Origin of the sequence: Streptomyces sp. NPDC102402 (genome assembly GCF_044765765.1) — a bacterium.
Taxonomy (GTDB): domain Bacteria; phylum Actinomycetota; class Actinomycetes; order Streptomycetales; family Streptomycetaceae; genus Streptomyces.
In genome coordinates this window covers 39509-96628 of record NZ_JBIWKR010000007.1, presented here as the reverse complement: position 1 = coordinate 96628, position 57120 = coordinate 39509, and the positions used below count along the sequence as shown (strand labels likewise).

Here is a 57120-nt window from a genome sequence, read left to right as displayed (position 1 = left end):
CGCCCCGTGCACGGCGAAGACCACCGCGACGGCGTATCTGGCCCGTCTGATCTGCTCCGTGCCGAAGACCGGGACCGCTGGATCCTGTGTCATACGCCGTGCCCTCCCCTGGGAATTCTCGTTCGCCGGTGCGTCCGACGCTCTTCGCGCGGTGCGGGCCGTAAACTATCAGGAAGCCTGCCTGATAAATAACCCCATGGTGGCGGTCCGCAAGCGATCTGGAAGGATCCCGGCATGCCCGCATCCCCGAGCACGGCCCGGGCCATCAACGACCGGCTCGCCCTGCGACTGTTCCAGCAGGAGGGCCCGCTGACGGCCACTCAGCTGAAGACCCTGACCGGTCTCTCCCGCCCCACGGTCGCCGATCTGGTGGACCGCCTGCAGGACGCCGGCCTGGTCCGCGTCGTCGGCGAGAGCGGCGCCGAGCGCCGCGGACCCAACGCGAGGCTGTACGGGATCGTCGCCGACCGGGCGCACCTGGCCGCCCTGGACGTCCGCACGGACAGCGTCGCCGTGGCCGTCGCCGACCTGCTGGGCGTCACGCTCGCCGAGGCCACCCTGCCGATCGGCAGCGACACCGGGACACGGCCCGCCGTCGAACGGGCCGTGGCGATGCTGGAGCGCACCGCCCGCACCGCGGGGACGGCCCCCCTCCACAGCGTCGGCATCGGCGCCCCCGGCCTGATCGACCCGGTCACCGGCGAGCTCAGGAACACCGCCGGACTCCCCGCCTGGCACAGAGGGCTGGTCACGGAGCTCCAGCAGCGGCTGTCCGCCACCGTCCTCGTGGAGAACGAGACCAACCTCGCCGCCGTCGCCGAACACCGCATCGGGGCCGCCCAGGACCGTGACACGTTCGTCCTGCTCTGGCTCGGCCACGGGATCGGCGCCGCCGTCATGCTCGACGGAAAGCTGCGTCGCGGAGCCTCGGGCGGGGCGGGGGAGATCGGTTTCCTGCCCGTGCCCGGCACCTCGGGGGTCCCCTCGGCGGTCAACTGCGACGGAGGATTCCACTCCCTGGTGGGTTCGGCCGCCGTATGCGGGCTGGCCGCGGACCACGGCATCCGGGCGTGGGGCCCCGCGGCCGACGCGGCGCAGGAACAGGACCCGGCCGCGGCGTTCGCCGTCCGGGCGGCGCTGCGCGCCGGCGACGGGAACGGCGAGGCCTTCCTGGCGGCGCTCGCCGACCGTCTCGCGATGGGAGCGGCCGCCGTCGTCTCCGTCCTCGACCCCGGCTGCCTCGTCCTGGCCGGCGAGGTCGGCCGCGCCGGCGGCGACGCGCTGGCCTCGCTGGTGGAGGAGCGGCTGGCCCGGATGTCACCGCTGCGCACGGAGGTCAGGGCGGGGACGCTGGGCGGCGGCGCGGTCCTGCGCGGCGCCCTGTTCGCCGCCCGCGAGGCGGCCCAGGAGGCGCTGTTCGGCGCGGGAGCATGACGCGCCCCGGAGGTGCGGGGACGGCAGCGGCCTATCCGGCCAGGGGGCCTGCCGTACGTGGCTGAGCACGGCTCCTCGGACGAGGCCGGAGCAAGGTGTCGGGGCCGCCGCATCCGATTCGGGCCTGGGACGGCTCCCTCACTCACCCCGATGACCGCGACGCACCGGAACTCCAATCCCTTGAAAGCGTGCATCGTGCCGATCTGCACGGTGTCCGGGTCGGCCGGCGCGTTGCCCCGGAGTCGCACGGCAGGGACGCCCGCCGCCCTGACGCGGTCCACCGCCCTGTCGCAGGTCTTGTTGAACCGGGCGCTGACACCGATCTCACCCGGCGCGATGCCGCTTCCGATCCATCCGCACACCCTCGTGACCAGGGCGTCCAGCTCGGCGTCCTCCGAGTCCCCGCCGAACGTCTCGGGCCCACTGCCGTGCAGGGTTGAACGGTAGCCGAGCAGGGTTTCGTTGCGGGCGTCGTCCGCCAGTTGTTCGAAGGGGCGGCCGACAAGAAGCGCGGTGGACCAGCTCAGGATCTCGTGGGTAGACCGGTAGTTCTTGCGCATCTTCGTGGACCGGCCGGTCACCTTCACGCCGACCGCCTTCAGGGAGACCTTCGTGTCGTAGATGCGCTGGTGAGGGTGGCCCGCGATGAACAGATCGTCCGGGCGGGCCGGAGTCGCGGCCCGCAGCAGCCGCCACTGGGCCGGGTGCAGGTCCTGGGCCTCGTCGATGACCACGTGCCTGTAGGGCGGACCGGAGGTCTCCACCAAGTCGGCGGCCTCCGCGCACCTGCCGAGGTAGGTGCGCAGCCCGTCGACGCCGAGGCGGTCGGTGAACTCCTCGACCGTGCGCCACACCGGAGCGCGGGCGGACGTGGGCAGAGCGCTCCTGCGTCCTCGTCGCTCACAGGCCTCGTACTCTTCCAGCGTCCGCAGGCTCTGGGCGAGGACCACGTGCTTGTACTCCTGCGCGAGAAACTGTGGCGTGCCGGTGAAACCGGTGGCGCGAGCCGCCCGTTCCCATCGGCTCTCCTCCTCACCGCCTCGCAGCGGCCGTCGTGACGTCGACACGGCACGTCCCGCGAACGCGTCGACGGTCATGACGTCGACACGGTCGCGCAGCACCTCGTCATCGACCAGGGCGGCGAGACCGGTGCGCAGTGCCGCGACCAGCGCGTTGGTGTACGTCGTCAGCAACACGCGCTCGCCGTCGCGCAGATGCCCCAGAAGGTGACGCACGCGGTGCAGCGCGACGACCGTCTTTCCGGTCCCGGGGCCGCCGGTCACCTGCGCGGGACCGGAGTACGAGGGGCGGTAGGCGACCTTGTGCTGCGACGGGTGGAGGAAGACCCGCCAAGCGGCGAACGGTTTGTCCAGCACGTGGCGCGTACGGCTGACGGAAGAGCTCGGTCGGATCCGGCGCTCCCTGCGGCCCCGCCTCACCCTGCGCGGGGGGCGTGCCGGGCGATGGCAGGAAGTGCCGAAGCCGCTCGTACACCTCCTGGACATCGGCGGGGCGCGCCTCCGGAGCCTTGAGCAGCAGGTGCAGGACCAGCTCCTCCAGGGATTCCGGCACATCCGGTCGCAGCAGGCGCACCGGGGTCGGAGGGGCGTTCACGTGCTGGTACATCACCATGTACTCACTGTCGGCGCTGAACAGGGCCCGGCCACAGAGTAGTTCGTGCAACACGCAGCCCAGCGCGTACAGATCGGTCTGAGGGCTGGTGCGCGCGCCGCGGACCTGCTCCGGTGTCATGTACCGGCACGTGCCGATGGGGCTGCCGGTCGCGGTCAGCTTGGTGACGTCGGTGCGCAGGATCGCCGCGATCCCGAAGTTGAGCACCTTCACCGTCCCGTCCCGGGAGACCAGGATGTTGGACGGCTTGAGATCGCGGTGGATGACGGGCACGTCGTGGGCGTACGACAGTACGGTGGCGACCTGCGCGGCGACGGCCACGGCCCAGCTGACGGGCAGCGGGCGGTCGGGATGGATGTACGCGGACAGGGGGAGGCCGTCGACCAGCTCCATGACCAGGTAGAGCCGCTCGAAGGAGTCGTCGAGCACCGCGTCGAACACCTGCGGCACGCCGGGATGCTGGATGCGCGCGGTGATGCGGGCCTCGCGCTTGAACCGCTTGGCGAATTCCTCGGCCAGCTGCGGTGAGCCGGCAACGGCCTGCCGCCGGACCACCTTCACGGCCACGGGTCGGTCCAGCACGGCGTCGTAGCCGCGCCATACGTCTCCCATACCGCCGCTGTTGAGCTCCTCCAGGAGCTCGTACCGCCCGGCGATCGGCTGCTCCGGCACCTTGCCCCCGTGTGTGCGTGTGCTGAGAGGGCCGACGCGTGCTGGCGCGCGGACCCGACGTGGTGGGGCCAAGTCTCTCCGTGCGGCGATCTCCAGTCCAGCGAAGCTGCGGGAGGGAGTGAGGGGGCGTCACTTTCCGGTCACCGAGGCGGTTTGCCGGGCGCGCATGGCTTGGCCCAAGTGCCCAGCAGTGGAGCGGTGGCTGTGCTCGGTCCCAGCGCGGGAGACCGCCGACGGGGTGGAGCATCAGCCGACGCTGATGCTCCACACGTCGCCATGCCCCAGCCATTCATCGCGTTCCTCGTGATCATTGCTGACCAGGACGGACACCCTTGTTTCTGATGCGCGATACTCCTGAAAATCACCTTGATCGATATTCTGCAGGGAAGGGGCGTCCGGCAGATTGGAAAACTCGTTGTACAACTCATCCCATGTCAGGTATTGGGGGAAGCGATCCCGCATGGCTACGCACCATCGATCGGCTATATCGCTACGGACGGCCAGCCTGTGCAGCTCGATAGAGCCCCCGGATACCCTCCAGTCCTGGTCGAGATTCAGATAGAACTCGATGAAGCCATAGTCGCGGCGCATCGAATCTCCGTCTTCGTCCACAACATCCACGAAATCAAAATCAATGGCCTGCTGAAGCGCGGTGAGAGTAGATCCAATTCCGATCCCGTACAGGCGTCCCGTTGCGATGAATGAGGCGATTAGTCCAGTGGCGCTCACGGCCACCCCTCCAGCTTATCGATGAGTGCTGTCATTTCGTCCGACCGGTTCTTCTTATTCCCCCAGTTGTGATCGAGCATATGCTCCCGGGCGGATGTGGCCTTGGTGAGCAGGTCGGCGCGGAGCTTGGGATCGGTGTTCACTGCGTCGACGGCTTCCCGGACACTTTTTTCCGAGGCCCATCCATGTTCAAGCCTGATCGGTGCGCCTGCAATGTTGCCGTTGTCGTCGACGAACACGTGAACTTCGTCCTCGAGGCCAGGTTTTTTCTTCAAGGGAATGTGAATGTGGGCGCCTTTGGTGGCCCAATCAGCTGCCACGGGAGATACGCGAATCTTGCAGGGCTTCAGGCCTAGCGGATCTGCCCATATGTGTGGATTGGTCACATATGTCAGAGCGTTGGGGGCTGGATCGAGACCCAAGGGATCAACTGTTATGTAACGGGCGGTTTCGGGGTCGTAGTACCTATGGACGTTGTAGTGCAGGCCGGTCTCGGGGTCGAAATATTGGCCGGGAAACCGAAGCGGCGTGTAGGTCCTGCTCGAAATTGTCCAAGTGGTCGTGCCCCACAGTGTTGTGCGTGCCCGCCAAGCTAGTTCGCCCGACTCGTCAATAAGTTCGCTTGGACTGCCAACCAGGTCCGTTATGATAGAGAAGAATCGTTCGTCGATGGTCTCTTGTGGTGACCCTTCCGAAAGTACACGTTCCGATTGGGTCAGTGGACGTGTGCCGTCGTGGTCCCATGTGAGCATTACGGGATTCGGGAGTCCCTGCCCGCTGGACAGTTGCTCGCAGAGGTTTCCGTCATCCCAAACGAAGGAAGTCTGTTCAAGAACCGTACTTCCGTCCTCCGTGAGGCGCTGCTTGGCTGTACGACGCCCAAGAGGATCATACAAATAGCGCCATTTCGTGCCGTCCGGCGTGCGTACAGAGGTGAGGCGGTCCTCGGCACTCCACTCGTAGCGCCACGTTTCCGGCTTCCGCGAAAGCCGCCGCTTCTGGCGGAGAACGGTCCGGCCCTGTTCGTCGTACTCGTAACGGACATCCCCCGCCGTGTTGATGCGTGTGCCTCTGTACGTGCGCGCACCCGTTGCTTCCTGCCCGGGGTGCGCTGCAGGCCAGGCCGCCTTGGTCTGATTACCTGTGCAGTCGTAAGCGTATTGCTCGGTCCAGCCCGAGGCATGCACGGCAGTGACTCGGCCGAGCATGTCCAGATCGAAGGTCCGGGGGCCGCGGACCTGATCGTCCACGCCAAGGAGGTTGCCGTCGGCGCGATACGAGTAGGCGCGGCGCTGAACGGTACGATTGGCATCTGTCACTTGCTGGTCGGTAAGCCGACCCATGATGTCAAATTTGTGTCGGAGGGTGACTGTGGCGCCGATGCGCCTCGTTACCTCCTGCCCTTCGGTGTCCCGCTCGAAGGTGAGTATGCGACCAGATGTCGTGAGCTCCCTGCGGCGGCCCGCTGCATCGTAGGACCAAGTACTGACGGCTCCGCCGGGCGTGGTTCTACCGCTCCGGCGTCCGAGGGCGTCGTGCTCGAAGGTGAGACGTCGCCCATTGACGACTTCGTATTTCAAGCGCCCGTGCCGATCTCGCACCCGGGTCAGAGCGGCGTCCGGACCTGACGCGACGGCGAGCTGGTCGAAGGAGTCGTACTCGTAGCGGGTGAGTGCTCCGTCTGCGTCCTTGCGAAGCAGTTGGCCGAGTTCATTGCGTTCGAACCGAATGGTCTGGCCGACGCCATTGGTACGGGAGGCCAGGCGGCTCGCGGCATCGTAGGTGTATGTGAGCACCCTGCCGTCGAAGTCGCACTCCCCGGTGAGGCGACCGGCCGAATCGTATTTGTAGCTCCAGCGCAGCCCTTGAGGGCTCGTCACTTCAGTCAGTTGAAGCAGCGGGTCGTGGCTGAACTCGTACCGCGCTCGATCCGGTCCGGTACGTGCCACGAGTAGGTCAAAGTCTGAGTACTCGAAGGTGGTGACGCGTCCCAGAGGGTCGGTGTGCGAGAGGCAGTTTCCTTCACCGTCGTAGGTCCAGGTCTGTTCGCTGCCATCGGCGTCTATACGATGGGTGAGTTGCCCCTCCGTGGCCCAGGTGAACCGAGTGACTGCCGACAGGGCATCGGTTATCGAGGACGGGCGGCCGTAAGCGTCGCGCTCGTAGCGCGTCGTTGCGCCCAGAGGGTCCACGATTTCGGCAGGCAGGCCAGCTTCGTCGCATCGCACCACTGTGCGGTGCCCGAGTGTATCGGTCATTGAGTTGAGGTGCCCAGCCTCATTGAATGTGTAGAAGGTCGTCACGCCTGACGGAAGGGTGACTGACGTACGGTTACCGCAGTCGTCGTAGGTCTGGCGAGTGACCGTGCCGTCCGCGCTTTTGATGCGTACAGGCAGCCCGAGGGCATTGTAATCGGCGGTCACTTCCCGCCCGTCCGGTCGGACCACCGATATGAGACGGCCATGCTCGTCGTATGTGGATCGGGTGGTGTGTCCCAGTGGATCAGTGACGGACAGCAGCCGGTGGTAGCGGTCGTGTTCGTAGCGTGTGGCCGCGCCCAAGGGGTCGATCTCGGCAACGACCTGGGCGCGGTCGTTGATCACGTATCGCGTGATGTGGCCGAGGCTGTCCGTCATGGACGTCATGCGTAGGCCCGTCTCCGGGTCGGTGTCGTCCCAGGTGAAGTGGGCTTCGAGATGGCCGTTGGTGCCGCTCTGGTACACGCAGCGGTCGTGTTCGTCGTAGACGTACTCGTACCGGCTGCCATTGGTGTCCGTCCACGCGGTGATGCGTCCCAGTTCGTCGCAGTCGAAACGCAGGGGCTTACCCGAGGAGTTGGTGACTGTGGTGAGGTGGCCGTCGGTGTAGCCGTAGCGGAGGATCTCCTGGTCGGTGCCGTCGGGGGCGGCGCCTGCCAGGTGCAGGGCGGTGACCCTGCCTTCGTGCGTGGTGAGTTTCAGGTGGTAGCCGCCGTGGTGCACGATCGAGGTCGGAGCGCCCGCCTCGTCGTGCTCGAAGGCGATCCATCGGCCGTTGCGGTCGTCGATCTGGGCCAGGAGCGCCAGGTCTCCGGTGGGCTGGTCGACGAAGTGCCGGACCTGGCCGGTTTCCGGGTCGGTGATGGTGTAGCCGTCGGCCACCCGGTCCAGGGGCCAGCGTCGGCCGTGCGTGGGCATGACGGGGGCGCCGGGTGCCGGGTGTGGGTATGCGAGCAGGCTGCCCTCGTTGCAGCTGAACACCACGCCTTCCGCGTCGATCTCCAGGCGTTGGTCGACCGTGCTCGACCAGCCGGAGCCGAACCAGCGGCCGGCGCGGTGCGAGGAGTCGAAGACGCGCTCGAAGACGAGGGGCAGTGATCCCGGCAGCACGATGTCGGTCTGCGGGAGCAGCATGCGCCCGGTCGCGACGTCGACGGGGTCTCCGGCGCATTTGACCTTGCTGCACTGGTTGGCGTTGGAGTCGGGGGCGTTTTCGTGTCCATGCCGGTTCTTGCCGCCGGGGTTCTTGACCAGGTCCTTCATACCGGCCCGCAGGCCGCCCTTGATGAAGCCCCCGCCCTTGGTACCGAACAGCTCGGGAATGAGTCGGCCTGCGAATTCCGAGGGGTCGCCCTTGGCCGCGTCCCAGGCGTTCTTCAGCGCGCGGTCGGGGTTGGTGACGGTGGTGACGAGGCCGGCGAGCGTCATGTTGACGCCCTTGTAGTACTCGGCCGGGTGCGTCAGGTTGTACGGGTCGGTCGGGTTGACCGAGCGGACGAAGTTCAGCAGCCCAGCGGTGCCCTTGACGGCACCGCCGACGACGTGGGTCAGCTCCATGGACTGGCCGACGCCCAGGTCGATGAGATCCTGCTTCGCCCGGTCCAAACCGGTCGGTTCCTTCGGAGCGTGCGCCATCGCGGCGGTGATCGCACCCTTGGCCGCCTCGGCAGCCTCGTTACGCGCCCGTCGGGCACGCTGAAGAATCTCCTGGGCGTGCCGACGCTTGGCCGCGCCCGGATCGGAGAACTTTCCCGGATGCGGGAGCGGATGGTCGGTGTTGCGGACCGCGTTGTACGCCTCCGCCTTCGCCTTGAAAGCGGCCGCCGCAGTCTCGTAGTCCTGCTTGCCCTCCTTGAAGAGAGCGATCGCCTCACCGGCCTTGGCCTGCGCGCTGGTGACCGTACCCGCGTACGTCTCCAGAGCCTTGGCCGCGTCCTCGAACGCACCCGCCGCGCGCAGCCAGTCGGTGGGCAGCGTCTGGAACTTGGCGCGGAAGGCGTCGGCGGCCTCTCCCTTCCAATGGCCGGAGTCCAGCTTCTTCATCCCGCCGCCGACCAGATCGAACGCCTTCTGGAAGTCCCGGAGGTTCTTCACCGCCGCGCTGATCTTCTCCGGCCTGCCATGGATCAGCTCATCCGCTTCCTCGGTGTGACCGAGCTGCTGCTCCCCGACCTCCGCACCCAGCGAGGAGGCGGTCTCATCGCCCCAGTCCTCGACCGCATCCGCCCACTGATCCGCACCGACCTTCTCCAGGCCCGCGCCGAGCGCATCGGTGCCCTTGTCGATCCCAGTGCCGACGATCTCCTTGCCCTTGTCGACCAGATCGCCCGCACCGTCGTACAGGTCCCCGGCGAACTTTCCCCAGTCCGTCATCAGTTGCCCTGCCCCCACCGCGGCTGCTCAGCCTGATCGAGAATCTCCTGGGACGGATCGAGCTTCTCCTTGAGCGTCTCGTCCATCTCTGCGCGCCGCTCCGGGGAGATGAGCCCGGAGTTCTCCCAGGAGTCGAGCAGCGCGTCCTCGCCGTCGTACATCGTGTCCCGCCAGGTCTGGCCCACCTCGTCGTTGGCCTCGGTCATCGAGTCCCAGCTCCAGTCCGCACCGTCGTAGGCAGACTGCCGGCTGACCGAGTCCCAGCTCATCGCCTTGACCTCGTCCTCGGACGCATGAGGATTCCCGTTCAGGGAGTTCACACCGATCTTGATCGAGTCCTTGACGTACTGCTCCTGCTCCGCATACGAACCCGCCGACAGGCCGACGCCGAGGGCGAAGCCATTGCCCTTCTGCGTCAGGGCACGGACACCCCACTCCCACCGGTTGCAGAACGTCTCGAACTCCGACGTCAGCCCGCCGTGCCCCAGCTCCAGCCCCGACAACGCGAGATCCGAGAACCCCCGGCCCACCGACGCCTCACCGATGAAGCCGAGTTCCTTCAACTCCGCATGCGCCAGGTCGATCCCCTTGGCGATCTCCGCCAGCGCCTCCGGCGGCACCTGAAGATCCGCGTTCTCCCCGCTCACTGCATCCCCCCGAGATCAACCGCAACCGCATCCGGCACAATGCCCGCCACCGGCGGGAACAACATCCCGTCCGTACTGCCCGCATCCAGCGCCACCCCCGCAGGACCCGGCAGCGAAGGCACCATTACATCCAGCAACCTGGCGCCCAGAACGGTCTGGTACGCCCACTCCCGCCCGGACTCACCACGAGCCAACGCAAACCGGGCCAACGCCTCCTCGTCCGAGAAGGCACAGATCCACCGCACACCGTTCTGTTCCGCAGACCACAGGTCACCGACCTCGTCCAGAGGCACCAGCACCGCCGTACGCCGGAACTCACCCAGCAACACAGCAAACTCCCGCCGAGCCGCACGCAACTGTTCCTGTTCGGCCCCCACCGACGTCACAAGAGGCGCTCGCTCGGCGGGCGGCCCTGAAAGATCATCCAGGTCCGCCAGCCGTGACCGCCTGCGCTGCTGCTCCGGTATCCCGTCCCCACCCGTGGTCATGCGCAGGATCATCACACGCACGGATTTTCGAGTGCAACGTGACATCGCCTACTGGCTGGATCCTGCCGCTACGAGCGCGGGGAGACTTCCAGAACCGCCCACACCGTCTTTCCCGGCCCATCCGCGCAGGGGTACCAGCCCCAGCGGTCGGCGAGGGCTGCGACCAACAGGAGGCCGCGGCCGCCCTCCTGATCGGGCGAGTCCGGGTCGGCGGGGGCGGGGAGGCGTTCGCCCCGGGTGTCGGTGACCTCGATGCGGACAGCCGTGCCTTCGGCGGAGAGGCGGAGGCGGAAGTCGCGGCCGGACACGTGACCGTGGCGCACCGCGTTGCTGCTGAGCTCGGCAACGGTCAGCAGCAACGCATCGTGCGCATCACTCCCGTACGGAATGCCCCAGGTGTCGAGGCGTTCACCGGCCAGGCGCCGTGCAAGTCGGGCGCCGCGCGGGGTGCAACTGAAACGCATCGTGAAGTGGTGCCAGGGGAAACGGGTGCGAGGGGTACGGGCCGGGCGGACGGGAAGGGGCGGTTGCGTGCTGGTCATTCCTCAACGTTGCTCCGCCATGCCTGAAGGTGGCCAGTGGTGACGTGCTGTCATGGAGCGCCTGTACGCGGTGTGTGTGAAGCCTGTACGCACGAGGGGCAGGCGGGAATGCGCGAGGTCAGTTGACTTGGAGCCTGCCCTGCGCCGTCGGTCGCCTCGGTCCAGTCGATTTCGCGGAGCTTGGGTCGGTGCACCCGTTCTCCCCCTCATGGCCTGCCCCGGCCGGGTCAGGGCAGGCGGGTCAGGTCGCGGAGGTGTCCGACCAGCGTGTGTACGTCGCGTTCGGCAGGTGGAGTGGCGAGCGCCTCGGGCGGGGTGGTCCGGCAGGGGCGGCACAGGCCGTCGGGGAGGGCTTCGGGTGCGCCGGGGCGGCCGCATTCGGTGCATTCCGCCAGCAGGCGGCTTCCCGGGGCGGCGGCCGAGGCAGGAACCGGGCTGCTGGTCACCTGGGGCGGGAGCTTGTCGGTGAGGCGGCGGCGTAGGAGGCCGATGGGGGAGTCCACCTGCGCGGGGAGGCCTTGGAGGGGCTAGGCGATTCCACGGGTGGAGGGGATGGACGAGCGTCGGCCCGCTTGTACCCACTCTTTGGAGGGACCTGCCTGCGGAACGCTGTGCAGGCGTGCGAGCAGGTGATTACGGTGCCCGAGCGGGACGAGACAAGGCGGGCGCGGTGGTTTCGGGGCCGCAGACGTGGGTGGGTGACGTCGTCCTGCCGGTTGCGCTGTGAAGTGCCGGCTGTTGTGTGACGGTTGAGCGCGACGGACGTGGTGCGTGTGCGTACGGGGACAGGCGGTGGCGGATGACGCAGGACGAGATGGATGCGGGCGTGGGTACGGAGGAGGGCGCGGAGCGCTCGTCGGGCGCCACCGCCCGGCCGGAGGGCAAGGCGGAGAACGGTGTAGCGGTCGCGTTCGGGCGGCAGTTGAAGCTGCTGCGGATGAGGGCGGGGCTGGACCGGGTGGAGTTCGGCAAGCGAGTGGGATACGCGGCGCAGTCGGTGGCCTCGTTCGAGCAGGGGCGGCGGATTCCGCAACCGGAGTTCATCGACAAGGCGGACCTGGTGCTGGACGCCGGGGGACTGCTGGTGGCGTTGAAGGAGGAGCTGGCGCGGTCGCAGTATCCGGCGTTCTTCCGGGACATGGCGCGGCTGGAGGCTGAGGCGGTCGAGCTGTGCGCGTACGACACGCACATGGTCAAGGGCCTGTTGCAGACCGAGGAGTACACGCGCGCTGTTCTCGCCATGCGACGACCGTTGCTCGACGAGGACACCATCGAGCAACGGGTATCTGCGCGCTTGGCACGGCAGGAGATTTTCAGCCGCTGGCCCGCACCCCTGATGAGCTTTGTTGTGGAGGAGCCCGTTCTGCGACGCCCGTTGGGCGGTCCAGCCGTTCTGCGTGGCCAGTTGGCACAGCTGCTGAAGTTCGGCCGGTTCCGAAATGTTGAGATCCAAGTGATGCCGCTCGATCGCGACGACAACGCCGGGGTGGACGGTGCCTTCACAGTGGTTACGCGCAAGGGCGGGGAACAGCTTGTGTATACCGAGGCGCAAGGGCGCAGTAATTGGCTAAGCGATCGGGACGAGACGCGGCTCGCCGCAGCCCGCTATGGGATCATCCGGAGCCAGGCTCTCACTCCGCGAGAGTCCTTGGGGTTCATCGAGAAGTTGCTGGGAGAGCTATGAACACCGCCGAAGTCTCTGCCTCGCAGGAGCTTGCTTGGCACAAGAGCAGCTACAGCGGGGCTGAAGGTGGCGACTGCGTTGAGGTCGCCTGGCGTAAGAGCAGTTACAGCACCGGCAACGGTGGCGAGTGCGTGGAGTTTGCCGCCGCCGCCAACCACGTGCACATCCGCGACTCCAAGCAGGCCGGCGGCCCCGTGCTGACGGTCGGCCCCGGAGCGTGGGCCGGGTTCGTCGGGCTCGTCGTCGGCTGAGGAGCGTCCGCGGGAGGGCCCCATCGCACGCCGAACCGGCGTCGCGTCGGGTCCCTCCCGTACGTACTGGGACCTACTCGTCCACGTTCTCCTCGCGGCGGATCATTCGCCACGCGGCCCGTCGAGCGCTGCGGTCCAGGCTGGACCGGAAACTCTTGTCGGGGCCGAAGTGCTGACGCCCTGTGCCGGCGGTCGTCTCGATGTGGTCGGCCTTGTCGGCGAAGGTCCGGTCGAAGACCTTGCCGAAGTTGCGGCGCCGGTGCTGCGCCGGCGTCCGGGTGGTGGCGTGCCGGCCGGACAGGGGTGCGCCCGCGGCACGCGCGTGCCCCGCGGCGACCGGCGTCCTGCCGGTCACCGCGGGGCGGTGTGGTGCGGGAGCGGTGGTGTCAGCAGGCGCCGAGGTCCTGCCAGACCCCCCACTCACCGGTGGTGCCGGGGGTCTCGCCCTTGGTCCACCACCGGGCCTTCCAGGTGTGCGAGCCGTGGCTCACCGTCGTACCGCCTCCGTACTCGGCCGTTGCGCTCCACGCCGCCGCGGAGCAGCTGCCGCCGCCCGGGGTCGGGGTCGGGCTCGGCGTCGGGGTGGCCGTCGAGGACGGGGTGGGAGTCGGGGTCGGGGTCGGCGTGCTCCCCGTCCCCGGCTGGACCACGGTGGTGCCGCGGGCCAGGTCACCGGCGAGGGCGTACGTGGACCCGCCGAAGGTCACCGTCCAGTTGGACGGGGTGGACGTCGGGAGGTAGTAGACGAAGTCCAGCTGTACGGAGGCTCCCGGAGCCAGCGTCTGCCAGGACGGCAGCTTCAGGGAGACGCGGTTGTAGTCGCCCTTCAGCCCGCCGACGTTGCCGGCCGCGGTGTGGTCGCTGCGCACGATCTTCGTGCCGAAGCCGGACTGGTCCTTGGCGTTGGCCGGCGCGGAGGTCGCGTAGTCGAACTGGAACTCCGTGCCGCCGGGCAGCGTCGCGGTGGTGTTGTTGGTGATCTTCAGCTTCGGGCTGATCGGGTAGTTCGAGTCGCCCAGCGGGAACTGGTCGAAGGACACGTCGATGTCGAGCGCTTCGGACGGCAGGTCGATCGTGGACCGCTTCGCGCCGTACGGGGAGGCCGACTTGAAGGCGTCGTACAGCGACGAGGTCAGGGTGGACCCCGGTCCGTACTGGCCCTTGGCCGCGTCGTAGGCGTAGTCGCCCGCGAGCTCCCAGATCATCGTGCCGCCCATGCCCTGGTCGACGACGTAGTCGGCCTTGGCGGCCACCGACTGCTCGTCCTCGGTGGACAGGAACACCTTCTTCTGGGCGTTCCACAGCCAGGGCGCGACGAGCGTCGAGTCGTAGTTGCGGGCGTAGGTGCCGGTCAGCTTCGTGGACGCGGGGAGGCCGTACTGCGTGACGTAGTCGCCGACGACGCCCTTCTCCAGGTTCTTCGCGTGCCACATCGGGTTGGATCCGGCCGGGGACTCCTTGCCGTTCGTGTCCAGGTCGTGCCAGAGGTTGTCGATGCCGACCGCTCCGTCACCGCACTTGGTCAGGCCCGCGCCCGCCGGGCAGTCCGTGGTGGCGGCCTTGCCCCAGAGTCCGTTCGTGCCGCCCTGCACGTTCTTGAAGCCGCGGGTGTAGTAGGGCAACCCGATGTTGATGCGGCCGGCCGGCATGGAGCCGCGGAAGTAGTGGTAGGCCCAGTCCGTGTTGAGGTATCCGACGCCTCCGTACTGGGAGGTCGAGTAGACACCGGCCTGTGCCAGTTCGGCGTCCTTGCCGTCGTCGAAGAGTGAGGCGTTGGGGCCGACGTACTCGTTCCAGGCGCCGTGCAGGTCGTAGGACATGATGTTCACGTAGTCCAGGTACTTCTGGACCTGGAAGGTCTCCATCCCGCGCAGCAGATAGCCGGAGGAGGGGGCCGCGACCGTCAGCAGGTAGTGCTTGCCGTCGGCGGCGGAGGCGCGGTCGAGCTTCTCGCGCAGCGTCTTCATCAGGGCGCCGTAGCTCTTGACGAGACCGGCGCGACGGGCGTTGGCCAGGGTGTGGTCCAGCGGGTTGCCCGCGTCCTTCATCGTCGTCGGGTACTCGTAGTCGATGTCGACCCCGTTGAACCCGTACTTCTTGATGAAGGCGACGGTGGAGTCGGCGAAGGTGTTGATGCCGCTCTGGTTCACCGAGCCGTCGGCGTTCGTGGTCATCGAGTAGAAGCCGCCCGAGTCCACCCGGTCGCCCTTGTCGTCGAAGTAGCCGCCGGTCTCGGCCCAGCCGCCCACCGAGACCAGGGTCTTCACGTCCGGGTGCTGCTTCTTGAACTTGTTGAGCAGGTTGAAGTGGCCCTTGTAGGGGAGGGCGGGGTCCATCTCGGCTCCCGCCACGCCCGGCCAGGTCATTCCGGTGGAGGCGTTGCCGGGGCCGTCCGCGCCCACGGAGATCTTGTTCCCGCCGTCGACGTGCGCGAACGCGTAGTTCAGGTGGGTGACCTTGTCCCACGGGATGTCCGAGGCGAGGTAGGCGGGCTTGCCGTCCTTGCCGGTACGCCAGTTCGTGAAGTACCCGATGACGCGCCGCTGGTGGTCGGCGCCCATCTTCTCGCGGCCTTCGGTGTCGTAGACGGAGCAGTAGGGCACGTCGACGCCGGGGGTCTCGTAGAGCCCGTCGGGGCGGCAGGACTCCTGGTCGGCGGCGGCGGCCGACGGTGACGCGGTGAGAGAGCCCAGCAGCAGGCCGGCGGCGGCGCCGGCAGCCAGCAGGGTGGTTCTCACGCGGGTGGGGGACAGCATGTGTTGTTCCTCCTGGGGAGGTCGGCAGAACACAACTGGCTAAGGGGATGGGTTGTGCGGTGTACCGGGTGTGCGCACACCCGGAAGCGTTCCTCGGAGGTGACGCAGAGATTAAGAGGACTAGACCAATGAGTCAATAGGTCTGGACCATCTCGTGAGTGCTGTCCCTGCCCGGCGCCGCTCCGGAGGGCTGTGAGCCGTCCCACAGAAGTCACCCGCATGTGGGGTTGTGTGACGTGGCACAATGGCCCTGTACCAGCAGCAGCGCACTCCGGGGTCGGTGTAATTCCGAACCGGCGGTTATAGTCCGCGACCCGTCCGCATCCAGCGGCCGGTTGACCAGGTGAGATTCCTGGACCGACGGTGAAAGTCCGGATGGGAGGCAGTGCGCGGCGGGTTGTCACAGGTACGCCGCCGTCGGCGGACGTGGGTCTCCGGGATGCTCCGGATCGCCTCGTCCGTTCAGCCGGTTTTCGGCGTTCCCCTGTTGCGGTCCGCTTCATCTGTCGTCATCGACAGGCCCCGGAGTCCGTGCCCGAAGAGGCAGGAGGACCCGGTGGCCACCGCAGCCGAAAACAACGCCATGCGGCGGGCGATCACGCTCGCAGCCCGCGGACTCGGCGCCACCAGCCCGAATCCGGTCGTCGGATGCGTGATCCTCGACGCCGACGGTGACCGGGCCGGTGAAGGGTTCCACCAGCGCGCCGGAGGGCCGCACGCCGAGGTCCACGCCCTGCGCGAGGCCGGCGGGCGCGCCCGCGGCGGCACCGCCTTCGTCACCCTCGAACCCTGTAACCACACCGGACGCACCGGCCCCTGCGCCCAGGCGCTGACCGAGGCCGGCGTCCGCCGCGTCGTGTACGCGGTGAGCGACCCGAACCCGCAGGCCACAGGTGGTGCCGACACCCTGCGCGCCGCAGGCGTCCAGGTGGAACAGGGCCTCCTCGCCGACGAGGCGGAGGCCGGCAACATCGCCTGGCTCACCTCGGTGCGCCTCGGCCGCCCGTACGTCCTGTGGAAGTACGCCGCCACCCTCGACGGCCGCATCGCCGCCGCCGACGCCACCAGCCGCTGGATCACCTCTCCCGAGGCCCGCGCCGACGTCCACCGGCTGCGCGCCGAGGCAGACGCCGTCGTGGTCGGCTCCGGCACCGCCCGCGCCGACGACCCCCAACTGGGCGCGCGCGGCATCGAGGACGCCGTACAGCCCCTGCGGGTGGTCGTCGACACGGGCGCCACCGCCGTCAGGCCCGGAGCCCGGGTCCTCGACGGGACCTCGCCCGCGCTGATCGCGGTCGCCGAGGACGCCGAGGCCGGCCACCTCCCGGAGGACTCCGTGCTGCGCCTGCCCCGCGCCGCCGCGGGGCCCGGTCTGGACATCGACGCCCTGCTCGCGGCCCTCCACGGCCGGGGCATCCGTTCCGTACTCCTCGAAGGAGGGCCGGTCCTGGCCGGTTCCTTCGTCGCCGCGGGAGCGGTCGACACCGTCGTCGGCTATCTCGCTCCGGTTCTCCTCGGCGCGGGCCCGGCGGCCCTCGCCGACGCCGGAATCTCCACCATCTCCCAGGCGTTGCGCCTCGATGTGACCGAGACCGTCCGGATCGGCCCCGATCTGCGCATCACCGCCGTCCCTGTTCCTGCTCGGAAGGGAAACTGAGTGTTCACCGGAATCGTCGAAGAACTGGGTGAGGTCACGGCCGTCGAGAAGCTCGACGACGCCTCCCGCTTCCGACTGCGCGGCCCCGTGGTGACCGAGGGCGCCAAACACGGCGACTCCATCGCCGTCAACGGTGTATGCCTCACCGTCGTGGACCTCGGGGAGGACGAGTTCACCGCCGACGTCATGGCCGAGACGCTCGACCGCTCCAGCCTCGGCGCGCTCGCGGCCGGCTCCCGGGTCAACCTCGAACGCCCCATGGCGCTCGGCGGCCGCCTCGGCGGGCACATCGTCCAGGGACACGTGGACGGCACCGGCCGGATCATCGGGCGCGAGGTCTCCGAGAACTGGGAGATCGTCAAGATCTCCCTGCCCGCCGGCCTGACCCGCTACGTCGTGGAGAAGGGCTCGATCACCGTCGACGGAGTGAGCCTGACCGTCGTCGAGGCGGGCCCCGACCACTTCACCATCAGCCTCATCCCCACCACCCTCGCGCTGACCACCCTCGGCATCAAGGGGACCGGCGACCCGGTCAACCTCGAGGTGGACGTCCTCGCCAAGTACGTCGAGCGACTGCTCGGCCACGGCGTCGTGCCCGCATCCGGAGGGCCGGTCGCATGAGCGCCCTGGACTGGCTGAACTCGGAGGCGTTCACCGCTTTCGGGCAGCACATCATCTGGTCGGACATGATCGGCAACACGATCGGCCTGATCGCCCTGGCCCTCGGCTGGCTCCGCTCGGTGTGGACCTGGCCCGCCCAGCTCCTGTCCGGCGTCGTCCTGGTCGCCGCCAACGTCTCCGTGCAGCAGGCGGGCAGCGTCGGCAAGCAGCTGATCGTCGTCGCCGTCGCCGTCTGGGGCTGGCAGCAGTGGACCCGCGGCAGGCAGCAGGCGCAGGACGGTTCACTCGCCGTACGCTTCGCCACCTGGCGCGAGCGCGGTTACCTGGTGGGCGGCGCCGCCCTCGGCACGCTCGCCGTCGGCGGGCTGTTCACGGCCTTCCCGTCCCTCTCCTGGAGCCCCTGGGCCGACGCCTACATCTTCGCCGGCACCCTCGTGGCGATGATCGCCCAGGCGCGCGGCATGGTCGAGTTCTGGTTCGCCTGGCTCCTCGTCGACCTCGTCGGCGTACCGCTCAACTTCCACAGCGGTCTCGCCTTCTCCGGTCTCATCTACGTCGTCTACGGCGCCCTCGTCCTGTGGGGCATGCGCGACTGGTGGCTGCGTACGCGGACACCCGCTCTGGAAGGAGCCACGGCATGACTGCCCAGCCCGCCTGGATGCACGACCGCGGCCACGAGGACCTCTCGCTCGACCCCGTCGAACAGGCGATCCGCGACATCGCCGCCGGACGGCCCGTCGTCGTCGTCGACGACGAGGACCGGGAGAACGAGGGCGACCTCGTCATCGCCGCCGAGAAGGCCACCCCCGAGATCATCGCCTTCATGATGAGCGAGTGCCGCGGCCTGATCTGCGCGCCCATGGAGAACGACGAGCTGGAACGCCTCGAACTCCCGCAGATGGTCACGCACAACACCGAGTCGATGAAGACCGCCTTCACCGTCTCCGTGGACGCCTCCGCGGCACACGGAGTCACCACCGGGATCTCCGCTGCCGACCGCGCCACCACCCTCCGGATGCTGGCGGGCGGCAGGGCCGGCCCTGCCGACTTCGTACGTCCCGGCCACATCTTCCCGCTCCGTGCCCGCACCGGCGGTGTCCTCGTCCGCAACGGCCACACCGAGGCCGCCGTCGACCTGGCCAGGCTCGCCGGGCTGCGCCCCGCGGGCGCCATCGTCGAGATCGCCGGCGAGGACGGAGTGATGCTCCGGCTGCCCGAGCTCGTCCCGTTCGCCCGCAAGCACGGCCTCACGATCATCTCCATCGAGGACCTGATCTCCTACCGCCGCAGCGCCGAGCCCACGGTGCGCCGTGAGGCCGAGGTCCGGCTGCCCACCACCTTCGGTCCGTTCACCGCGTACGGCTACCGCTCCACCGTCGACGGCGTCGAGCACGTGGCCCTCGTCCACGGCGACATCGGTGACGGCCGGGACGTCCTCGTCCGGGTCCACTCCGAATGCCTGACCGGCGACATCTTCCAGTCGCAGCGCTGCGACTGCGGCCCCCAGCTGCACACCTCCATGGAGCGCGTCACGGCCGAGGGCCGTGGGATCGTCGTCTACCTGCGCGGCCACGAGGGCCGCGGCATCGGACTGCTCTCCAAACTGCGCGCCTACGAACTCCAGGAGCGCGGCTCCGACACCCTCGACGCCAATCTCGAACTCGGCCTCCCCGCCGACGCCAGGGACTACGCGGCGGGCGCCCAGATCCTGCGGGACCTCGGCGTACGCAGCCTGCGGCTGATGACCAACAACCCGGACAAGACGGCCGCGCTCGTCCGCCACGGGCTCGAGGTCAACGGGCGTGAGCCCATGCCCGTCCAGGCCGGCGAGCACAACCTGCGGTACCTGCGCACCAAGCGCGACCGGATGGGGCACGACCTGCCCTGGCTCGACGCCCCCGCGTCCGCCTGCGGCAACCAGTAACCGACGACGAACACAGGAGAGACATGAGCGGCAAGGGCGCACCCGAACTGTCCGTACGCAACTGCGGGGACCTGCGGGTGGCGGTGATCGCGGCCCAGTGGCACGAGCAGGTCATGGACGGACTCGTCGACGGGGCCCTGCGCGCGCTGCGCGATCTGGGCATCGACGAGCCGACGCTGCTGCGCGTCCCCGGCAGCTTCGAGCTCCCGGTGGTGGCCAAGGTGCTCGCCGGCCGCGGCTACGACGCGATCGTCGCCCTCGGCGTGATCATCCGCGGCGGCACCCCGCACTTCGAATACGTGTCCCAGGGCGTGACCAACGGCCTGACCCAGGTCACGGTCGACACCGGGGTCCCCGTCGGCTTCGGCGTACTCACCTGTGACAACGAGGAACAGGCCCTGGACCGGGCCGGGCTCGAGGGATCCAACGAGGACAAGGGCCACGAAGCGGTCACCGCGGCGGTGGCCACCGCGGCCACACTGCGCACCGTCAGCGAACCCTGGCGCTGAGCAGCGGTCCGGGACCCCGTATTCTAAGGACCATCATGGCGAACAAAACCTTCGAAGAGCTCTTCGCCGAGCTCCAGCTCAAGGCCGCCGACGGCGACCCCTCCACCTCCCGCACCGCCGAGCTGGTGGGCAAGGGCGTGCATGCCATCGGCAAGAAGGTCGTCGAGGAGGCCGCCGAGGTCTGGATGGCCGCCGAATACGAGGGCAAGGAAGCCGCCGCCGAGGAGATCTCGCAGCTGCTCTACCACGTCCAGGTGATGATGGTCGCCCGCGGGATCTCCCTCGACGACGTCTACGCCCACCTCTGAGCACGCCCCGCCCGCACGTTCCCGGAACCCCTTCGCACAAAGGAAACCTGACCTCATGCTGCGCATCGCCGTCCCCAACAAGGGTGCAATCTCCGGGCCTGCGATGGCGATGCTCCATGAGGCCGGCTACCGGCAGCGCAAGGAGTCGAAGGAGCTCGTCCTCGTCGACCCCACGAACGAGGTGGAGTTCTTCTACCTGAGGCCGCGCGACATCGCGATCTACGTCAGCTCCGGCCGCCTGGACATCGGGATCACCGGCCGTGACCTGCTGCTGGACTCCGGTGCCGACGCCGAGGAGATCCTCCAGCTCGGCTTCGCCCGGTCGACGTTCCGCTACGCCACCAAGCCCGGCACGGCCGCCGGCCCGCAGGACTTCGACGGCATGACGATCGCCACCTCGTACGAGGGCATCGTCGCCGCGCACCTCGCCGACGCCGGCGTGAAGGCATCCGTCGTCCACCTCGACGGCGCCGTCGAGACCGCGATCGAGCTCGGTGTCGCCCAGGTCATCGCGGACGTCGTCGAGACCGGCACCAGCATGCGCAACGCCGGCCTCGAGATCATCGGCGAGCCGATCATGACGTCCGAGGCCGTCGTGATCCGCCGCAGGGGTGCCGTCGCCGACGACCCCAAGGTGCAGCAGTTCCTGCGACGGCTGCAGGGCGTCCTCGTGGCCCGCAGCTACGTGATGATGGACTACGACTGCCGCGTCGAGCACCTGGAGCGCGCGGTCGCCCTCACCCCCGGGCTCGAGTCGCCGACGATCTCCCCGCTGCACCACGAGGGCTGGGTCGCCGTCCGCTCCATGGTCGCCTCCAAGGAGGCCCAGCGGATCATGGACGACCTGTACGAGCTGGGCGCGCGCGCCATCCTCACCACGGCCATCCACGCCTGCCGCCTCTGACGGCCGGCCCCCGCACACCTAAGGACCACAGCGCCGCCATGTCCGCCCCCTCGCCCAGGCCGACCGAACTCCCCGCACTCCCGGCCACCTTCAGGCCGACCCTCACCCGGGTGGTCCTGCTGGCCGTGGGGGCGGCCACGTTCGTCGTCATCACGGCGGTCGCGATGACCCTGGAGAACCTCGGCACGGGGGAGCGGACCAGCTTCGTCCTCGTCGCCCTGCTCTTCTTCGGCGTCCTCGCCCTGCTCAGCAGGCCCCACGTCATCGCCGACGAGACCGGGGTCACGGTCGTCAACATCACCCGTACGCGCCGACTGGCCTGGGCGGAGATCCTCCGCGTCAATCTGCGCGCCGGCGACCCGTGGGTCTTCCTCGACCTCAGCGACGGCACCAGCATGCCCGCACTCGGGATCCAGCCCGGAATGGCCAAGAAGCAGGCCATCCGTGACGCCCGCGCGCTGCGTGGCCTCACGGAACTCCACGGCGGCACCGCGGCAGCGGAGTGAAGGACGCCACGGAGAACGGCTGAGCCCCCTGCCCCGTTCGGCCGGATCCCGATTATTCTGGATCCGGCGGCGCACCGGGTGCGCCCCGCCCCGCACCAGAAGGCCCTCGATGCCCGCGGGGCACATTCCTGCGACCCAAGGAGTGACTCCCTCCAGCAATGGACGGATCGTCCGGTAGTACCTGCGCCGCCCTCTCTCCGGAGGCGGCGGCATGACCACCCCCCTGTTGCTGCTCCTCGCGGCATTCCTTCTCATCCTCGCCAACGGGTTCTTCGTGGCAGCCGAATTCGGGCTCGTCACGGTGGAACGGCCGGACGCCGAACGCGCCGCCGCCGAAGGCGACCGCCGGGCCCGTACCGTCGTCGCCGCCCTGCGCGAACTCTCCTTCCAGCTCTCCGGCACCCAGCTCGGCATCACCATCACCTCGCTGGTCGTGGGCATGCTCGCCGAACCGGCGCTCGCCCAGCTCCTGGCCGGACCGCTCACCGCGACCGGACTGCCCACGGGGGTCGTCCCCGGGGTGAGCGTCGTGGCCGGCATGCTGCTGGCCGCCGCCGTGCAGATGGTGATCGGTGAACTCGTACCGAAGAACTGGGCGGTCTCCCGGCCGCTCCAGGTCGCGCGGTTCGTCGCCGGGCCCCAGCACCGGTTCTCGGCCCTCCTGCGGCCGGTGATCACCGCCCTGAACACCGTCGCCAACCGCCTGGTCCGGCTGCTGGGTGTCGAACCGGCCGACGAACTCGCCTCCGCCAGGACCCCGGGCGAGCTGGTCTCCCTGGCCCGTCACTCCGCCGAGGCGGGCACCCTGGAGCAGGACACCGCCGATCTCTTCGTGCGGACCCTGTCCCTCGCCGGTCTCACCGCGCAGCACGTCATGACCCCACGGGTGAGGGTCAGCGCGCTCCAGGCGTCGGCGACGGCGGCCGACGTCCTCAACCTCACCCGGGCCACCGGCCTGTCCCGCTTTCCCGTCTACCGGGACCGCATCGACGAGGTCGTGGGCATGGTCCACCTCAAGAACGCCCTGGCCGTCCCCTCCCAGGACCGCCTGCGCACCCCCGTGAGCCGTATCGCCGTGCCGCCGCTCCTCGTACCGGAGACCCTCCCCGTCGAACAGCTGCTCCAGCGGCTGCGCAGCGAGCAGCCGATCGCCGTGGTGGTCGACGAGTACGGCGGCACCGCGGGTGTCGTGACCCTCGAGGACATCATCGAGGAACTCGTCGGAGAGGTCAGGGACGAGCACGACGCGGAGGGCGCCGACCGCCCCGAGCTGACTCCGGTCGTCACCGACGACGGACGCGCGGGCTGGGACGTGGAAGGCAGCACCCGGGTGCTCACCCTGCACGGGATAGGCCTCGACGTGCCCGAGGGCCCCTACGAGACCGTGGCGGGGCTGGTCGCCGACCTGCTCGGGCGCATCCCCGCTCCCGGCGACCGGGCCGAACTGCCCGGCTGGCGGATCCTGGTCCGCCAGGTCGGCCACTACCGCGCCGAACAGGTCCGCTTCGTCCGTCTGGCGGCCGTACAGCACCCCCACCCCCCTGCGGAGCACCTCACCCAGGATCTGCTGGAGGCCGTGCGATGAGCCTCGTACAGCTGGTGTTCGCCGGTCTCCTGGTACTGGCGAACGGATTCTTCGTCGGCGCCGAGTTCGCGCTCGTCTCCGTACGGCGCAGTCAGGTCGAACCCCTCGCGGCAAGCGGGTCGAGCCGGGCCGGACAGGTCCTGTACGGCCTGGAGAACCTGCCGCAGATGATGGCCGCCGCGCAGTTCGGCATCACCATCTGCTCCCTCACCCTCGGCGCCGTCGCCGAGCCGACCGTCGCCCATCTCCTGGAGCCGGTCTTCCACGCGGCGCACCTGCCCGAAGGACTCGTCCACCCGCTCGGCTTCGCCGTGGCCCTCGTCTCCGTGGTCTTCCTCCACCTCGTCATCGGCGAGATGGTGCCGAAGAACCTGGCGATGGCCGCCCCGGAGAGGACCGCGATGTGGCTCAGCCCCGGCCTGGTCGGCTTCGCCCGGCTCTGCCGGCCGGTCACCTCGGGGCTGGGGGCCTGCGCCAGGCTCGTGCTGCGGCTCTTCAAGGTCGAGCCGAAGGACGAGGTCGAGGCCGTCTTCACGAGTGAGCAGCTCAACCGCCTGGTGGAGGACGCGGGCCTGGCCGGCCTGCTGGAACCGGAGGCGCGGGAACGCCTCGGGGACGCCCTCGAACTGGGCAGCAGGCCCGTCACCGACGTGCTCCTGGACCGGGCGTCCCTGGTGACCGTGGATCCCTCGGTCACCCCGCGCAGCGTCGAGGAGCTGACCGTACGGACCGGCTTCTCGCGCTTTCCCGTACGCGCGGAGGGCGGCGGCCCGTTCATGGGCTATCTGCACGTCAAGGACGTCCTGGAGCTGGAGGACGGCGACCGGGCCGTTCCGCAGCAGATCTGGCGGCCGATGGCGACCGTACGGGCGGAGCTCCCGCTGGACGACGCCCTGACGGTCATGCGCCGTGCGGCCACGCACCTCGCCCAGGTCGCCGACGCGTCCGGCAGGGTACTCGGCCTGGTCACCATGGAGGACGTCCTGGAGATGCTGGTGGGTGAGGTCCGCGACCCGGCCCACCGGGTGTCGGTGCCCCGCCGCACGGTGGAGGTGCCGAGAGCCATGGCCCCGCTGGGGTGATCCCTCCGCCGGGCGGCCCCACGCGGGCCGCCCGGCGGCCGGATTCCGCAGATCTCCGGCTCCCCGGGCCGCCCGGCGGCCGGATCCCACGGATCTCCGGCTCCCGGGAGACCGCCTACGCGGCTCCCGGCTCCTGCTTCCCACGGTTCACGGGCCCCCGCCCGGACAGCACCTCGCCGTACGCCTGCATCAGGTCCGGCAGCCGCAGCGTGGCCAGATCCTCCCGGGTCGGCACGGCGGCGTAACCCGACAGCCGCAGATCACGGTAGGCGCAGCTCTTCTCGTACAGGGTGCGCAGGAAGCGGCCGTTGCCCAGCTCGTCGATCCAGCCCTGGTCGACCACGTGCCCGCTGATGCTGCGCAACTCGTCGAGGGACTCCTCGTCCCAGACGTCGCCGTTCTCGGCGGCCAGCACCCCGCCGATCGCGGTGAGTTCGAGCGGGCGGTAGCTCGGGAAGTCGACCCGTGTGGTGAAGCGCGAGGACAGCCCCGGGTTGGCGGAGAGCAGCCGGTCCATGCCCTCCGGATAGCCTGCGAGGATGACGACCAGATGGTGCCTGTTGTCCTCGGCCCGCTTGAGGAGCACCTGAAGGGCCTCGTCGCCGTACGCGTCGCCCTTGCTGTAACCGGAGTTGGAGAGGCTGTAGGCCTCGTCGACGAACAGCACACCGCCCAGTGCCGAATCGATCAGCTCGTTGGCCTTCACCGCCGTCTGCCCGAGGAACTCACCGACGAGGTCGGACCGTTGGGCTTCCACCAGATGATCGCCGCCCAGGAGCCCGAGCGCGTAGAAGACCCTGCCGAGGATGCGGGCGACCGTGGTCTTGCCCGTCCCGGACGGACCGGAGAAGACGAAGTGGCGCTTCGGCGGCTGCACCGGCAGCCCCTGCTCCGCCCGCAGACGCGCCATGTTGAGCTGGGCGGACAGGGCCTTGACCTGGCGCTTCACGGGTTCCAGCCCGACCATGCGCTCCAGCTCCGCCAAGGCCTCCGCGAGCATCGCCGGGTCGCTCGGCCCTGCCGGGAAGGCTGCCGCCCTCGGCGCCCCCGGCTTCACCCGCGCCCCGTCGGCTCCGGGCCCGGACGACGGCAGCACGGAGCCGGGCAGGACCTGCGGGGTGCCGCCGAGCCAGGGCTCACGGCCGTCCGCCAGATCGGTGCCGAGCGCCATGTCCCCGTCCGCCTGGGCCTCCGTGCCCGCGCCGTCCGAACCGACGCCGGCCAGGGACACCGCGGCGAGGTCGGAGGCCTCGTCGTAACCGTCCCCCTCGGAGATGGCGGCGAGCCGGGCCGAGGTGTCCATGAAGGCCGGGTCGACCCGGTGCACCGCCCGGTACAGAGGCAGGGCCGCCGCACTGCGCCCGGTGCCCTCGTGCGCCCGCGCCAGCCAGTAGCGCAGCTCCTTACGCTGAGGCTGCTCGCTGCGACATCGCATCAGGGCTGCGGACAGGAGGGGCTCCGCCTGCCCGTACATCTCCAGGCGGACCCGCGCCATGCCGCCGAAGAGCCCCGCCTCGATGCCGAGCAGCGGATCGTCGACGAGCTGCTCGGTGGTCCGCACGAGCTGTTCCCAGTCCTTGACCAGGTAGGAGCGGCAGGCGTGCAGGAAGCGCACCTGGTGATCGGTGTCGACCGGCGGCAGGCCCGCCAACGCCCGGTCCAGCTCGGGCACATGGCGGCCGTCGAGCCAGTGCGAGGCGTGCGCGAGAAGCAGGTCGCGGGGGCTCTCCAGCACCGGCTGCACCCACCAGCCCAGCCAGTACCACGAGTTGAGCGTGCGTCGATGACGAGCGCGCTGCTCGCCGAAGCGGTCGCGATGGCGGTACATGTGCAACAGGGCCGTGGCGGTGTCGATCCGCAGCGCGTGCAGGCCCAGCCAGCCGTCGGCCATGCCGGGATCGAAGCGCACCGCGGTTCTGAACTCCTCCTCGGCCTGCGGGTAGGCGCCCATGGTGTAGGCGTCCACCCCGCGCAGCCAGGCAAGGTCGGCCGGGGCCTGTGTGCCCGGCGTGCCGATGTCCATCAGGTCCCCCACAAACCGAGCCCCCAGAATGTCCCGCCCGCACAGCATGCCCAGCTCGGCACGGCTAATCACCGTGCCGCGGACGGGAATTGACCGCACCCGAGACGCATCGTACCTGCACAGGGAGTGAGCGGTTAAGTACGTAACCGGCGCTTCGGTGGCGGTCACCGAGGGTGAGGGGGCGCTCGGGCCGGGGCGCGGGAGGACAGGACGAAGCCCCCGATCACGGGGGAACAACCGGGGGCTTCGCGTCTGCGGGGGCTCCGAAAAGCCGCACATTGAGAACGTAAGACCTGTACGGCTCCCCGGTCAAGCGGAGTTGAGGTGCCGTCAGGGCATTCTCCGACCGGTCGGTATGGTGACCCTCACCCTTCACTGTCCGTGATGATCCGACTCGCCACCGCTGTCGGGTGTGGCCCTTCCAGCCACGCGTACCCCAGGGGCAACTGCCGTACCACCACGTCCGCGTACGGGGCGGAGGGGTCGTCGGCGAAATGCCGCCGCTCCGCGACGGTCCAGCCGTCCCAGAACTCCGAGAGCCCAGGGCCGTCACGGTGTCTGCCGCGATCCCAGGACGCCTCGCTGTCACCCTCCATCCACAGCAGTCCCGCGAGGAACGGACGCACCGCGGCCCGGCCCGCCCCCACTCCCTCGATCAGCATCACGGGTGCGGGGTCCAGCGTCCTCGGCGGACCGAAGTGCCGGGCCGTCCAGTCGTAGGCGGCGTACCGGGCGGGCTCTCCCCGGGACAGCGGGTCCAGGACCTGCGCCCGGAGCCGGTCCGTCCAGCCGAAGAGCTCCTCGTGGGTGGCCAGGTCGTCGAGGTGAAGTACCGGGGCGCCACCGAACGCCGCCGCCAGACGGCCGGTGAACGTGCTCTTGCCGGACCCGGCGTGGCCGTCGACCGCGATCAGCCGCACGGAGCCACAGGACGGGGGCAGGGCGCGTAGCCGGCGTGCGTGGTCCGCCAGGTCGTTCATATCTCCACCCTACGAGAGCGCCGGGGGGCCGTTTTCGGCCCCGATCCGGTGCCCGTCCTTCCCCTCTTCCTCGGTCCCGCGCAGGTCACGCCAGTGGATCAGACCAATATTGCTGTCGCGGCACGGGCCGAATCACTGGCCGGATGACACCTCGACCCGCAATAGTTGGCCCACCGATCGGCACCCGCAGCCCCATTCCGCTCAACGACCGGGGGTCTCGCCCATGACAAGTCCGACTTCCCGCAGGACCGTGCTCACCGCCGCGCTCGCGGCAGCGGCCGGGGCAGGAACCATTGCCTCCGCCGGCCCGGCGAGCGCGGCTTCCCTCCGTACCCCCTCAGCCCCGGCGGCAGCCTCACTCGTGGACAACCGCTTCTGGACCACCTACACCGACTGGCGCTTCGGCTCGTCCGTCGGCACCCGCGCGGTCGCCGGGCGCCGGCCCGGCCTGGTGATCTCCGCAGCGGCAGGAACCACCGACTACACCGACCCGCATACCGGCACCACCAGCACCTGGGAGTACGCGACCTGGACGTCACCCGTCCACCGCTCGGCCGTTCCCGCCACCGAGGTGATCGCCTCCTGGAACGCCCACACCCCGCAGGGCACCTGGATCCAGATCGAGCTGCGCGGCGGCTACTCGGACGGGACAGAGACGCCCTGGTACGTGATGGGCCGCTGGGCCGCCGGTGACACGGACATCCGCCGGACCTCGGTGGACGACCAGACCGACGGCAGGAGCACGGTCTGGACCGACACCTTCTCCCTCGACGACGCGGCGAGCGGGCTGCGTCTGGTGTCGTACCGCCTGAGGCTGACCCTGTACCGCACCCCGGGCACCCGCCTCACGCCGACGGTCCACCGGATCGGCGCCATGGCCTCGGACATCCCCGACCGCTTCACGGTGCCCGCCACCACGCCGGGCACCGCCCGGGAACTCGCCGTGCCCCGCTACTCGCAGAACGTCCATGTGGGGGAGTACCCGGAGTACGACAACGGCGGCGAGGCCTGGTGCAGCCCCACCTCCTCCCAGATGATCATCGAGTACTGGGGCCGCGAGCCGAGCGCCGAGGACCTCGCCTGGGTCAAGCCGGGGCTCAAGGACCCGCAGGTCTGCCATGCGGCCCGCTACACGTTCGACTACCAGTACGACGGCTGCGGGAACTGGCCGTTCAACGCCGCCTACGCCGCGACCTACGAGGACATGAGCAGCGCGGTCACCCGGCTCGGCTCGCTCGCCGACCTGGAGAAGCTGGTCGACGCGGGTATCCCGGTCATAACGTCACAGTCGTTCCTCAAGGGCGAGCTGACGGGGGCGGGTTACGGCACCTCCGGCCACCTGATGACGGTCATCGGCTTCACGGCCGACGGCGACGTGATCGCCAACGACCCCGCGTCGCCGTCCAACGACGCGGTGCGCCGTGTCTACGCGCGGCGCGAGTGGGAGAACATCTGGCTGAGGACGAAGCGGTACGACGCGAACGGCGCGGTCCGGAGCGGGACGGGCGGGGTCTGTTACGTCTACTGGCCGGCCGCTCCGAGTGCGCGTCAGCGACGCGTCCTGAGGTCACTCGGGCTGGCCTGAGAAGCTGAGGACCCGCGGCCGCCTCGACGATCCGAGATCAGCGGTCGCGGTCTTCCCGCGGCAGGTGGCCGCTCCGGTCCACAGCGGCCCTGACCAGGGAGATCGGGGAGCTGTCGTCACATGAGGTGCTCAGGGCGAGCGCAATGCCGTCGGAGTGCGCGATGACGACAACGGCCTATCGTGGTCAAAGCGTGTTCCGGGGCCGCCCTGGTCGTTGATCAGGCATGACGATCAAGTGGATGGCCCGGCGGCAAGGTCCGACGGAACGCAAGGACAGCCGGCCCCTCCCGGCCCACCGCGGCGACGGCGTCCCGTCGCTCGTGAACCACGGCCGCCCGTCCGTGAGCGCTGTCCGGAGGGCCGGCCGGTGACTTCGGGCGTGATGGACGTTCAGGAGATCGATCTGGGTGCCGTGCGCGAGCAGGTCGACGCGGTACTGAAGGACTTCCTGGAGGGGAAGGCGCGTTCGGCTGCCGTCAGGAGTCATCCGCCGGAGGCCGCGGACATTCTGCGGAATTTTCTCGGTGCGGGTGGCAAGCGCATCCGGGCCCTGCTGTGCGTGGTCGGCTGGCATGCCGCGGGCGGGGGCGAGGACAGGGCGGCAATCCTGAGAGTGGCGGCGTCGCTCGAGTTGTTCGTGGCGTTCGCGCTCATCCACGACGACATCATGGACGACTCGGCCACTCGTCGCGGTCGTCCTGCCGTGCACCGGGAACTGCGTACGCGCCTTGGTCCGTCCTCGCGGGCGGAGCGGCTCGGGGCGGGCGGTGCCCTCCTGGTCGGCAATCTCGCCCTGATCTGGGCACAGGAGCTGCTGCACACCGCCGATCTGCCCCTCCATCGGCGCCGCGCGGTGCACGCCCTGTACGACGCGATGCTGGAGGAGGTGATGTACGGCCAGTACCTGGACGTGATGGGCACCGGCTCCGACGACGACCTTGACGCGGCACTGCGGATCGTCCGCTACAAGACCGCCACCGCAACGGTCGAGCGCCCCCTGCAGCTGGGAGCCGCCGTCGCCGGCGCCGATGACACCACCCTGGAACTGTGCACCGCGCTGGGGCTGCCCCTGGGGGAGGCGTTCCAGATCAGGGACGACCTCCTGGACGTCTTCGGCAGCACGGACGGTGCGTGCGAGCCAGGATCGGGGGACCTGCGGGAGGGCAAGCACACCGTTCTCCTCGCCCTGGGCCTGCGCGCGGCCACCCCGGCACAACAGCGTCGCCTGCGCGACCTGGTCGGCTGGGCCGATCTCGACGAGCGGGGGGCGGCCGAGGTACGGGCCATCCTGGAGGAAGCCGGCGCCCGGCGGAGCACCGAGCACATGATCACCACCCGGTTCGAGCAGGTCCTGCGGGTGCTGGACACGGCGGCGCTGCCGCCGGCCGCGTCCCGGGCGCTGCGCGGACTGGCCGTCACCGCCACCCAGTACACCTCCTGAATCCACGTACGGCTTCCGGCGCACCCGGCCGGACGCCGCACTTTCGGACTTCTCGCGCCGCGGTCTTGCGCGCGCCCGGCATCACGGACGGGATCCTCCTCATGACCGACGCCGCCCTTCCCACCGAACAGGTCCAGGCGCGCTTCGCCGACCGCGCACGACGTTTCAACGCCCGGTTCGAGCAGTACTTCAGCGAGCTGGCGGAGTCATTCGACGCACCGTCGTCCAGCCGCTTCACTCCCGAGTGCCTCGGCCTCCTGCGGGACCTCTCGGTGCGGGGCGGCAAGCGGTTGCGGGTGGCAGTGCTCTACGAGGCGGCCCGCCTGGTGACGCCCGACCCGGTGCCCGGCCTGGAGGAGGCCGCACTGAGCGTCGAACTGCTGCAGACGCACGCGCTGATCCACGACGACATCATCGACGACGACCCCGTCCGCCGGGGCGGGCCCTCCACCTACTACGCCTACCGCCACACGCTTCCGCGGCACCCCCAGGAGGCCCTCGGACTCACCGTCCTCGCCGGCGATCTCGCGCTGGTCCTGTCCCTGCAGGTCCTCCTCGATTCCCCCGCCACCCTCGCGGTACGTCACGCCATGGTCGGTGTGCTGAGCGCAGCGGCCTCTTCCATGATGGTCGGTCAGATCGCGGACATCGAGCGGGACTTCACCGACCTGCCGACCGTGGAACTGCTGCACGCCGTCTCCGAGTACAAGTCCGCCCACTACTCGATTCTCGCCCCCCTGCAGCTGGGCCTGCTGGCCGCGGGCGAGGACCCGGTCCGCTTCGATGCGGAACTGCGCCGCTACGCCCGGCTCGTCGGGATCTACGAGCAGATGCGGGACGACTACCTCGACCTGTTCGGCGACGCGCGGACGATGGGTAAGCCCACCGGCAGCGACCTGCGCAGCGGCAAGCGCAGCTACACCGTCGTCGCCCTGCTGGCGGCCGTGAGCGGGACCGAGCGGGCGGTGGTGGAAGCCGCGCTCGGCGACTCCTCCTGCACGCCGGAGACCGTGGCCGCTGTCCGGGAGATCGCCACCGGCCGCGGGGTCGAGCGGAGGCTGCGGGCGGACATGCGCCGCTATGCGGAGCTGGCTTCGGCCGAGGCGGCCGGCTGGCGCACGCGCTGGCGTGAGGAGGCCGTCACCCTCTTCGAGCACCTGCCGCTCTGGAGCGTCGAGCGGGCCCTGTGATCACCTGACGGGCCGCCCCGGGACTGCTTTCCTCCCACTGCTGCCGCAAAGGCTCCGGGGCGGCGTCGACAGCTCTTCCAGGGCCTGCCGCCACAGTCCGGGCACGGTATCGGCGCCGGGGAGGGCTTCGTCGACACGGAAGCACAGACTCGCCTCACCCGCGTAGACGAGCATGACGACCGACAGGGGCACCCCGTGCGGGCAGCACATGACGGGATCGATCCGTTCCACCACCGCATCGCCGAAGCTGAGGGGCTTGCGCATCACCAGGCAGGAAGCGACGAGGGTGAGCCGGCCCGGGGCGGTACTCACGGCTACGAGGCGCCTGAGAAGCCGGGCAGGCAGGCGAGTGAGGGCCGCACGGAGCACGGCCCGGTGCCCGGACAGTCTGAGGGCAGCGGTGACCGCGCTGGTGCCGGCGAGTCGCTGGGCGAGAGGAGGAAGGCCGCCCGGAAGATCGACCCGCGTCAGGTAGAGCCGGTTGCCAGGGGCTGCCCACTCGTCGGCCGTGCGCAGGTTGACGGGAACCATGACGGGAATGCGGGACCGTGCGGCACGCGGCCAGGCGGTGCTCGCCCACCCGGCGATCGCGTGGCCCAGGGCGGTGAGGTAGACGTCGTTGATGCCCACACCGACGCCGGCACGGGCCGCGGCCCTGAGCGACGGCACGGGCACCCGGACCCACGAGGTGCGGCGTCGGCTGGAAAGCGGCTGCGCGGGTGAGCTCCACACACGGTGCTTCCTGGCGTGCCGCAGGAGAATCACGACGCTGCGCCCTACCTGCCGCAGTCCGGGCCGGGGCTCGACTGACCCTGTCCACGGCACCGGCGCAGGTCCCCCGGCCGTCGCGTCCGGGCCGAAGAGGGCTTCCAGCACCGCCACGATGGCGCCGCCGTCCTGCACGGCGTGATGGGTCAGGTACAGCAGCGCGAACCCGTCGGGGACGTGGCCGTGCAGCAGGACCAGACGCCAGGCCGGGACACCCTCGGGCCATGGGACGCACATCAGTTCCCGCACCGCGGCTTCCAGAGCTTCTGCACCCCCGGCCAGGCGACGTACGGCGACGTGACGCACCGGGTCGGGATCGGCGTGTACCCACCGGGCCTGCCGACCGTCACCGTCCAGGACATGCGTCATGCACGGAAGGCGGGGCAGCCGTGCGGCCACGCACTCCTGAAGGGCAGGCAACCCGGGAACGGCGCCGGACAGATGGAGTACCGCACCGATGGTCGAGGCGGCGTCCGGGTGCGCGGCGCGCCGTTCCACGTCGCGCAGGAAGAGATCGGCGGCGCCGGGAGGGAGGAACGTGGGCATCTGTCTCATCTCCGTCATCGCAGGAATGCGAAGGCCACGCCGCTGACGGCCGCGCCCAGGCACGCTCCGACAGTCACCTGGGCGACGGTGTGGCACCGCAACCGCACCCGTGACCAGCCGATCACCGCCACCAGCGGTGCCGACAGTGCCCACCACGGCCCGTGGAGCGAGGCGAGAACCGCCAGGGCACCGGCCGCGACCGAGGAATGCACCGACACCTTCCAGAAGAAGGTGATCACCATCAGCACCAGCAACACGGCCAGCATCGCGGCCACCAGTGCACGGACGGCAGACGTGGCGCCCAGCCCGTACAGCAGGCCCGTACCGGTGATGACCGAGAACAGAACGACGGGGCCGGCCACCAGCCGTTCCCGGCGCTGCCGTACGCGGCGGTCGCTCCAGTAGCCGCCGCGTTCGCCCAGACGCAGGACCACCGAAGGCAGTACGCCGGTGAACAGGGCCGCGAACAGGCCCCACCCGAATCCGGTGGCGCCGTCGGCGCGCCATCCGAGCAGCGGCGCCAGGGCCAGCATCCAGTTCCTCGGCTCGAACCCGTCGCTGACGAGCCACGCACAGCGCGCGTCAGCGCGGGCCGGCGCACCGGACGCTTGCCGGGAGCAGGCAGGAAGAGCGGAGCCCGCTTCCCGCTCGGCCACCACCGTGGTCTCCTGCTCGGACACCCACGCCCCCTGCCTCGCGACACCCGTCGAGCGAATACGCCCACCCGCACAACGACAGCGAACGGCCCTGGTCACGCCGGCGAAACGGTCTCCCCGACAGTCGGCGCCGATGCCCGGACCCGGCTGCTCGCGGAACGGCAGGCTGCCGGGCTATCCGGGAGGTCAGTAGCCGGTCCCGCGCTTGACCTGGGCCCGCTCCACGCCGTGGGTCGAACCCTTGTCGTCCAAGGTGCGGCAGGCGTCGGTGATGTCCTGGCTCAGGCGATGGATCTGCTCGCGGCTCAGGGTCTCCTTGACCAGGGCCCGCATGATCTTCACGCCCTCCGCCTCGGGCGGGAGGGTGTACGCCGGGACCATCCAGCCGCGCTCGGCCGAAAGCTGCCAGGCGACGTCGGACTCGTCGTAGGAGTGCTCGCCGGCGAGCCGGAACGCGACGAGGGGCAGCTGCTCGGCCTCGCTTCCGATCACTTCGAAGCGGCCGCTGTTGCGGAGGTTGTCCGCCAGCGCGCGGGCGTTCTCCTGCATGATCTTCATGACGTAGGTGTAGCCCTGGCGGCCGAGACGCACGAAGTTGTAGTACTGCGCGAGCACCATGGCCGAACCGGTCGAGAAGTTCAGGGTGAACGTCGCGTCCGTCTTGCCCAAGTAGTTCTCGTAGAACACGAGGTCCTTGGCGAGGTCCGACTCCTCACGGAAGACCAGCCAGCCGACGCCGGGGTAGACCAATCCGTACTTGTGCCCCGAGACGTTGATGGAGCGGACCTGCTCGAGCCGGAAGTCCCACTTCGAGTCCGGGAAGAGGAACGGCCACACGAAGCCGCCGCTTGCGGCGTCCACGTGGATCGGGATGTCGAGGTCCCGCTCCTTGCGGACCTCCCGCAGGAGTTCGTCGATCCCGACGACATCGTCCTTGTGCCCGGTGAAGGTGGTGCCGAGCACGGCGACGACGCCGATCGTGTTCTCGTCGAGGTGGGGCTCCACATCCTCCGGGCCGATCGTGTACTTGCCCTCCGAAAGGGGCACGATCCGCGGCTCGACGTCGAAATAGCGGCAGAACTTCTCCCACACGACGTGGACGTCCCCGCCGAAGATCAAATTCGGCCTGTCCATCGACTGGCCGGCCGCTCCGCGGCGTTCGCGCCATTTCCACTTCAGCGACAGCGCACCGAGCATGATCGCCTCGGAAGAGCCCTGGGTCCGGCATCCGGCCGTCTTTCCCGGCGCGTGGAAGAGATCGGCGAGCATGCGTACGCAACGCTGCTCGATCTCGGCGGAAATGGGGTACTCCGCGTGGTCGATAAAATTGCGGTGGAGATTCTCGGCGATGAGTCGCTGCGCCTCGGGCTCCATCCACGTCGTCACGAACGTCGCGAGGTTGCGCTGAGGGTCACCCTCCATGGCCAGATCGACATCCACGAGCCTCATGGCGTCCGTCGCGGCCATGCCCTTTTCGGGGAAAGTCTCCGAGGGGGCGGGCGCGGTCAGAAATCGGTTACCGAAGAGGGCCGCGTCGTCGCGCATAGTCATGCGACGGATTCAAACAGTTTCCCCGCTGGCCCCCGTGAGGGACACGCCGGGGCACAATGCGCCCGGTCCCGGTCCCGGTGTCGGGTGAGTCCCCGAATCGCGGCTTCTCGCCCGGCCCGGCCGGGCCGGACGGAGCACCGTCGCGCCGGCGGCGGAACTCGACGCCGGGTGCGAACGGCTCGTGACGAACAGCCTCCCTCCACGGACCGTCCCCAGCCGGTCCACGAGGCCTTCCGCCCCGGGGACCGTCCCCAGCCGGTCCAGGAGGCCTTCCGCCCCGGATGTCCGGTCACCGGTTCTCCGGAGCCCCGGCCTCCTCCGGTGCGGAGCCGGTGGTGAGGGGGCGGGCCACGGCCGGTTCCGCCCCGGTGGCCGGGGCGCGGCCGGCGGGGCCGAGTGCGTCCGCGCCGTACAGGTCCTCGACCCAGTTGTCCTGGTACACGGTGTCGAGGTAGCGCTCGCCCAGGTCGGGGGCGATCGCCACCGCGGTGAGTTCCGGCCTCCCGTGCCGGGACAGCCAGTCCACCGCTCCGCTCACCACCGTGCCGGTGGAACCGCCGAAGAGGAAGCCTCGGCGGGCCAGCCGGCGACAGGCGCGGATCGTGTCGGTCTCCTCGACCCGCACCACCTCGTCCACGTACGACTCGTCCAGCAGGGGCGGACGCATGCTCATGCCGAGCCCGGGGATCATCCGGCGGCCGGGTGCTCCGCCGAACGCCACCGAGCCGGCGATGTCCACGGCGACGATCCGGACGGGGCGGTGCCAGTCCCGGAACCACCTCGCGCAGCCCATCAGGGTTCCTGTGGTCCCCGCGCCCATGAACAGCACGTCCAGCTGCGGGAAGGAGTGGGCGATCCCCGGAGCCGTAGTGAGGTAGTGCGCCCTCCAGTTCGCCGGGTTCGAGTACTGGCTCAGCCACACGCACCGGTCGTCGGAGGCGCACAGCTGCCGGACATGGGCCAGCCGCGCGGCGAGGAAGCCGCCGTTGGACTCCTCGGCGGCCACCAGGTGCACTTCGCTGCCCAGTGCCTCCATCATCAGCCGTGTGGCCAGGTTGCAGCGTGAGTCCGTCACACAGATGAAGCGGTATCCCTTGCTGGCCGCGATCATGCTCAGGGCGACGCCCAGGTTCCCGGACGAGGACTCGACGAGGACGGAGTCGGCCCGGAGCGTGCCGTCGCGTTCGGCCGAAGCCACCATCTCGGCGGCGGCCTTCAGCTTGATGGAGCCGGCGAAGTTGAAGCCCTCGCACTTGAGGAGCAGTGACTGGCCGAAGACGGCCTCGACGTCCACATAGAGATCCTCCTCGTTGAAGGCATGGGGGACGGTTATGACCGACACGGTGAACTCCTCCTCGGGATCATGCTGGGTCGTGCGGGCAGGGCAGTGGTGCGCGCCGGACGCGTCATCCGTAGCGGCTCAGTTCGTGGAAGAAGTCGTCGACGAGACGCAGTTCGCCGGCGCGGGCGATCCGGTCGTAGACGTAGCTCCCGACCGCCAGGTCGAGCACCCCGAGGCCGAAGGGCGAGAAGACCGCGGGCCGGTCGCCCGGCACGGTCACGGTGCCCGCCATCACGTCGTCCAGCGTGCCGTGCACGAACTCCCGGTTCCCCGTGAGCTGTTCGGTCAGGTGGGGCGAGGTGCCCGCCCTGAGGCAGTGGTCGATGTCGTCCACGATGTTGGTCGAGGCCAGAAGGACCTCCGGCGCGAGATCGCGCAGCGACACGTGCAGGACCACGGGGTCGTGGTCGAACCATGCCGGATCGGTGACGTGCGGCTCTCCGGCCACCGTCGCGAAGACCACGAGGTCGCTCGTGCGGATCAGCTCCTCGGGGTCCGGGTGCACGGTGACGGCGGCGGCGCTGCCGGACTGTTCCACGTACACGCGGAATCCGGCCGCGCTGTCGGCCGAGAGGTCGTACACCCCGACGTCGTCGAACGACCAGCCGGACCCCTCGAGGAAGGTGTGGATGTACCGGGAGATCAGGCCCGTTCCGAAGAACCCCACGCGGGTGGGGCGAGGCCGGTCGCGGCTGAGGCGGTCCGCGGCCGCCGCCGCGGAGGCGGCAGTCCTCGTCGCGCTGATGATCGAGCTCTCCATGCAGGCGAACGGATAGCCGGTGGCGGGGTCGTTGAGGATCAGCACGGCCGACGCACGCGGCACACCCGATGCCACGTTCCCGGGGAAGCTGGAGATCCACTTCATTCCGTCCACCGGTGACTCGCCGCCCAGGGAGGCCGGCAGGGCGATCATCCGGGAGGCGGGGCGGTCGGGGAAGCGGAGGAACGAGGAGGGCGGGTTCACCGTGCGGCCTGCCCCGTGCAGCCGGTAGGCGGCCTCGACCACCTCCACGATCTCCTTCTCCCGGCCTTGGAGGGCTTGCTGGACCTGGCCTCCGGGGACCACCGCGAACGGGGGTACGACGGTCTCTCCGGCTACGGCACGTCCTGGACGGGTGGCCTGGGTGGTGTTCATCGCAGCTCCGCCTCCTCCGCCACCGAGCCGGTCTCCAGCCGGGTGGGCGAGGCCATCGCGACCACGACCTCGCGCGGTCCCTCGTAGGCCTCCCTGCTGTGCGCGGTGCGGATGTTGTCGACGAGGAGAAGGTCGCCCGCCTGCCACGGCATGCGTACGGTGTGCTCCTCGTAGACCGAGTTGAGGATACGGACGACCTCCTCCTCGATGGGCTCGCCGTCGCCGTACCACGTGTTGAACGGCAGGCCGTCGGCGCCGTATTCGTCGATCAGGTACTCGGCCACCTCGGGGGCGAGCGTCCACCGGTTGAGGAAGGCGATCTGGTTGAACCAGCAGCGGCGCCCGTCGACCGGGTGACGTACCACGGCGCTGCGGCGCTGCCAGGTGCGCAGCGTCCCGTCGGGCTGCCAGGCCCAGTCGACGGCGTGGTCCCGGCAGTAGCGTTCCACCGCGCCGGGGTCGTCGCTGCCGAAGGCGTCGGTCAGCGTGGCGCCGATCTCACCGTTGTAGCTGCGGGTGAGGAGCCATCCCTCCCGCTCGAACCTCTCGGCCAGTTCCCGGGGCAGTGCGTCCAGGACGGCTGCCGCGTCGGCGAGGCCGGTGGCCCCGCCCGCGGTGGGCTCGGAGAGGCAGGCGAAGAGCAGGAGGCCGGGGAAGCCGAGTGTGTAGCTCAGCTCGTGGTGCATGCACATCGGCTGGTTCGGCGGCCAGGCGGACGAGGAGTGGACGCCGGGGGAGTGGGTCCGCCTGGGTGCGAAGGCCTCCCTCTCACTCACCGGTTCGACGGCCGTCCGCCGCAGCACCGCGCCGACGTCCTCCACGTCCCGCAGGCCGAGCCCGCGGACCAGGACGGCACCGTGCCCGACGAGTGCGGCACGGATTCCGCTCCAGGCGTCCGCCACCCACCCGGCCGGGTCGTCGGTCGGCGGCACCCGCAGCATCGCGGGCCGGCCGGGTTCCGGTTCCAGGTCGAGCGGAGGGGCGGTCGTGTCGATGGAAGTCATCTGGGGTCTCCTTCGGGGATGCGGGGTTCATCGGGCGGAACGTGAGTCGATCAGTGCCGCCAGATCGGTGAGTACGGGGTGTCTGACGAGGTCCTTGAGCGAGATCTCCCTGTCGAGGGAGACCGCCATGCCGACCGCCGACAGCGAGGTGCCGCCACGGGCGAAGAAGTCGTCCCGCCGGCCGAGGTGTGCCCGGGGGACTCCGAGCACCTCGGCCCAGACCGCCGCCAGGCGTTGTTCGGTGGGGGTACGGGGCGAGTCGTCGTCCGCGTGCTGCTCCGGTTCGTCCGACTCCGCCGCTCTCAGGGTCAGTTCACGGCGGTCGATCTTTCCGTTGGCGGTCAGCGGAAGGGCTTCGCGCCAGTGGAAGGCGGAGGGGACCATGTACGGGGGAAGAGTGCTGCCGAGCCCGTCGCGCAGCACGTCGGCCGGCAGCGGGTGGCCGCCGGTGTAGAAGGCGACCAGTCGCCGGCCGCGGGCGGTGCTTTCGGCGACCACCACCGCACCGTCACGCACACCGTCCGCCCGCAGCAGGGCGTTCTCGACCTCACCGATCTCGATCCGGAAGCCATGGATCTTGACCTGGGAGTCCCGGCGGCCGAGGAAGGCGAGCCGGCCGTCGGGAAGCCAGCGGCCGTAGTCCCCTCCCAGGTGGAGCCGTTCACCCGCGCGGTACGGATCAGGCAGGAACGCCGCCCGCGTCCGCTCGGGGTCGTTGATGTACCCGCGGCCGACGCAGACCCCGGAGAAGGCGATCGCGCCGGGGGACCCCAGCGGCACGGGGGAGAGATGTTCGTCGACGAGGTAGACGCGGACGTTGTTGACGGGGCGGCCGAGCGGTACGCCGTCGGTGTCCGGCACCTCTTCCATGACCGCGTGATTGGTGTCGTCGGACGTCTCGGTCAGTCCGTAGGCGTTGACCAGCCTGACCCCGGGGCCGGCGGTGAACCAGCGTTCGACGAGGCCCTTCTTCAGCGCCTCGCCGGTCACCGAGACGCAGCGCAGGTGGGGCAGCGGGCGTGGGTGCCGTTCCAGGAAGGACAGCACGACGTCGAGATAGGACGGCACCACCTGGAGCACGGTGGCCCCGCCGTCGGCCACTGTGTCGACGAACCGCCGGACGTCCAGGATCGCCTCCTGGCCGACCAGGAGGGTGTGTCCACCGGTGAGGAGGGCGCAGAGGAGCTGCCACAGGGAGATGTCGAAGCACTGGGGCGCGGTCTGGGCGACCACGTCCCCGTCGCTGATGCCGAGATCGTCGATCTTCGCGAGGAGGTGGTTGAGCATGCCGGCGTGTTCCACCATCGCGCCCTTGGGCTCGCCGGTGGAGCCGGAGGTGAAGAAGACGTACGCGAGGTCCCCGGAGTCCACGGCCACGCCGGGATCGGCGTCCTCGGGGCTCTCCTCGCAGATCCTCTCCATGGAGAGGGACCGGACGTCCGGCAGGGCGTCGCCGAGGGCGGCGGCGGGCCCGGATTCCGTCAGCACCAGCCGGCAGCCGGCCCAGGCCAGCATGGCCTTGACGCGTCCGGCCGGGAAGTGGGGCTCGACGGGCAGGTAGGCGCCGCCGGACTTGAGGACGGCGACGACCGCGGCCAGCCACTCCAGGCTCCGTCCGGACACCACGGCGACGACGTCCTCCCGGCCGAGGCCCGCGCTCAGCAGCGCGTGCGCCAGCCGGTTGGCGCGGTTGTTCAGGTCGCGGTACGTCCACCGCCGGGAGCCCTGGACGGCCGCGACGGCGTCCGGGTGCGCGCGCACCCGCTGTTCGAACAGCTGGTGGAAGCGCAGGTCCGGCAGTGCGCGGCGCGGCCCCGCGAGCCCGTCGAGCTGATGGCGGACCTCCTCGGGTGACAACAGGGTCCGCCGCCCGTGCGCCGCATCCGGATCGTCGGCGATCAGCCTGAGCGCGGCGAGGTGGTACCCGGCGATCCTGGTCGCGCACTCCTCGTCGAGTACGTCGGTCCGGTACCGCGCCCGAACCACGGACCGGCCGCCGCGACGTACGACCGCCACCTGCAGTGCGGTGTCCCGCGGCAGGTCACCTGTGCCGGTCGGATCGAAGACCACCTCGGGCGCGGTGAGGGGCAGGCCGAGCTCCGTGCGCAGAGCGTCGAGGGGAAAGTCCTTGTGGGCCAGCAGCTCCGACTCGACACTGTCGGCGTGCCTCATGAGCGTCCGCCACGACGCGGAGGCCGTCGTCAGCCGGCACGGCAGCGGCCGGTGGCCCGACCCCGCGACATACCCCGTGGTGACGTCCCGGTCACCGGACAGGACGGAGAGCACCTTGGCGTGGGCGGCCAGTGCCGGGACGGTGGGGGAGACCCCCATCGACGCGGCCATGCCGACCAGTTCCGTGACGAGCTCTTCCGGGACGGCCGCTTCGACCACGGCGGTGCCGGGTGCGGGGGTACGCGTCCAGGGAGTCAGGGAGGTGGCCCCGCCGGCGACGAGCACGTCGCGCCAGTACTCCGCGTCGGTGCGTGCGAGCGTGTCCATGGTGTCAACTCCTCGTCCCGGGCGTCGCCCGGTCGATCTGGTGGGCCGGATTGCCGCCCCACAGCGCGTGCGGCGGGACCGTCTCGCCCTTCATCAGGAATGAGTCCGGAGCGAGTGCCGATCCGTCGTCGACCGTGATGCCGTAGTGGACGAAGGCTCCGACCCCGAGCGTGCAGCCGGCCCCGATGGTGGAGCGGTCGGACTTGAAGGCGCCGTCCTCCTGCGAATGGCACTGGACGACGGTGCCGGTGTTCAGCGTGGAGCCGTCCCCGATGGTGACCATGGAGCGCTCCGTCAGCGCGCAGCCGTCGTCGAAGACCCTGCGCCCGATCCGGACGCCCAGCAGACGCCAGACGAGAGTCTTGAAGGGAGTCCCGTCGAAGGCACGGAGGTACGTCTCCGAGGGCACCTTCCAGTAGCGTTCGCGCTGCCAGAAGCGGGGGTCGTAGATCGAGCAGAACAGCGGGCCCGGCCGGTGGAAGGCCGTGACGGCGCGTTCCACGAGGACGAAGTACGCGGCGCCGCCGAGCACGACCAGCACGTTGCCCAGGGCGATCGCGACGGGGCCGACCGAGGTGTAGAGCTCGGCGGATCCTGACACGATCAGGGTGACCACGAACGCGTAGATCCACCGGACCAGCAGATACAGCCCCATGGTGGCGCCGTTGTGCCTGTTCTTGCCGGCCAGGCCGTTCGACAGCTCCTCGCCGTTCTTCATGCGGTCGAAGCTGCTGTCCCGCCGGACCGACCGGGGGATCTCGAAGCTCGGCGAGCCGAGGAGGCCGACGCCCTCCCGGATCCTTCCGTCCACCGGGACCATGACCTTGGTCGCCAGGAGGCAGTCGGCGCCGGTACGGCCCCGGGAGGGGTAGGCGATCCGGTTGCCCAGGAAGTTCTGGGGGCCGATGGCCGTCCGGGACACACGGAAGGACGTGCTGGAGAACTCGGCGTTGTTGATCGACAGACCGTCGGCGACCATCGTGCCCGTCCCGACCGTGCTCAGGTACGGCGTCTCGTGCTTCACCTCGGTCCCGAAGTTCGACCCCGTCTGCTCCACCCTGGAGAGGTCGTAGCCCAGCAGGCGGAGGTAGGGGACGACAGCGGAGCTGTCCCCGAACAGGCGGGTCAGGAAACGGCGGTTGGTCAGCAGGGTGATCGCGCGGTGCGCCCCGTAGTGGAAGCCGTAGAGGGGATAGACCCTGTCCGCCGTGATGGTGCGGCTGAGCAGCCGAGGCACGGTGGCGAGCAGCAGGAAGCCGAGCGGCAGGAGCACGAAGACGATCACGAACGAGGCCATCAGGCCGTCGCGGTAGAACTCCCAGCCCGTGAGGACCGTGGGCCCCGGTTGGAGCACCGATTCGAGCTGCGGGGCCTCCGCGAGCAGGATGCCGATCCCGCCGACGGCCAGAGGCAGATACACCAGCAGTGCGCTCAACAGCTGCATGACGCTGTGCACCGACCGGCGCACCGGGCCGCAGGCCGCCGGCTCGACCACCGGGTACTCCGATCCCGCGCGCTCCGCCGGTGAGCCGTGCCAGTGCTCGCCCGCCGGGACCGTCTGCCCGCTGTGCAGGGCGGACGCGTGGGCCAGCCGTGCGCCGTCTCCGAGCGACGTACCGATGTCGAGCACCGAGGCCTCGGCGACCACCGTGTCCTTCCCCAGTGTCACGGGGCCCGTCTCGATCACGCCGCCGTGGGCGCGGTAGCCGGTGAGGAACGAGTCCTTGCGGACGACCGCGGAGTCCCCGACGGACAAGAGGTCGGTACAGAGGGGAACATGGCGCGAGAAGATCGCGGCGCCGGTCCCGATGCGCGCGCCCAGCGCCCTGAGGTAGAGGGTGTAGAGCGGCGACCCCACGAAGAGGACCAGCGGGTCGGAGCGGACGAGGGTCTTGACGACCCAGAACCGGTAGTACGCCAGACTCCAGATACGGATCTGCCGGGGCTTCCAGCGCCCGACGAGGGCCCACTTCACCGCGATCGGCAGGGCGGCCAGTCCCAGGAACACCGCGCCGCCGAACACGACGGAGCGGAGATACACGTCGAGCACGCCGGACCCCGCCGATATCCACTCGTAGCCCCGGACGCTCACGAACGCGATGAGGCAGGAGTAGGCGACGAAGGTCAGCAACTGCAGGGCCCCGCACAGGACATACCTGGCCCGGCCCGTCGGAGCGGCCGGTGCCGGCGCGGGCCGGGACCGGGCGGGAGGCGACGGGGCGACGGGTGCGGTGGAGAGGTCCGTGGTCAGTGCGAGCGTCAAGGCACCGATGGTGGGGTGCGCGTAGACATCCTTCATCGAGACCGGAGGGAGGTCCGCGCGCTTCCTGACCCTCGCGCAGAAGTGGGCCATCACCAGGGAGTCGGCACCCAGGTCGTCGAAGAACCGGCTGTCGACCGGGACGTGTTCCAGGTGCATGACGTCGGCCAGGACCCGGGCGAGCGTCTCTTCGGTGGACGCGCACGTCACGTCGGGGGATTCCTGGTGCACTTCCTGGCCGTCCCCAGGGCTCGGGGACAGTGTGGCGACCTGCTTTGCGGTCATGGGGGGCTCCCTCGCGCGATCTGGTCGGTGTCCCGGTGCGCGCCCGTGACGGCATCGCGGCCGGACTGCGGGCGCACGTGCGTCGGGCGGCGAGCCGGGCACGGGTGGTGACCTGGTCCCCGGGCCGGATGCCCGGTGTGCCGAACGCGACTCGAAGTGAGCGGGTGAGCCGCGTGGGCTCTCTACAAGGCATTCGGGACCGACGGAGGGAAGGTTTGCCCCTCTGGGGGGAAATTTCGTATGAGATCCTTTTCGTCACGAATGACCCCGCGGGTCCCGGCGCTCGGGTGGGCCGCGCTGCCGGAAGGGGGCCCCGGGCTCCAGTGGCGTACGGCGGGGAGAGGGTGACCCGGCGCCTTCTCTCGGGGGTCGCCACCGGTGCGTCCCGTGCTTCCACGCGGAGAGGGAAGGGGGCGAGGCGGTTCACAGGCCGGCCGGTCGCCGGCCGGGGCGGGCATGGTCCACGGGGCCGTGCCGTTCCCGCGGATGGCGACGATGCCGGGCGCCGGGCCCGGAGCCGCTCCCCGCCGGATGGGTCCGGTCCCACTGCGTGCCCTGGTCGCGAAAGGCGGCCGCGGCTACCCGGCCTGCTGCCGGCTCACCATCTCGCCGATCCAGACGGGCGCGTACGGAGAGGTGCAGCCCCGGGGCGTCGGGTAGTCCTTGAGCACCTCAAGGCGCTCGCCGATTCCGATCGCGCGTGTGCGGTACGCGGCGTGCGCGATCCCGATCTGGGCCAAGCAGTGGTTCATCGCCCACTGCAGTCGGTCCGGGGCGTCCTTCATCTCCGCCTCGATGACGTCGAGCAGTCCGCCGAGGTCGAGGCCTTCGGGCTTCTTCGTCACGCGGTCGGAGGTCAGGGCCCAGCCGGCACTCGCGACGACCGGATCCGGATCGGAGAACCAGGCGGCGCGCAGCTCGTCGGCGTGCGGGTTCTTCTTCACCACGTAGTTCACGAGCCAGTCGTGCACCTTGGGGGTGCGGGCCTCGCGCGCCATGGCGTCCAGTTCGTCCCGGCCGAACGCCTTCGGGCGGCAGATCAGGACCGCCAGCAGCCTCGCCGCGCCGTCCTGCGTGTCCCACAGCCGGCACGCGAGTTCCTGCTGCGTCTTCAGCCGTTTCGCCAGCGCCCGCAGCGCGCCGAGGTTCACGCCGTGGTCGTCCCCGTGCCGCTCGTTCACCGCGCGTGCCTTCGGGTCGTCGAGCCCGGCCAGCTCGGCCATCACCTCGGTCACCGTCGTCCCGGACACATCGGCCTCCCGTCTCCCACCGCCGAGGAACAGCCTACGGGCGGAGTCCCCCGGCTCCGGGGCGGCTCGGTACCGTCACCCGGTGCCGCGGTCCAGCCTGCGTCGAAGCCGCCCGGGGGCCAAGTCCGCGGCGGTGAGCAGATCTGCCCCCCGGAGCAGGCCGAGGGTCCACGAGCCGCGGAGTCCGCACCCGGGGAGGCCGTACAGCCGTACGTCACCGCTCGCCCGCCGTCACGCCCCGGGTCACGCCGGGTCCGCGACCGCCGACCGGGCGCGACGTACGGGAAGCATGGTCTCGGCCGGATCGTTCGCGAAATGATCGAGGACCACGTGGTTCACCTGGTCCGGCTTCTCCAGCGGGACCAGGTGCGAGGCTGGAAGCTCCACGTAGTCGCCCGTCGGCCCAGGCCCTTCCGGATGCCGTCGTCCGCCATCGGTCTCCTCCGGCGCCCGAGGGGCCGCACAGCGACCGGGCCGTCGGACGCCTCCACCGCCTCGGCCGTCCTGGGCCGGACGCCTCGGTGAGCGGTGCGGCACGATACCGCTCACGCAACGTTCACCTGCCGGTCGGTCGCCCCACGCCGCCATGTTCCTGCCAATCGGGTGGGATCCCACCATGGGAGACCAGGGGCACGACCACACGCACGGACACGACCACACCCACGGGCATCACCACACCCACGGCCACGGACCTCGCGCGGGCGCGCAGGCGGCCGGTCCCGGCCGCCGGGCGCTGCTCGGCGCCGCCGCGGGCGGGATGCTCTTCCTGGCGGCGGCCCCCGGCAGCGCGCGGGCCGCCACCACGGCCACGGCGGCTGCCGGTGGCTCCCGGGCCCTGGCCGCCGGCGGGGCGTCCAGGGCTTCGCTGATCACTCAGGGGACGACCCTCGTCCACGCGGACCTGCACAACCACACGGCGATGTCGGACGGCGACGGGGACCCCGCCCTCGCCTTCGCCTCGATGCGCAGCGCCGGCCTCGATGTGGCCGCTCTCACCGATCACAGTGGTGTGTTCACCATCGGGGGCCTGAGCTCCTCCGAGTGGAAGCGCACGGCCCAACTGGCGGACGCGGCCGATGTTCCCGGCGTCTACACCGCGATCCGCGGCTTCGAGTGGACACACGCGCTGCTCGGCCACGCCAATGTGTGGTTCTCCGATTCCTATGTCGACATGTCGTTGGCGCCGGGGATGAGCGCGTTCTTCAACTGGCTGGACGACAGGGACGCGGTGGCCGGATTCAACCACCCCGGGCGGGAGGAACTGCGGTTCGACGAGTTCGGCCACAACGCGGCCGTGCACGACCGCATGGTCAGCCTGGAGATGTTCAACCGGACCGATGACTACCTCTTCGAGGGCTGGTCGTCCGGCAAGAGCTCACCCCTGGTGGCCTGCCTCAACGCCGGCTGGCGCACCGGCCTGACAGGTGTGACCGACGAGCACGGCACCGACTGGGGCTTCCCCGAGGGCAAGGGCCGCAGCGGGCTGTGGGTCACCGAGAACACCAGGGCCGGTGTCCGCGAAGCGATGCGTGCGCGCCGATTCTTCGCCACCCGCGTCTCCGGCCTGCGGCTGGACGCCACGGCCGCCGGTGTCCGGATGGGCGGGCAACTGCCCCTCACTTCGGGGGACGTACGCTTCCGGGTCGACCTGGACCGGGGCGCGGAGTGGACCGGCAGGCCGCTGAACATCCAGGTGCTCCGGCCGGGTACCGCCGCGCCCGAGGTCGCCGACGTGATCACGACGACCGCCGGCCGGATCACCGAGTTCACCGTGCCGCTGGACACCGCGGACGGCGACTGGGCGGTCCTGCGCGTCTCCGACCCGACCCGGGCCAACGGCTCGCCCGGCCCGGCCGGGCACGTGTGCAACGACTGGGGGGTGGCGTACAGCAGCCCTTGGTGGTTCCAGGGCTGAACGGCCGCCGGAGGGGGCTTCGGCCCGGGGTGGAGCCGGCCCCACGTGGGCGGGCCGGGGTGGGCCCCGACGGCGGGCCGGGGAGGGCCCCGCCCCACGTGGGCGCCCGTCCCGCTGCCGGGACACGCGCACCGGGCCGGAGAGACCGCGCCGGCGGGGCGTCCGTGGTACCCGTCCGGCCGATGCGGGGCCCCCGGGCACCGAACTGCTCCGGCGGGCCTTCCCCCGAGCGTGCTCCGGCCCCAGCTCCTACGCGAGTGCAGGCAGGTGCCGGTCGCGGTGGATCCGGCCGCCCGCCCGGGAAGCCCGGTGGGAACGGGCGGGCGGCCGAGGGGAGGCATCAGCCTCCGAGACCGAAGAACCGTGCCGCGTAGTAGGGGCCGCAGAGCGAGTCGTGGCCCTGTCCGGCGGTGCCGCACCGGTCGATTCCGGTGCCCGGGTCGACCGGTGCCTCATGGCCCATCGCGTCGATCAGATACGTCTCGACCTCCCCGCCGCCGTACACCTGCTTCGTGACGCCGGACGCGGGGTGCGAGGTGGACGACGGGGACCGGGGAATGCCGAACACATCGGTCCAGCCGTCCCGTTGCTTCTCCAGCGACTTCTTGTTGATCAGCGGATCGGATCCGCCGTGCCAGATCTGCACGCGCGGCCGCTCGCCGTCGTAACCGGGGTGGGCGCTGCGGATCCGGTCGCCCCACTCCTGCGCGGCGACGACGTTGTACCGGCCGGGGCACGGGGCGAAGGACCCCGTCCGGAAGTAGTCCTGCTCGTTGTCCGCGCACCTGTACGCCATGCCGAAGAAGACGGCGCCCGCCTTGAACACCTCCGGGTGAGCCGCCAGCATCACGTTGACCGCCGCACCCCCTCCGGAGTAGCCGGTGGCGAAGACGCGGTCGGCGTCCGCGGCGTGGCCGGCCTTCATGTGGTCGATCATCTGGACCACCGAGCGGGCCTCGCCCTGGCCGTCGTGGGTCCGGTCGGCCGGATTCCACGCGCTGAAGCACCTGTGTGGCACGATGCCGCCGGAGCCGACGTTCTCGTCCTTCTGCTCGGGGAGGACGAGGGTGAAGCCGTAGGCGTCCGCGTACTTGCGCCACCCGGTGTCGACGTCCAGATCCTGCGCGGAGCCGCCGCACCCGTGGAAGAGGACCACGACCGGCGCCCCCGGCCGAGCCGTCTCGGGGACGTACGCGAACATCTTCAGGTTGCCGGGGTTGCTGCCGAATTCCCGCACCTCGTGGAAGCCGGTGTCCGCCCGCGCCGGGGTGGCGCTCAGCAGGGCCGCGGACATCACCGCGACGACCGCCGCAGTCAGAGCTCGGATCGTGCGCCGTGTGAAGCGGGATTCCGCGCCCGCCACGCCTGGGGAGTCCATGCTCCGAAGCGTGGGGGCCCGGCCCCGGCGGGGCATCGGCAGGATGACCGGTGTCCGGCCCGGCGGGGTCGCGGGGTGCCACCCCCCGGGGGCGGCCGGGGGACGCCCATCGCAGGGGACGGCTCCTGCCGACTGCCCGGGGCGTATGGAATGGACCACACCCGGCCCGTCCGTTCCGCGCGCCTCGGCCCGCGGATTCCATGCGGTGGCCGGGATGCGCCCCGTACGTCCTGTTCTCGCCCACCCGCCGCTGTGACCCGGATCTCTACCGCGCCGCCCGCGCCCGCTGGCACTGTGGTCGGGTCACGGGGGACCCCACTGCCGACCGACCGAGCGAGATGCCATGACCGCGACCACTGCAGAGAACCGGACCCGTACCCGCGCCCGCACCGGTGGCCCCGATGACGGGCCGAAGGTCCTGGAGCACATCCTGGGCTGGACGCTCGTCGTCGTCCTCGCCATGTTCGTCACCCAGGCAGGACTCATGTGACCTGCGGGCCCCACGGACGACGGGCGGGGTGGGGTGGGGTGCCCGCCCGGCAACCCCACCCCTGACCCGCCCTGCCGTGCGTGTACCCCGTCAGGGCCGGTTGATGGCCTTGATGAGCTCACCGTTCGCCGTGTCGCCGCTGAGCTCCCAGAAGAAGGTGCCGCCCAGGCCCTGCTGGTCCTTGTAGTCCATCTTCGTGGCGATGGTGGCCGGGGTGTCGTAGCTCCACCAGTCGGTCCCGCAGAGGGCGTACGCGGTGCCGGCGACGGTGCTGGTGGCGGGGCAGCTCTCCTTCAGGACCTTGTAGTCCTCGATGCCCGCCTCGTACGTGCCCGGGGCCGCACCGGTGGCCGTGCCGCCCGGCTCCGCCTGCGTGACGCCGGTCCAGCCGCGGCCGTAGAAGCCGATGCCCAGCAGCAGCTTCTCCGCGGGGATGCCCAGGCCCTTGAGCTTGGAGATCGCCGCGTCGCTGTCGAAGCCCTCCGTCGGGATGCCCGGGTAGGAGGTCAGCGGAGAGTGCGGGGCCGTCGGGCCCTCGGCCGCGAACGCTCCGAAGAAGTCGTACGTCATCGGGTTGTACCAGTCCAGGTACTGCGCCGCCCCCGCGTAGTCCACCGCGTCGATCTTGCCGCCGTCGGACCCGTCAGCGGTGATGGCCGAGGTGATCAGGCTGCCGGCGCCGAACTTCGACCGCAGCGCCGACAGGAGGTCGCCGTACGCGTCGCGGCCACTGGTGTCGCAGGTCAGGCCGCAGGCGTTCGGGTACTCCCAGTCGATGTCGATGCCGTCGAAGACGTCGGCCCAGCGTGGGTCCTCGACCAGGCTGTGGCACGACTCGGCGAAGGCGGCGGGGTTCCGCGCGGCCTCGGCGAAGCCGCCGGACCAGCTCCAGCCGCCGAACGACCAGATGACCTTCAGGTCCGGGTGCAGCTTCTTCAGCTTGCGCAACTGGTTGAAGTTGCCCCGCAGTTCCTGGTCCCAGGTGTCCGCGACGCCGTCCACCGACTGGTCGGCCGTGTAGGCCTTCTCGTAGTCGGCGTAGCTGTCGCCGATGGTGCACTTGCCGCCCTGGACGTTGCCGAACGCGTAGTTGATGTGTGTCAGCTCGTCGGCCGAGCCTGAGGTCTCGATGTTCTTGACGTGGTAATCGCGCTGGTAGACACCCCAGTTGGTGAAGTATCCGACCACCTTGTCGCCGGCCGAGGCGGGGGCGGCCTCGGCCGGTGCCGGGGCGGCGGCAGCGGTGGGGGCCGCACCCGCGGACGACGTCCCGGCGACACCCAGGAGGGCGGCTCCCAGGGCGGCGGTACAGAGGGTGGCGGCGAGCGCCCTGAGGCGGGCGCGGGGACGGTGAAGTCCGGTCATCGTGGCTCCTCGTGGGGGAGGGCTTGAGTGTGGGGGTTCAGTGCCCCGTCCGCCCAAAGTTGGCATGGACGCGATGAGACATTGGGGGAGACCGTAGAAGGACTAGACCAGTTGGGTCAATGGTTCGGACCAATTTCGCTGATCACGGACCCCGTCAACCGGTGACGGGTGCGCTCCGATCGGGCATACTCGACGCGCCACAGCCGCTGGCCAGCGCCTCCCGTGATCCGGGAAGGCAGGATCGGCTGAGGAGCCGTAGATTTCCGGGCATCGCCCGGGACCACCCGGCGGTGCCGCGCACACCCCGCGCGCGACCGTCGTCACGCCCGACAGGGAGGAGAGCGCCGTCATGTCCGACCGTGCCCCGCAGCCGGTGGAACGCCGTCTGCCCACCGAGGAGTCCCGGCAACTCGTCGAGCTCGTACGCGACATCGTGTCGAAGGAGATCGCTCCCCGGGCGGCCGAGGAGGAGGAAGCGGGTCTCTTCCCGCGCTCCGTCTTCACGCTGCTCTCGGAAGCCGGACTCCTCGGACTGCCGTACGCCTCCGCGTACGGCGGCGGCGATCAGCCGTACGAGGTCTACCTCCAGGTGCTCGAAGAGCTGGCGGCCGCCCGCCTCACCGTAGGCCTCGGCGTCAGCGTCCACTCCCTGGCCTGCCACGCGCTCGCCGGATACGGCACCGAGGAGCAGAAGGCCGCCCACCTCCCCTCGATGCTCGGGGGCGGCCTGCTCGGCGCCTACTGCCTCTCGGAACCGTCCTCGGGCTCCGACGCCGCCTCGCTCCGCACCAAGGCCGCCCGGGACGGCGAGGACTGGGTGCTCGCCGGGACCAAGGCATGGATCACGCACGGCGGCATCGCCGACTTCTACACGGTCCTGGCCCGGACCGGGGAGGACGGGCCGCGCGGCATCACCGCCTTCCTCGTCCCGGGCGACGCCGAGGGCCTCGGCGCGGCCCTGCCGGAGAAGAAGATGGGCATGAAGGGTTCGCCCACCGCCCAGATCCACCTCGACGGCGTACGGATCTCCGGCGACCGCCGCATCGGTGACGAGGGGCAGGGATTCGCCATCGCCCTGTCCGCGCTCGACTCCGGACGCCTGGGCATCGCGGCCTGCGCCATCGGCGTGGCCCAGTCGGCGCTGGACGAGGCCGTGCGGTACGCCACCGACCGGCGCCAGTTCGGCCGCCCGGTCGCCGACTTCCAGGGGCTGCGCTTCATGCTCGCCGACATGGCCACCGGGATCGAGGCCGGCCGGGCCCTCTACCTGGAGGCGGCGCGGCTCCGCGACGCGGGCCTGCCGTTCTCGCGGCAGGCGGCGATGGCGAAGCTGTTCTGCACCGACGTGGCCATGCGGGTGACCACCGACGCCGTCCAGGTGCTCGGCGGCTACGGCTACACCCTCGACTTCCCCGTCGAGCGGCTGATGCGCGAGGCCAAGGTGCTGCAGATCGTCGAGGGCACCAACCAGATCCAGCGCATGGTCATCGCCCGTCACCTCGCGGGTCCCGAGACGCGCTGACCCGAAGGGGCCGGTCCGACCAGACGGGGGTCGTCATGATCCGGTTCCACTCCTGGTCATGGCGGCCCGGCAGGGTCCGGCCCGTGCTCTCCCAGTGGCGCAGCATGGCGCGGTAGATGGGCGGGTCGGTGCTGAGCGGCACGGACTGCCGCGCGGGCTCCCGGGGCGGTGTTCCGGGCTGCGGAACCGATTCTCCGGACGTCGGTGCGGCGAGACGGCGGCGAAGCGGGCCGGCCGTTGAATGCAGCGTGGTCATACGGAGCCAACGCCGTTACGGGGTTCCAGGTCACTGTCCGGCCGATTCGCGCGCCCGTTCCTCGGGCGCCGGCCACCGGCCGGCCGGTGGACAGCCGCACCACGCCGGCCCCGCCGTCGTGGTGCGCGCCGACGCCGCGCACGCGGCGCGGGACGGTCAGGCGGCGTGACGCCGCGTCTGCGGCACGTACCGCAACGGGCGCGAACCCGGCCCGCCGGCGTGCGAGAAGGGCTGCATCCTCCAGTCGAGCCCCTGAGGGAGCGTCAACAGCAGCGCGGTCTCCTGCTCCTGGGCCTCGAGCGTCTCGTCGGCCGGGAGGGCCCGGGAGGCGTCATGGTTCGTGCCGGGGCACACGGTGAGGACGAACGGATTCCACGGCGTGGGGCACAGCGCGTGCTCGGGGAGCACGTCCTCGTCCGCCAGCAGGGCGATCGGCTGGGCGCAGTCCGGGCAGATCACCCGGTACATCTCGTACGTGTCGTACGCGTCGTGAACGGCGTCCTCGTCCGGATCCGCGTATGCGTCGGACTCCGGTTCGGTACGTCCGGTGAGCTTGATGCTCTGCATGGTCTTTCCCCCCTCGGGTGGGCCGACATGGCGCCACGGCCTCGGCCAAAGCAAGCACTTCCCGTGGGAGGCCGGCCGTAACCGCCAGGCCGTCGGCTACCCACCCGTAAACTTGTGGCATTCGTCACATGCCCCTCGAACGTGCCCTTCCGGAGCCCCCACGACTGTGCCTGAAGGGACCCGGGGCCATAGGTTGATCCGCATGGAGGAGCTGGACCGTCAGATCGTGGAGTTGCTCGTCAAGGACGGGCGGATGAGCTACACCGACCTGGGCAAGGCCACCGGCCTGTCCACCTCGGCCGTTCATCAGCGTGTTCGCCGGCTGGAGCAGCGCGGGGTGATCCGGGGCTACGCCGCGGTCGTCGACCCCGAGGCCGTCGGCCTGCCCCTCACCGCGTTCATCTCGGTGAAACCCTTCGACCCCAGCGCCCCCGACGACATCGCGGACCGGCTCGCCGGCGTGCCGGAGCTCGAGGCGTGCCACAGCGTCGCGGGCGACGAGAACTACATCCTCAAGGTGCGGGTCTCCAGCCCCCTGGAACTGGAGCACCTGCTCACCCGGATCCGGACCCTGGCCGGCGTCTCCACGCGTACGACCGTCGTCCTGTCCACTCCCTACGAGGCGCGGCCGCCCCGCATCTGAGGCTCCTCGGCCGGCGTCGCGGAGGGGGCGGGGGAGAAGCCGGTCCCGCCAGGCGCGAGACTGGTCCCATGACCGAGAGCACCGCCCCCCAGAGCGAACACCGCACCGTGCTGCTGCGCGGTGGAGACGTCCACAGCCCCGCCGACCCGTTCGCCACCGCGATGGTCGTCGAGCGCGGCCATGTCGCCTGGGTCGGCTCGGAGGGCGCGGCCGACGCCTTCGCGAGCGGCGTCGACGAGGTGATCGACCTGGAAGGGGCCCTGGTCACCCCGGCCTTCACCGACTCCCACGTGCACACCACGTCGACCGGGCTCGCCCTGACGGGGCTGGACCTCTCCGCCGCGCGCACACTCGCCGAGGCCCTCGGGCTCGTCCGCGCGTTCGCGAACGGCCGGACGGCGGGCGGAGTCGTCCTCGGCCACGGATGGGACGCGGCCCGCTGGCCCGAGCAGCGTCCGCCGTCGCGCGCCGAGCTCGACGAGGCGGCCGGCGGCCGGGCCGTCTACCTGCCCCGTGTGGACGTGCACTCCGCGGTCGTGACCACGGCACTCCTGGACCTCGTCCCGGGCGTCACCGGGCTGGCCGGGTACCACCCCGACGCCCCTCTGACCGGCGACGCCCACCACGCGGTGCGGGCGGCGGCCCACGCCGCGGTCACACCGCGGCAGCGGGAGCAGGCGCAGCGCGCGGCGCTGGCGCACGCCGCCTCGCTCGGGATCGGCACCGTGCACGAGTGCGCGGGTCCGGAGATCTCGGACGAGGAGGACTTCACCGGGCTGCTGAAGCTCGCCTCCGAGCAGCCCGGACCCCGGGTGTCCGGTTACTGGGCCGAACACATCCACGACGCGAAGGGCGCCCGCCGGATCCGCGAGCTCGGCGCCATCGGAGCGGCCGGTGACCTGTTCGTCGACGGGTCCCTGGGATCGCACACCGCTCTCCTCCACGAGCCCTACGCGGACGCCCCCCACACCGGCACCGGCCGGCTCGGTCCCGCGCAGATCGCCGCCCATGTGACGGCGTGCACCGAGGCGGGTCTCCAGGCCGGCTTCCATGCCATCGGCGACGCGGCGGTGTCCGCCGTGGTGGCGGGCGTCCGGGCGGCCTCCGAGACCCTGGGTCTCGCCCGTATCCGGGCCGCCAGGCACCGGGTGGAACACGCGGAGATGCTCACCCCGGAGACGGTCGCGGCCTTCGCCGAACTGGGCCTCACCGCCTCGGTACAGCCGGCCTTCGACGAGGCCTGGGGCGGCCCCGACGGCATGTACGCCCGACGTCTGGGCGCGGAGCGCGCCGCGACCCTCAACCCCTACGCGGACCTGCTGCGTGCCGGTGTGCCCCTCGCCTTCGGCTCGGACAGTCCGGTCACCCCGCTGGACCCCTGGGGAACCGTCCGCGCAGCGGCCCATCACCGCACCCCCGGCCACCGCGTCTCCGTGCGCGCCGGCTTCACCGCCCACACCAGGGGCGGCTGGCGGGCCGTCGGCCGGGACGACGGGGGCGTGCTCGTGCCGGGGGCCCCGGCCGACTACGCGGTCTGGCGCACCGGTGAACTGCTGGTCCAGGCCCCGGACGACCGGGTGGCGCGCTGGTCGACGGACCCCCGTTCCGGCACCCCCGGGCTGCCTGATCTCACCCCCGGGGCGGAGCTTCCGGTCTGTCTGCGCACGGTTGTCTTCGGACAAACTGTCTACGTACGGCCGAACGAGTGACGTCCGTACATTTCGTACCGCCGATCGAAGGCGCTGAGGCTCCGTCACGACCTGCGTGTCCTCGGCATTGACCAGGTGTTTTCGGGAGGAACCGCAGGTCGGGGGAGTGTTGACAGAAAGTGCCCACGGGCCGGTAGGTTCGGCCGGGTCCACCACTGGACGTCCGACCGGTCAAACCTCCACGCAGTCGTCGAACGCCGCTGGGTCATGGGGCGGTGTGCCGCACCGGCGCACCACCACTGACAGCCAGGTTCAGCGCCCGCGCCTCGGGGGCGAGGGAAGGTTTCGTCCGGACGGCAGGTGCGACCCGGGTGGGGCCCGGAGGTTCAGTAGACAACGGCTCTCGGTCGACCCGCAGCCAGCGGGTCCCAGGTCGGCCCGAAGGACGCCGGGCCCCGATCCGCAGGGCTGCCCTTCTGTCCGCAGTTCCGCGCTTCTGTCCACCCCGCACACGCCACCGCGCGACCGCGTCGGAGCCGGGCCGCTCCTTGCTGGATATGGTGTGCACCTGCGTACGGACTTTAAGGGGCAGTAGTGAACGACGGCGGTCAGAGGCAGTTCGGCCCGCTCGGCAGAGTCTTGGTCATCATTCCGACCTACAACGAGGCCGAGAACGTCAAGCTGATCGTCGCGCGCGTGCGCGCCGCCGTCCCCGAAGCGGACATCCTGGTCGCCGACGACAACAGTCCCGACGGCACCGGCAAGGTCGCCGACGAACTCGCGGCCGGGGACAGCCAGGTGCACGTCCTGCACCGCAAGGGGAAGGAAGGCCTCGGCGCCGCCTACCTCGCCGGATTCCGCTGGGGCTCCGAACACGGCTACGGCGTCCTGGTCGAGATGGACGCGGACGGTTCCCACCAGCCCGAGGAGCTGCCCAGGCTCCTCACCGCGCTGAAGGGCGCCGACCTGGTCCTCGGCTCGCGCTGGGTCCCCGGCGGCCGGGTGGTCAACTGGCCCCGGCACCGCGAGATGATCTCGCGCGGCGGCAGTCTCTACTCCCGGGTCCTCCTGGGTCTCTCGGTGCGGGACGTCACCGGCGGTTACCGGGCCTTCCGCACAGGGACCCTGGACGGACTCGGCCTCGACGAGGTCGCCTCGCAGGGGTACTGCTTCCAGGTCGACCTGGCCCGCCGGGCCGTCGAGGCGGGCTACCACGTCGTCGAGGTGCCGATCACCTTCATGGAACGGGAGATCGGCGACTCCAAGATGAGCCGCGACATCCTGGTCGAGGCGCTGTGGAGGGTCACCGGCTGGGGGCTCACCGGCCGGGCCAACAAGGTGCTGGGGCGCAAGACCCCCTGACCCTGAGGCCCCCGGACCCCGTCGGCGTCCGGCCGCCGGGCCCCGTCGGCCTCATGATCACCCCCTTACGCCACTTGCACGTCCGTACAGGCACACTGGGGGCATGACGACCGGCACTCCGCCTCCGAACCGTCCACGGCGCTCACGCGCCCGTACCCTCCTGCCGCTGGGCATCGCCGCCTGGCTGGTGCTGGAGATCTGGCTGCTGACGGTGGTGGCCGACGCGGCGAACGGCTTCACCGTGCTCCTGATCCTGGTCGCCGGAGCCGTGCTGGGCGCCGCGGTGATCAAGCGGGCGGGCCGGCGCGCCTTCCGCAACCTCACCGAGACCCTCCAGCAGATGCCGGGGCAGCCCGGCGCTCCCCGGACCGCGCCGCCGGCGGCCCCCGCCGGCACCAAGGGCAACGGCTTCCTGATGCTGGGCGGTCTGCTCCTGATGATCCCCGGCATGATCTCCGACGTGGCCGGGCTCCTGCTCCTGGTGCCCCCGGTCCGCTCGGCGCTCGGGCGCTACGCGGAGCACTCCCTGGAGCGCCGGATGTCGCGGTCCGCGCCGGGCGGTCTCTCGGACGCCTTCCAGCAGGCCCGTATCCACCGCCCGGACGGGAAGGTGGTCCAGGGCGAGGTCATCCGTGAGGACGGTTCCCCGGCGCGGCCCGGCGACGAAGGTCCGGGCGCCGACCGCCCACCGCTGATCCCCTGAGAGTCCGACGCGGCCCCCGCTCCCTCCGCGACACGGACGGGGCCGGGCCGCGTCGTCACGTCACACACGGAAGCCGCCGTACGAAGAGGAAGAGCCGCGGGGGGGGGGGGGGGGGGGGGGGGGGGGGGGGGGGGGGGGGGGGGGGGGGGGGGGGGTTGGGGGGGGGGGGGGGGGGGGGTGCACCGCGAGAAAC

At 70.4% G+C, this 57120-nt stretch carries 47 protein-coding genes, 2 pseudogenes and 1 riboswitch (1 of these 50 running past the window's edge); of the genes and pseudogenes, 23 read left to right on the top strand and 26 right to left on the bottom strand.

What is annotated here, in order from left to right:
* On the bottom strand, positions 1-93 hold the 5' end (the start) of the coding sequence (locus ACIRJR_RS21405) for an MFS transporter (RefSeq protein WP_403783088.1). It extends 1137 nt beyond the left edge of the window; 93 of the gene's 1230 nt are visible here — the first part of the coding sequence; its start codon is at positions 91-93; its stop codon lies beyond the left edge, outside the window.
* A 141-nt stretch (positions 94-234) separates the two neighbouring features.
* Between ACIRJR_RS21405 and ACIRJR_RS21400 the strand changes: the two genes are divergently transcribed.
* Positions 235-1434, top strand: a complete 1200-nt coding sequence (locus tag ACIRJR_RS21400) for an ROK family transcriptional regulator (protein ID WP_403783085.1) — start codon at positions 235-237, stop codon at positions 1432-1434.
* 119 nt (positions 1435-1553) lie between these two features.
* Here ACIRJR_RS21400 and ACIRJR_RS21395 read toward each other — a convergent pair.
* The 8 genes and pseudogenes from ACIRJR_RS21395 to ACIRJR_RS21360 form a co-directional block, all read right to left on the bottom strand.
* A pseudogene (locus ACIRJR_RS21395) lies at positions 1554-2816 on the bottom strand (UvrD-helicase domain-containing protein); the annotation flags it as partial.
* Positions 2743-3678 (bottom strand): annotated as a pseudogene (locus ACIRJR_RS21390) (serine/threonine-protein kinase); the annotation flags it as partial. The pseudogenes ACIRJR_RS21390 and ACIRJR_RS21395, both read right to left, overlap by 74 nt.
* Positions 3679-3984: 306 nt before the next feature.
* Positions 3985-4467: a hypothetical protein gene (locus ACIRJR_RS21385; RefSeq protein WP_403783082.1), complete on the bottom strand. Its 483-nt coding sequence runs from the start codon at positions 4465-4467 to the stop codon at positions 3985-3987.
* On the bottom strand, positions 4464-9098 hold the full coding sequence (locus ACIRJR_RS21380; protein WP_403783078.1) for a putative T7SS-secreted protein: 4635 nt from the start codon (positions 9096-9098) through the stop codon (positions 4464-4466). Before ACIRJR_RS21380 ends, ACIRJR_RS21385 begins: the two co-directional genes overlap by 4 nt.
* Positions 9098-9745, bottom strand: a complete 648-nt coding sequence (locus tag ACIRJR_RS21375) for a hypothetical protein (RefSeq protein ID WP_403783075.1) — start codon at positions 9743-9745, stop codon at positions 9098-9100. Before ACIRJR_RS21375 ends, ACIRJR_RS21380 begins: the two co-directional genes overlap by 1 nt.
* Positions 9742-10233 (bottom strand): SseB family protein, encoded by a 492-nt coding sequence (locus ACIRJR_RS21370; RefSeq protein WP_403783639.1) that lies wholly within the window; start codon positions 10231-10233, stop codon positions 9742-9744. Before ACIRJR_RS21370 ends, ACIRJR_RS21375 begins: the two co-directional genes overlap by 4 nt.
* A gap of 68 nt (positions 10234-10301) precedes the next feature.
* A complete protein-coding gene (locus ACIRJR_RS21365) occupies positions 10302-10775 on the bottom strand; it encodes an ATP-binding protein (protein WP_403783072.1) in 474 nt (157 codons plus the stop codon).
* A 227-nt stretch (positions 10776-11002) separates the two neighbouring features.
* Positions 11003-11278 carry a hypothetical protein gene (locus ACIRJR_RS21360; protein WP_403783069.1) on the bottom strand — a complete coding sequence of 92 codons (276 nt, stop codon included), beginning with the start codon at positions 11276-11278 and terminating at the stop codon, positions 11003-11005.
* A 296-nt stretch (positions 11279-11574) separates the two neighbouring features.
* Here ACIRJR_RS21360 and ACIRJR_RS21355 point away from each other — a divergent pair, with 296 nt between their 5' ends.
* A complete protein-coding gene (locus ACIRJR_RS21355; RefSeq protein WP_403783066.1) occupies positions 11575-12459 on the top strand; it encodes a helix-turn-helix domain-containing protein in 885 nt (294 codons plus the stop codon).
* Positions 12456-12710, top strand: a complete 255-nt coding sequence (locus tag ACIRJR_RS21350; protein WP_403783063.1) for a DUF397 domain-containing protein — start codon at positions 12456-12458, stop codon at positions 12708-12710. The genes ACIRJR_RS21355 and ACIRJR_RS21350 overlap by 4 nt, the downstream gene beginning before the upstream one ends.
* Positions 12711-12783: 73 nt before the next feature.
* Here the strand turns inward: ACIRJR_RS21350 and ACIRJR_RS21345 are convergent, their stop codons facing one another.
* Entirely contained in the window at positions 12784-13065 is a 282-nt protein-coding gene (locus ACIRJR_RS21345) for a hypothetical protein (RefSeq protein ID WP_403783671.1), read from the bottom strand.
* Between the two features lie 31 nt (positions 13066-13096).
* The gene (locus ACIRJR_RS21340; RefSeq protein WP_403783060.1) at positions 13097-15466 is read right to left on the bottom strand and encodes a chitinase C-terminal domain-containing protein; all 2370 of its coding nucleotides are present in this window, start codon (positions 15464-15466) and stop codon (positions 13097-13099) included.
* A 262-nt stretch (positions 15467-15728) separates the two neighbouring features.
* Positions 15729-15859: riboswitch (FMN riboswitch) on the top strand.
* 163 nt (positions 15860-16022) lie between these two features.
* Here ACIRJR_RS21340 and ribD point away from each other — a divergent pair.
* The 10 genes from ribD to ACIRJR_RS21290 all read left to right on the top strand — a co-directional run bounded on the left by ribD (position 16023) and on the right by ACIRJR_RS21290 (position 24562).
* A complete protein-coding gene (gene ribD, locus ACIRJR_RS21335) occupies positions 16023-17123 on the top strand; it encodes a bifunctional diaminohydroxyphosphoribosylaminopyrimidine deaminase/5-amino-6-(5-phosphoribosylamino)uracil reductase RibD (protein WP_403783057.1) in 1101 nt (366 codons plus the stop codon).
* Positions 17124-17744: a riboflavin synthase gene (locus ACIRJR_RS21330; protein ID WP_403783054.1), complete on the top strand. Its 621-nt coding sequence runs from the start codon at positions 17124-17126 to the stop codon at positions 17742-17744. It abuts the gene before it with no gap.
* The gene (locus ACIRJR_RS21325) at positions 17741-18385 is read left to right on the top strand and encodes a nicotinamide riboside transporter PnuC (protein ID WP_403783051.1); all 645 of its coding nucleotides are present in this window, start codon (positions 17741-17743) and stop codon (positions 18383-18385) included. The genes ACIRJR_RS21330 and ACIRJR_RS21325 overlap by 4 nt, the downstream gene beginning before the upstream one ends.
* Entirely contained in the window at positions 18382-19668 is a 1287-nt protein-coding gene (locus tag ACIRJR_RS21320) for a bifunctional 3,4-dihydroxy-2-butanone-4-phosphate synthase/GTP cyclohydrolase II (RefSeq protein ID WP_403783048.1), read from the top strand. Before ACIRJR_RS21325 ends, ACIRJR_RS21320 begins: the two co-directional genes overlap by 4 nt.
* 23 nt (positions 19669-19691) lie before the next feature.
* On the top strand, positions 19692-20177 hold the full coding sequence (ribH, locus tag ACIRJR_RS21315) for a 6,7-dimethyl-8-ribityllumazine synthase (RefSeq protein WP_033304266.1): 486 nt from the start codon (positions 19692-19694) through the stop codon (positions 20175-20177).
* A 35-nt stretch (positions 20178-20212) separates the two neighbouring features.
* Positions 20213-20485 carry a phosphoribosyl-ATP diphosphatase gene (locus ACIRJR_RS21310; protein WP_014157415.1) on the top strand — a complete coding sequence of 91 codons (273 nt, stop codon included), beginning with the start codon at positions 20213-20215 and terminating at the stop codon, positions 20483-20485.
* A 55-nt stretch (positions 20486-20540) separates the two neighbouring features.
* Positions 20541-21389, top strand: a complete 849-nt coding sequence (gene hisG, locus ACIRJR_RS21305) for an ATP phosphoribosyltransferase (RefSeq protein ID WP_403783045.1) — start codon at positions 20541-20543, stop codon at positions 21387-21389.
* Between the two features lie 38 nt (positions 21390-21427).
* Positions 21428-21895 (top strand): PH domain-containing protein, encoded by a 468-nt coding sequence (locus ACIRJR_RS21300; RefSeq protein ID WP_403783042.1) that lies wholly within the window; start codon positions 21428-21430, stop codon positions 21893-21895.
* A gap of 211 nt (positions 21896-22106) precedes the next feature.
* Entirely contained in the window at positions 22107-23480 is a 1374-nt protein-coding gene (locus ACIRJR_RS21295) for a hemolysin family protein (protein WP_403783039.1), read from the top strand.
* Positions 23477-24562 carry a hemolysin family protein gene (locus tag ACIRJR_RS21290; RefSeq protein WP_403783036.1) on the top strand — a complete coding sequence of 362 codons (1086 nt, stop codon included), beginning with the start codon at positions 23477-23479 and terminating at the stop codon, positions 24560-24562. The genes ACIRJR_RS21295 and ACIRJR_RS21290 overlap by 4 nt, the downstream gene beginning before the upstream one ends.
* A gap of 115 nt (positions 24563-24677) precedes the next feature.
* Here ACIRJR_RS21290 and ACIRJR_RS21285 read toward each other — a convergent pair whose 3' ends face one another.
* Together ACIRJR_RS21285 and ACIRJR_RS21280 are read right to left on the bottom strand one after the other, a co-directional pair.
* Positions 24678-26585 (bottom strand): AAA family ATPase, encoded by a 1908-nt coding sequence (locus tag ACIRJR_RS21285; protein WP_403783033.1) that lies wholly within the window; start codon positions 26583-26585, stop codon positions 24678-24680.
* 365 nt (positions 26586-26950) lie between these two features.
* The gene (locus ACIRJR_RS21280; RefSeq protein WP_403783030.1) at positions 26951-27565 is read right to left on the bottom strand and encodes a uridine kinase; all 615 of its coding nucleotides are present in this window, start codon (positions 27563-27565) and stop codon (positions 26951-26953) included.
* Positions 27566-27788: 223 nt separating this feature from the next.
* Between ACIRJR_RS21280 and ACIRJR_RS21275 the strand changes: the two genes are divergently transcribed.
* The 3 genes from ACIRJR_RS21275 (at position 27789) to ACIRJR_RS21265 (ending at position 31781) form a co-directional block, all read left to right on the top strand.
* The gene (locus ACIRJR_RS21275; RefSeq protein WP_403783027.1) at positions 27789-29150 is read left to right on the top strand and encodes a peptidase C39 family protein; all 1362 of its coding nucleotides are present in this window, start codon (positions 27789-27791) and stop codon (positions 29148-29150) included.
* Between the two features lie 382 nt (positions 29151-29532).
* On the top strand, positions 29533-30591 hold the full coding sequence (locus ACIRJR_RS21270; protein WP_403783637.1) for a polyprenyl synthetase family protein: 1059 nt from the start codon (positions 29533-29535) through the stop codon (positions 30589-30591).
* Between the two features lie 101 nt (positions 30592-30692).
* Positions 30693-31781 (top strand): polyprenyl synthetase family protein, encoded by a 1089-nt coding sequence (locus tag ACIRJR_RS21265; RefSeq protein WP_403783024.1) that lies wholly within the window; start codon positions 30693-30695, stop codon positions 31779-31781.
* Here the strand turns inward: ACIRJR_RS21265 and ACIRJR_RS21260 are convergent, their stop codons facing one another.
* The 10 genes from ACIRJR_RS21260 to ACIRJR_RS21215 all read right to left on the bottom strand — a co-directional run bounded on the left by ACIRJR_RS21260 (position 31782) and on the right by ACIRJR_RS21215 (position 45464).
* On the bottom strand, positions 31782-33113 hold the full coding sequence (locus ACIRJR_RS21260) for a wax ester/triacylglycerol synthase domain-containing protein (protein WP_403783021.1): 1332 nt from the start codon (positions 33111-33113) through the stop codon (positions 31782-31784).
* The gene (locus ACIRJR_RS21255) at positions 33110-33775 is read right to left on the bottom strand and encodes a hypothetical protein (RefSeq protein WP_403783018.1); all 666 of its coding nucleotides are present in this window, start codon (positions 33773-33775) and stop codon (positions 33110-33112) included. Before ACIRJR_RS21255 ends, ACIRJR_RS21260 begins: the two co-directional genes overlap by 4 nt.
* A 162-nt stretch (positions 33776-33937) precedes the next feature.
* On the bottom strand, positions 33938-35302 hold the full coding sequence (locus ACIRJR_RS21250) for a glutamate decarboxylase (RefSeq protein WP_403783015.1): 1365 nt from the start codon (positions 35300-35302) through the stop codon (positions 33938-33940).
* A 289-nt stretch (positions 35303-35591) separates the two neighbouring features.
* A complete protein-coding gene (sbnA, locus tag ACIRJR_RS21245) occupies positions 35592-36644 on the bottom strand; it encodes a 2,3-diaminopropionate biosynthesis protein SbnA (RefSeq protein WP_403783012.1) in 1053 nt (350 codons plus the stop codon).
* A 64-nt stretch (positions 36645-36708) separates the two neighbouring features.
* On the bottom strand, positions 36709-37779 hold the full coding sequence (gene sbnB, locus ACIRJR_RS21240; RefSeq protein WP_403783009.1) for a 2,3-diaminopropionate biosynthesis protein SbnB: 1071 nt from the start codon (positions 37777-37779) through the stop codon (positions 36709-36711).
* On the bottom strand, positions 37776-38783 hold the full coding sequence (locus ACIRJR_RS21235; RefSeq protein ID WP_403783006.1) for a TauD/TfdA family dioxygenase: 1008 nt from the start codon (positions 38781-38783) through the stop codon (positions 37776-37778). Before ACIRJR_RS21235 ends, sbnB begins: the two co-directional genes overlap by 4 nt.
* A 27-nt stretch (positions 38784-38810) precedes the next feature.
* On the bottom strand, positions 38811-41282 hold the full coding sequence (locus ACIRJR_RS21230; RefSeq protein ID WP_403783003.1) for an amino acid adenylation domain-containing protein: 2472 nt from the start codon (positions 41280-41282) through the stop codon (positions 38811-38813).
* 4 nt (positions 41283-41286) lie between these two features.
* Complete coding sequence (locus tag ACIRJR_RS21225; RefSeq protein ID WP_403783000.1) at positions 41287-43827, bottom strand: Pls/PosA family non-ribosomal peptide synthetase; 2541 nt, start codon at positions 43825-43827, stop codon at positions 41287-41289.
* 578 nt (positions 43828-44405) lie between these two features.
* The gene (locus ACIRJR_RS21220; RefSeq protein WP_403783635.1) at positions 44406-45050 is read right to left on the bottom strand and encodes a DNA alkylation repair protein; all 645 of its coding nucleotides are present in this window, start codon (positions 45048-45050) and stop codon (positions 44406-44408) included.
* A gap of 270 nt (positions 45051-45320) precedes the next feature.
* A complete protein-coding gene (locus ACIRJR_RS21215) occupies positions 45321-45464 on the bottom strand; it encodes a hypothetical protein (RefSeq protein WP_403782997.1) in 144 nt (47 codons plus the stop codon).
* Positions 45465-45693: 229 nt separating this feature from the next.
* Between ACIRJR_RS21215 and ACIRJR_RS21210 the strand changes: the two genes are divergently transcribed.
* Positions 45694-46992, top strand: coding sequence for a CehA/McbA family metallohydrolase (locus tag ACIRJR_RS21210; RefSeq protein WP_403782994.1), 1299 nt, complete (start codon positions 45694-45696; stop codon positions 46990-46992).
* A gap of 340 nt (positions 46993-47332) precedes the next feature.
* On the opposite strand, the gene ACIRJR_RS21205 is transcribed toward ACIRJR_RS21210, so the two are convergent.
* Positions 47333-48370 carry an alpha/beta hydrolase family esterase gene (locus tag ACIRJR_RS21205; RefSeq protein WP_403782991.1) on the bottom strand — a complete coding sequence of 346 codons (1038 nt, stop codon included), beginning with the start codon at positions 48368-48370 and terminating at the stop codon, positions 47333-47335.
* A 343-nt stretch (positions 48371-48713) separates the two neighbouring features.
* Here ACIRJR_RS21205 and ACIRJR_RS21200 point away from each other — a divergent pair, with 343 nt between their 5' ends.
* Complete coding sequence (locus ACIRJR_RS21200) at positions 48714-48860, top strand: SCO1431 family membrane protein (RefSeq protein ID WP_403782988.1); 147 nt, start codon at positions 48714-48716, stop codon at positions 48858-48860.
* Between the two features lie 90 nt (positions 48861-48950).
* On the opposite strand, the gene ACIRJR_RS21195 is transcribed toward ACIRJR_RS21200, so the two are convergent.
* Positions 48951-50225, bottom strand: a complete 1275-nt coding sequence (locus ACIRJR_RS21195) for a glycoside hydrolase family 18 protein (RefSeq protein ID WP_403782985.1) — start codon at positions 50223-50225, stop codon at positions 48951-48953.
* A gap of 349 nt (positions 50226-50574) precedes the next feature.
* Here ACIRJR_RS21195 and ACIRJR_RS21190 point away from each other — a divergent pair, with 349 nt between their 5' ends.
* Positions 50575-51747 (top strand): acyl-CoA dehydrogenase family protein, encoded by a 1173-nt coding sequence (locus ACIRJR_RS21190; RefSeq protein WP_403782982.1) that lies wholly within the window; start codon positions 50575-50577, stop codon positions 51745-51747.
* A gap of 412 nt (positions 51748-52159) precedes the next feature.
* Here ACIRJR_RS21190 and ACIRJR_RS21185 read toward each other — a convergent pair whose 3' ends face one another.
* Positions 52160-52570: a hypothetical protein gene (locus ACIRJR_RS21185; RefSeq protein WP_403782979.1), complete on the bottom strand. Its 411-nt coding sequence runs from the start codon at positions 52568-52570 to the stop codon at positions 52160-52162.
* Between the two features lie 202 nt (positions 52571-52772).
* On the opposite strand from ACIRJR_RS21185, the gene ACIRJR_RS21180 reads away from it, so the two are divergent.
* The 4 genes from ACIRJR_RS21180 to fxsA all read left to right on the top strand — a co-directional run bounded on the left by ACIRJR_RS21180 (position 52773) and on the right by fxsA (position 56927).
* Positions 52773-53213, top strand: coding sequence for an Lrp/AsnC family transcriptional regulator (locus tag ACIRJR_RS21180; protein WP_403782976.1), 441 nt, complete (start codon positions 52773-52775; stop codon positions 53211-53213).
* A gap of 68 nt (positions 53214-53281) precedes the next feature.
* Positions 53282-54922 carry an amidohydrolase gene (locus tag ACIRJR_RS21175; protein ID WP_403782973.1) on the top strand — a complete coding sequence of 547 codons (1641 nt, stop codon included), beginning with the start codon at positions 53282-53284 and terminating at the stop codon, positions 54920-54922.
* Positions 54923-55456: 534 nt separating this feature from the next.
* A complete protein-coding gene (locus ACIRJR_RS21170) occupies positions 55457-56224 on the top strand; it encodes a polyprenol monophosphomannose synthase (RefSeq protein WP_403782970.1) in 768 nt (255 codons plus the stop codon).
* A gap of 103 nt (positions 56225-56327) precedes the next feature.
* Positions 56328-56927: an FxsA family membrane protein gene (gene fxsA / locus ACIRJR_RS21165; protein ID WP_403782967.1), complete on the top strand. Its 600-nt coding sequence runs from the start codon at positions 56328-56330 to the stop codon at positions 56925-56927.
* Positions 56928-57120 lie beyond the last annotated feature (193 nt).

Excerpts from the sequence above, each read along its gene's own strand:
- ACIRJR_RS21400 (WP_403783085.1), top strand. The coding sequence starts at position 235 with ATGCCCGCATCCCCGAGCACGGCCCGGGCCATCAACGACCGGCTCGCC.
- ACIRJR_RS21380 (WP_403783078.1), bottom strand. The coding sequence starts at position 9,098 with ATGACGGACTGGGGAAAGTTCGCCGGGGACCTGTACGACGGTGCGGGC.
- ACIRJR_RS21370 (WP_403783639.1), bottom strand. The coding sequence starts at position 10,233 with ATGACCACGGGTGGGGACGGGATACCGGAGCAGCAGCGCAGGCGGTCA.
- ACIRJR_RS21365 (WP_403783072.1), bottom strand. The coding sequence starts at position 10,775 with ATGACCAGCACGCAACCGCCCCTTCCCGTCCGCCCGGCCCGTACCCCT.
- ACIRJR_RS21355 (WP_403783066.1), top strand. The coding sequence starts at position 11,575 with ATGACGCAGGACGAGATGGATGCGGGCGTGGGTACGGAGGAGGGCGCG.
- ACIRJR_RS21350 (WP_403783063.1), top strand. The coding sequence starts at position 12,456 with ATGAACACCGCCGAAGTCTCTGCCTCGCAGGAGCTTGCTTGGCACAAG.
- ACIRJR_RS21340 (WP_403783060.1), bottom strand. The coding sequence starts at position 15,466 with ATGCTGTCCCCCACCCGCGTGAGAACCACCCTGCTGGCTGCCGGCGCC.
- ACIRJR_RS21325 (WP_403783051.1), top strand. The coding sequence starts at position 17,741 with ATGAGCGCCCTGGACTGGCTGAACTCGGAGGCGTTCACCGCTTTCGGG.
- ACIRJR_RS21320 (WP_403783048.1), top strand. The coding sequence starts at position 18,382 with ATGACTGCCCAGCCCGCCTGGATGCACGACCGCGGCCACGAGGACCTC.
- ribH (WP_033304266.1), top strand. The coding sequence starts at position 19,692 with ATGAGCGGCAAGGGCGCACCCGAACTGTCCGTACGCAACTGCGGGGAC.
- ACIRJR_RS21310 (WP_014157415.1), top strand. The coding sequence starts at position 20,213 with ATGGCGAACAAAACCTTCGAAGAGCTCTTCGCCGAGCTCCAGCTCAAG.
- hisG (WP_403783045.1), top strand. The coding sequence starts at position 20,541 with ATGCTGCGCATCGCCGTCCCCAACAAGGGTGCAATCTCCGGGCCTGCG.
- ACIRJR_RS21300 (WP_403783042.1), top strand. The coding sequence starts at position 21,428 with ATGTCCGCCCCCTCGCCCAGGCCGACCGAACTCCCCGCACTCCCGGCC.
- ACIRJR_RS21295 (WP_403783039.1), top strand. The coding sequence starts at position 22,107 with ATGACCACCCCCCTGTTGCTGCTCCTCGCGGCATTCCTTCTCATCCTC.
- ACIRJR_RS21290 (WP_403783036.1), top strand. The coding sequence starts at position 23,477 with ATGAGCCTCGTACAGCTGGTGTTCGCCGGTCTCCTGGTACTGGCGAAC.
- ACIRJR_RS21285 (WP_403783033.1), bottom strand. The coding sequence starts at position 26,585 with ATGGACATCGGCACGCCGGGCACACAGGCCCCGGCCGACCTTGCCTGG.
- ACIRJR_RS21280 (WP_403783030.1), bottom strand. The coding sequence starts at position 27,565 with ATGAACGACCTGGCGGACCACGCACGCCGGCTACGCGCCCTGCCCCCG.
- ACIRJR_RS21275 (WP_403783027.1), top strand. The coding sequence starts at position 27,789 with ATGACAAGTCCGACTTCCCGCAGGACCGTGCTCACCGCCGCGCTCGCG.
- ACIRJR_RS21270 (WP_403783637.1), top strand. The coding sequence starts at position 29,533 with ATGGACGTTCAGGAGATCGATCTGGGTGCCGTGCGCGAGCAGGTCGAC.
- ACIRJR_RS21265 (WP_403783024.1), top strand. The coding sequence starts at position 30,693 with ATGACCGACGCCGCCCTTCCCACCGAACAGGTCCAGGCGCGCTTCGCC.
- ACIRJR_RS21260 (WP_403783021.1), bottom strand. The coding sequence starts at position 33,113 with ATGACGGAGATGAGACAGATGCCCACGTTCCTCCCTCCCGGCGCCGCC.
- ACIRJR_RS21250 (WP_403783015.1), bottom strand. The coding sequence starts at position 35,302 with ATGACTATGCGCGACGACGCGGCCCTCTTCGGTAACCGATTTCTGACC.
- sbnB (WP_403783009.1), bottom strand. The coding sequence starts at position 37,779 with ATGAACACCACCCAGGCCACCCGTCCAGGACGTGCCGTAGCCGGAGAG.
- ACIRJR_RS21235 (WP_403783006.1), bottom strand. The coding sequence starts at position 38,783 with ATGACTTCCATCGACACGACCGCCCCTCCGCTCGACCTGGAACCGGAA.
- ACIRJR_RS21230 (WP_403783003.1), bottom strand. The coding sequence starts at position 41,282 with ATGGACACGCTCGCACGCACCGACGCGGAGTACTGGCGCGACGTGCTC.
- ACIRJR_RS21225 (WP_403783000.1), bottom strand. The coding sequence starts at position 43,827 with ATGACCGCAAAGCAGGTCGCCACACTGTCCCCGAGCCCTGGGGACGGC.
- ACIRJR_RS21220 (WP_403783635.1), bottom strand. The coding sequence starts at position 45,050 with ATGGCCGAGCTGGCCGGGCTCGACGACCCGAAGGCACGCGCGGTGAAC.
- ACIRJR_RS21210 (WP_403782994.1), top strand. The coding sequence starts at position 45,694 with ATGGGAGACCAGGGGCACGACCACACGCACGGACACGACCACACCCAC.
- ACIRJR_RS21205 (WP_403782991.1), bottom strand. The coding sequence starts at position 48,370 with ATGGACTCCCCAGGCGTGGCGGGCGCGGAATCCCGCTTCACACGGCGC.
- ACIRJR_RS21200 (WP_403782988.1), top strand. The coding sequence starts at position 48,714 with ATGACCGCGACCACTGCAGAGAACCGGACCCGTACCCGCGCCCGCACC.
- ACIRJR_RS21195 (WP_403782985.1), bottom strand. The coding sequence starts at position 50,225 with ATGACCGGACTTCACCGTCCCCGCGCCCGCCTCAGGGCGCTCGCCGCC.
- ACIRJR_RS21190 (WP_403782982.1), top strand. The coding sequence starts at position 50,575 with ATGTCCGACCGTGCCCCGCAGCCGGTGGAACGCCGTCTGCCCACCGAG.
- ACIRJR_RS21185 (WP_403782979.1), bottom strand. The coding sequence starts at position 52,570 with ATGCAGAGCATCAAGCTCACCGGACGTACCGAACCGGAGTCCGACGCA.
- ACIRJR_RS21180 (WP_403782976.1), top strand. The coding sequence starts at position 52,773 with ATGGAGGAGCTGGACCGTCAGATCGTGGAGTTGCTCGTCAAGGACGGG.
- ACIRJR_RS21175 (WP_403782973.1), top strand. The coding sequence starts at position 53,282 with ATGACCGAGAGCACCGCCCCCCAGAGCGAACACCGCACCGTGCTGCTG.
- fxsA (WP_403782967.1), top strand. The coding sequence starts at position 56,328 with ATGACGACCGGCACTCCGCCTCCGAACCGTCCACGGCGCTCACGCGCC.